The 57671-nt window shown below is 45.0% G+C and carries 52 protein-coding genes and 1 pseudogene (2 of these 53 only partly in view); 41 read left to right on the forward strand and 12 right to left on the reverse strand.

What is annotated here, in order from left to right:
• Both tgt and yajC read left to right on the forward strand, forming a co-directional pair.
• Positions 1-15 carry the end of a tRNA guanosine(34) transglycosylase Tgt gene (tgt, locus tag MKX60_RS10365; RefSeq protein WP_042130504.1) on the forward strand. 1122 nt of this gene lie to the left of the window's left edge, so 15 of the gene's 1137 nt are visible here — the last part of the coding sequence; its start codon lies off the left edge, out of view; the stop codon is at positions 13-15.
• Positions 16-64: 49 nt separating this feature from the next.
• Positions 65-373: a preprotein translocase subunit YajC gene (yajC, locus tag MKX60_RS10370; RefSeq protein ID WP_042191123.1), complete on the forward strand. Its 309-nt coding sequence runs from the start codon at positions 65-67 to the stop codon at positions 371-373.
• Between the two features lie 94 nt (positions 374-467).
• Here the strand turns inward: yajC and MKX60_RS10375 are convergent, their stop codons facing one another.
• Together MKX60_RS10375 and MKX60_RS10380 are read right to left on the reverse strand one after the other, a co-directional pair.
• Entirely contained in the window at positions 468-1307 is an 840-nt protein-coding gene (locus tag MKX60_RS10375) for a phosphatase PAP2 family protein (protein WP_256990033.1), read from the reverse strand.
• A gap of 95 nt (positions 1308-1402) precedes the next feature.
• Positions 1403-1795: a TIGR04086 family membrane protein gene (locus MKX60_RS10380; RefSeq protein ID WP_042191121.1), complete on the reverse strand. Its 393-nt coding sequence runs from the start codon at positions 1793-1795 to the stop codon at positions 1403-1405.
• Between the two features lie 226 nt (positions 1796-2021).
• On the opposite strand from MKX60_RS10380, the gene MKX60_RS10385 reads away from it, so the two are divergent.
• Positions 2022-2786, forward strand: a complete 765-nt coding sequence (locus tag MKX60_RS10385) for a DUF421 domain-containing protein (protein ID WP_076284845.1) — start codon at positions 2022-2024, stop codon at positions 2784-2786.
• A 5-nt stretch (positions 2787-2791) separates the two neighbouring features.
• On the opposite strand, the gene spoVB is transcribed toward MKX60_RS10385, so the two are convergent.
• Positions 2792-4387, reverse strand: a complete 1596-nt coding sequence (gene spoVB, locus MKX60_RS10390) for a stage V sporulation protein B (protein ID WP_076284844.1) — start codon at positions 4385-4387, stop codon at positions 2792-2794.
• 196 nt (positions 4388-4583) lie between these two features.
• On the opposite strand from spoVB, the gene MKX60_RS10395 reads away from it, so the two are divergent.
• The 6 genes from MKX60_RS10395 to MKX60_RS10420 all read left to right on the forward strand — a co-directional run bounded on the left by MKX60_RS10395 (position 4584) and on the right by MKX60_RS10420 (position 11429).
• Complete coding sequence (locus MKX60_RS10395) at positions 4584-4835, forward strand: post-transcriptional regulator (protein WP_042191115.1); 252 nt, start codon at positions 4584-4586, stop codon at positions 4833-4835.
• A 227-nt stretch (positions 4836-5062) separates the two neighbouring features.
• On the forward strand, positions 5063-6313 hold the full coding sequence (gene secD, locus MKX60_RS10400) for a protein translocase subunit SecD (protein WP_042191112.1): 1251 nt from the start codon (positions 5063-5065) through the stop codon (positions 6311-6313).
• Entirely contained in the window at positions 6303-7202 is a 900-nt protein-coding gene (gene secF, locus MKX60_RS10405; RefSeq protein ID WP_076284843.1) for a protein translocase subunit SecF, read from the forward strand. The genes secD and secF overlap by 11 nt, the downstream gene beginning before the upstream one ends.
• A 165-nt stretch (positions 7203-7367) precedes the next feature.
• Complete coding sequence (locus tag MKX60_RS10410; RefSeq protein WP_042191108.1) at positions 7368-8318, forward strand: cation diffusion facilitator family transporter; 951 nt, start codon at positions 7368-7370, stop codon at positions 8316-8318.
• A 29-nt stretch (positions 8319-8347) separates the two neighbouring features.
• Complete coding sequence (gene recJ / locus MKX60_RS10415) at positions 8348-10750, forward strand: single-stranded-DNA-specific exonuclease RecJ (protein ID WP_076284842.1); 2403 nt, start codon at positions 8348-8350, stop codon at positions 10748-10750.
• Positions 10751-10910: 160 nt separating this feature from the next.
• On the forward strand, positions 10911-11429 hold the full coding sequence (locus MKX60_RS10420) for an adenine phosphoribosyltransferase (protein WP_042191103.1): 519 nt from the start codon (positions 10911-10913) through the stop codon (positions 11427-11429).
• A gap of 207 nt (positions 11430-11636) precedes the next feature.
• On the opposite strand, the gene uraA is transcribed toward MKX60_RS10420, so the two are convergent.
• Entirely contained in the window at positions 11637-12950 is a 1314-nt protein-coding gene (uraA, locus tag MKX60_RS10425) for a uracil permease (RefSeq protein WP_042191101.1), read from the reverse strand.
• Between the two features lie 306 nt (positions 12951-13256).
• On the opposite strand from uraA, the gene MKX60_RS10430 reads away from it, so the two are divergent.
• Entirely contained in the window at positions 13257-15437 is a 2181-nt protein-coding gene (locus MKX60_RS10430; protein ID WP_076284873.1) for a RelA/SpoT family protein, read from the forward strand.
• Positions 15438-15458: 21 nt separating this feature from the next.
• Entirely contained in the window at positions 15459-15902 is a 444-nt protein-coding gene (gene dtd / locus MKX60_RS10435) for a D-aminoacyl-tRNA deacylase (protein ID WP_076284841.1), read from the forward strand.
• A gap of 165 nt (positions 15903-16067) precedes the next feature.
• On the opposite strand, the gene MKX60_RS10440 is transcribed toward dtd, so the two are convergent.
• From MKX60_RS10440 to MKX60_RS10450, 3 genes are all read right to left on the reverse strand, one after another.
• Positions 16068-17189, reverse strand: coding sequence for a TolB family protein (locus MKX60_RS10440; protein WP_076284840.1), 1122 nt, complete (start codon positions 17187-17189; stop codon positions 16068-16070).
• A gap of 130 nt (positions 17190-17319) precedes the next feature.
• Positions 17320-18783, reverse strand: a complete 1464-nt coding sequence (locus MKX60_RS10445; protein ID WP_179085779.1) for a sensor histidine kinase — start codon at positions 18781-18783, stop codon at positions 17320-17322.
• Between the two features lie 2 nt (positions 18784-18785).
• Positions 18786-19478, reverse strand: a complete 693-nt coding sequence (locus MKX60_RS10450) for a response regulator transcription factor (protein WP_076284838.1) — start codon at positions 19476-19478, stop codon at positions 18786-18788.
• 103 nt (positions 19479-19581) lie between these two features.
• On the opposite strand from MKX60_RS10450, the pseudogene MKX60_RS31670 reads away from it, so the two are divergent.
• The 17 genes and pseudogenes from MKX60_RS31670 to MKX60_RS10530 all read left to right on the forward strand — a co-directional run.
• Positions 19582-19677 (forward strand): annotated as a pseudogene (locus tag MKX60_RS31670) (hypothetical protein); the annotation flags it as partial.
• A gap of 84 nt (positions 19678-19761) precedes the next feature.
• Positions 19762-19917 carry a hypothetical protein gene (locus tag MKX60_RS10455; protein WP_179085778.1) on the forward strand — a complete coding sequence of 52 codons (156 nt, stop codon included), beginning with the start codon at positions 19762-19764 and terminating at the stop codon, positions 19915-19917.
• A 148-nt stretch (positions 19918-20065) separates the two neighbouring features.
• Positions 20066-20575 (forward strand): type 1 glutamine amidotransferase domain-containing protein, encoded by a 510-nt coding sequence (locus MKX60_RS10460; protein WP_076284837.1) that lies wholly within the window; start codon positions 20066-20068, stop codon positions 20573-20575.
• Positions 20576-20619: 44 nt separating this feature from the next.
• Positions 20620-21069 carry a hypothetical protein gene (locus MKX60_RS10465; protein ID WP_076284836.1) on the forward strand — a complete coding sequence of 150 codons (450 nt, stop codon included), beginning with the start codon at positions 20620-20622 and terminating at the stop codon, positions 21067-21069.
• A 366-nt stretch (positions 21070-21435) separates the two neighbouring features.
• Entirely contained in the window at positions 21436-21561 is a 126-nt protein-coding gene (locus tag MKX60_RS10470; RefSeq protein WP_256716317.1) for a hypothetical protein, read from the forward strand.
• Positions 21562-21750: 189 nt separating this feature from the next.
• Positions 21751-23004 (forward strand): histidine--tRNA ligase, encoded by a 1254-nt coding sequence (gene hisS / locus MKX60_RS10475; protein WP_076299700.1) that lies wholly within the window; start codon positions 21751-21753, stop codon positions 23002-23004.
• Between the two features lie 81 nt (positions 23005-23085).
• Positions 23086-24864, forward strand: a complete 1779-nt coding sequence (aspS, locus tag MKX60_RS10480; RefSeq protein ID WP_042191089.1) for an aspartate--tRNA ligase — start codon at positions 23086-23088, stop codon at positions 24862-24864.
• A gap of 66 nt (positions 24865-24930) precedes the next feature.
• Complete coding sequence (locus tag MKX60_RS10485; protein WP_042191088.1) at positions 24931-25686, forward strand: tRNA threonylcarbamoyladenosine dehydratase; 756 nt, start codon at positions 24931-24933, stop codon at positions 25684-25686.
• A 238-nt stretch (positions 25687-25924) separates the two neighbouring features.
• The gene (locus MKX60_RS10490) at positions 25925-27223 is read left to right on the forward strand and encodes an NCS2 family permease (RefSeq protein WP_042191085.1); all 1299 of its coding nucleotides are present in this window, start codon (positions 25925-25927) and stop codon (positions 27221-27223) included.
• Between the two features lie 130 nt (positions 27224-27353).
• Entirely contained in the window at positions 27354-29537 is a 2184-nt protein-coding gene (locus MKX60_RS10495; RefSeq protein ID WP_341059727.1) for a HelD family protein, read from the forward strand.
• Positions 29538-29932: 395 nt separating this feature from the next.
• Positions 29933-30214, forward strand: a complete 282-nt coding sequence (locus MKX60_RS10500) for a CD3324 family protein (protein WP_042191081.1) — start codon at positions 29933-29935, stop codon at positions 30212-30214.
• A 244-nt stretch (positions 30215-30458) separates the two neighbouring features.
• Positions 30459-31763 carry a replication-associated recombination protein A gene (locus tag MKX60_RS10505; RefSeq protein ID WP_341059729.1) on the forward strand — a complete coding sequence of 435 codons (1305 nt, stop codon included), beginning with the start codon at positions 30459-30461 and terminating at the stop codon, positions 31761-31763.
• A gap of 375 nt (positions 31764-32138) precedes the next feature.
• Positions 32139-33155, forward strand: coding sequence for an ABC transporter ATP-binding protein (locus tag MKX60_RS10510; protein ID WP_042191077.1), 1017 nt, complete (start codon positions 32139-32141; stop codon positions 33153-33155).
• Complete coding sequence (locus MKX60_RS10515; protein ID WP_341059731.1) at positions 33142-34077, forward strand: ABC transporter ATP-binding protein; 936 nt, start codon at positions 33142-33144, stop codon at positions 34075-34077. The genes MKX60_RS10510 and MKX60_RS10515 overlap by 14 nt, the downstream gene beginning before the upstream one ends.
• Positions 34078-34081: 4 nt before the next feature.
• On the forward strand, positions 34082-35044 hold the full coding sequence (gene opp4B / locus MKX60_RS10520; RefSeq protein WP_076284831.1) for an oligopeptide ABC transporter permease: 963 nt from the start codon (positions 34082-34084) through the stop codon (positions 35042-35044).
• A 27-nt stretch (positions 35045-35071) separates the two neighbouring features.
• Complete coding sequence (locus MKX60_RS10525) at positions 35072-35977, forward strand: ABC transporter permease (RefSeq protein ID WP_076284830.1); 906 nt, start codon at positions 35072-35074, stop codon at positions 35975-35977.
• A gap of 19 nt (positions 35978-35996) precedes the next feature.
• Positions 35997-37844, forward strand: coding sequence for an oligopeptide ABC transporter substrate-binding protein (locus MKX60_RS10530; RefSeq protein WP_076284829.1), 1848 nt, complete (start codon positions 35997-35999; stop codon positions 37842-37844).
• Between the two features lie 340 nt (positions 37845-38184).
• Here MKX60_RS10530 and mnmA read toward each other — a convergent pair whose 3' ends face one another.
• Entirely contained in the window at positions 38185-39306 is a 1122-nt protein-coding gene (gene mnmA / locus MKX60_RS10535; RefSeq protein WP_341060292.1) for a tRNA 2-thiouridine(34) synthase MnmA, read from the reverse strand.
• Positions 39307-39598: 292 nt separating this feature from the next.
• Here mnmA and cymR point away from each other — a divergent pair, with 292 nt between their 5' ends.
• Positions 39599-40018 carry a cysteine metabolism transcriptional regulator CymR gene (cymR, locus tag MKX60_RS10540; protein ID WP_042191066.1) on the forward strand — a complete coding sequence of 140 codons (420 nt, stop codon included), beginning with the start codon at positions 39599-39601 and terminating at the stop codon, positions 40016-40018.
• A gap of 222 nt (positions 40019-40240) precedes the next feature.
• Here cymR and MKX60_RS10545 read toward each other — a convergent pair whose 3' ends face one another.
• Both MKX60_RS10545 and MKX60_RS10550 read right to left on the reverse strand, forming a co-directional pair.
• Positions 40241-41458 carry a sialidase family protein gene (locus tag MKX60_RS10545; RefSeq protein ID WP_076284828.1) on the reverse strand — a complete coding sequence of 406 codons (1218 nt, stop codon included), beginning with the start codon at positions 41456-41458 and terminating at the stop codon, positions 40241-40243.
• 33 nt (positions 41459-41491) lie between these two features.
• Positions 41492-41857 (reverse strand): hypothetical protein, encoded by a 366-nt coding sequence (locus MKX60_RS10550; RefSeq protein ID WP_042191062.1) that lies wholly within the window; start codon positions 41855-41857, stop codon positions 41492-41494.
• A 199-nt stretch (positions 41858-42056) separates the two neighbouring features.
• Between MKX60_RS10550 and MKX60_RS10555 the strand changes: the two genes are divergently transcribed.
• From MKX60_RS10555 to MKX60_RS10565, 3 genes are all read left to right on the forward strand, one after another.
• Positions 42057-42431, forward strand: coding sequence for a hypothetical protein (locus tag MKX60_RS10555; RefSeq protein ID WP_042191060.1), 375 nt, complete (start codon positions 42057-42059; stop codon positions 42429-42431).
• Between the two features lie 156 nt (positions 42432-42587).
• A complete protein-coding gene (locus MKX60_RS10560) occupies positions 42588-43796 on the forward strand; it encodes a glycosyltransferase family 2 protein (protein WP_341059733.1) in 1209 nt (402 codons plus the stop codon).
• 25 nt (positions 43797-43821) lie between these two features.
• Complete coding sequence (locus MKX60_RS10565; protein ID WP_341059735.1) at positions 43822-44919, forward strand: glycosyltransferase family 4 protein; 1098 nt, start codon at positions 43822-43824, stop codon at positions 44917-44919.
• Between the two features lie 76 nt (positions 44920-44995).
• On the opposite strand, the gene MKX60_RS10570 is transcribed toward MKX60_RS10565, so the two are convergent.
• Positions 44996-45670: an SOS response-associated peptidase gene (locus MKX60_RS10570; RefSeq protein ID WP_341059736.1), complete on the reverse strand. Its 675-nt coding sequence runs from the start codon at positions 45668-45670 to the stop codon at positions 44996-44998.
• Between the two features lie 125 nt (positions 45671-45795).
• On the opposite strand from MKX60_RS10570, the gene MKX60_RS10575 reads away from it, so the two are divergent.
• The 6 genes from MKX60_RS10575 (at position 45796) to leuS (ending at position 52748) form a co-directional block, all read left to right on the forward strand.
• Complete coding sequence (locus MKX60_RS10575; protein WP_341060293.1) at positions 45796-46245, forward strand: DUF523 domain-containing protein; 450 nt, start codon at positions 45796-45798, stop codon at positions 46243-46245.
• A 229-nt stretch (positions 46246-46474) separates the two neighbouring features.
• Complete coding sequence (locus MKX60_RS10580; RefSeq protein ID WP_042191052.1) at positions 46475-47620, forward strand: cysteine desulfurase family protein; 1146 nt, start codon at positions 46475-46477, stop codon at positions 47618-47620.
• 99 nt (positions 47621-47719) lie between these two features.
• Positions 47720-48241, forward strand: coding sequence for a PRC-barrel domain-containing protein (locus tag MKX60_RS10585; protein ID WP_042191050.1), 522 nt, complete (start codon positions 47720-47722; stop codon positions 48239-48241).
• A gap of 14 nt (positions 48242-48255) precedes the next feature.
• A complete protein-coding gene (locus tag MKX60_RS10590) occupies positions 48256-48465 on the forward strand; it encodes a hypothetical protein (RefSeq protein WP_036677557.1) in 210 nt (69 codons plus the stop codon).
• A gap of 247 nt (positions 48466-48712) precedes the next feature.
• Entirely contained in the window at positions 48713-49780 is a 1068-nt protein-coding gene (locus MKX60_RS10595) for an AI-2E family transporter (protein WP_042191048.1), read from the forward strand.
• Positions 49781-50297: 517 nt separating this feature from the next.
• Positions 50298-52748: a leucine--tRNA ligase gene (gene leuS / locus MKX60_RS10600; protein WP_341059737.1), complete on the forward strand. Its 2451-nt coding sequence runs from the start codon at positions 50298-50300 to the stop codon at positions 52746-52748.
• Between the two features lie 59 nt (positions 52749-52807).
• On the opposite strand, the gene comER is transcribed toward leuS, so the two are convergent.
• Positions 52808-53659 carry a late competence protein ComER gene (comER, locus tag MKX60_RS10605; protein ID WP_341059738.1) on the reverse strand — a complete coding sequence of 284 codons (852 nt, stop codon included), beginning with the start codon at positions 53657-53659 and terminating at the stop codon, positions 52808-52810.
• 186 nt (positions 53660-53845) lie between these two features.
• Between comER and MKX60_RS10610 the strand changes: the two genes are divergently transcribed.
• From MKX60_RS10610 to MKX60_RS10620, 3 genes are all read left to right on the forward strand, one after another.
• Entirely contained in the window at positions 53846-54484 is a 639-nt protein-coding gene (locus MKX60_RS10610) for a ComEA family DNA-binding protein (protein ID WP_341059740.1), read from the forward strand.
• Between the two features lie 115 nt (positions 54485-54599).
• Complete coding sequence (locus tag MKX60_RS10615) at positions 54600-55118, forward strand: deoxycytidylate deaminase (protein ID WP_283908701.1); 519 nt, start codon at positions 54600-54602, stop codon at positions 55116-55118.
• Between the two features lie 117 nt (positions 55119-55235).
• Positions 55236-57671, forward strand: partial view of a ComEC/Rec2 family competence protein gene (locus tag MKX60_RS10620; RefSeq protein ID WP_341059744.1) — the 5' portion only. The gene runs 243 nt beyond the window's last position; 2436 of the gene's 2679 nt are visible here — the first part of the coding sequence; the start codon lies at positions 55236-55238; its stop codon lies off the right edge, out of view.

The raw sequence follows: 57671 nt of genomic DNA on the forward strand, positions 1-57671 counted from the left end.
CTTAAAGGCTTCTAAAGCTTCGTTGAGGTCCATGTTTTAATGTGCTTAGAAAGGGGGGAGAAATATGTTTCAATATGCAGCAGCAACAGGCGGAGGTAGTATACTGGGTCTTGTAGGTCCATTCGTACTTATGTTTGTAGTATTCTACTTCTTGCTGATTCGTCCGCAACAGAAGAAGACCAAAACACGTAATGCAATGTTGAAGTCTCTGAAAAAGGGCGATAAAATCGTTACTATTGGTGGTCTTCACGGTACGATCATGGAGATTTCCGATGATATCGTGGTTCTACGGGTCAATGATGTAACTAAACTGACCTTTGATCGCGGTTCCATTAGTCACTCCGTTGCCACGGACGTGGAGGAGAAAGTATAGTTTCGTTATTTAAAAGTACATAAAAAGCGGTGTCTTCTCATTAAGAGAATGACACCGCTTTTTTGACGTTCATCTTTCATCGTGATCTATGGGTTTAACGCATATCCGTTATTCGGCTGCGAACGGTGAGCGATTCTTCACGTCCCCGTAAGGTTAATTTGGCAAGCTGTACACCAACTGTTGAAGCTAGGACTGCTAGCAGAGTGCCGCCTATCATATCTGTAAGCCAATGAATGCCCAGATAGAATATACCAAAGACGATTACGACTGCGGAAATACTCGTAATGACCATCCACCGGCGGTTTCCTGAACGGAATGCCAGTAATGCCATCGTAACGGAAATGGACGTATGTAGACTCGGGAAGCAGTTGTTGAGACCGGATAGAGGGCGGTACTCTTGCTCAAACTTCGGAAATACATCCAGCATAGTAAATCTAACGCCTGCAGGTACATAGGACCATACCTCATTTACAGGGAAGTAAAGGTAGAATGGAATTGCTACAGCATAGTTAATGATAATAGCATAGCAGGTAGCGTACAGCATCACACGGTTCTTATCTAACAGATAGACACCTAGAGAAGCTGCTAGTACAGATTGAAGCATGAAAATGTAGAAGAAAACTATGATAGGCGTTAGCCATGGACTATAGAATATATCCTGAACAGCTTGGACAAAATGCCCCTCTAGCCCAAATACAAATGATGTATAGTCTGAGGTAAGATGCATTTTTTCTTCAATTTGTAGTTCGTATTTATTCAAGACCAGTACACCAAACATGCCTACCATCAATAGCAAAAACTTGTAGGATCGCAGCATCTCTTTTCCGATTTCAACTAATGCCATGATTGGATTTCGACGAGCGCCAATCCATACTAATATCACTACTAATGCAACTGTGTACAAAACAATATGATTCATTGATTGGTAAAACAAAGCATTCGAAGCCTCCTTGATTCTCTTTATGAAGTCAGATGATCACAGTTTAACATATTTCCAAGGAATGTTTCGAATTTTATGGAATAATAATTTTAGCTTTTCTGTAAATTAACCCCAAACATTCCGCCAAGTGCACCAATTGCTGCCGCAGCTAGAACCCAAAGAAGGTCAACACCAGAGGGTGAGCTATCCAGTGCCAGAAATCCAATTAACAGAACGATAATCCCGTAAAAGATTCCTGTAAGACTTCCTTGATACCAGCCTTTGTTCGTGGCTCTGCGACCGGCGGTTAGTCCTCCGAATGCTGCGGCTATGCCGTGCACTATATAAGTGTACATTGAGAGATCCTGCTCCTTCAGACCGCTGCCCCATAATAAAAGAGAGAGGACAAACGCGCCAAGCAGCATCCAAAGGAATGATCGACATAGGCCAGACAATACAGGATTGGCTATTCTCCATGAGAACAGGCGCCGGATTAAATACATGGTACAACCTCCTAAAGTTTTTTTTAGAATAATAATCTACATAAGTTATTATTCATTGTATGGGGAGGCTTGCCCCAATAGTACAAGAATGGGCATTGTAGCCTTTTTACCATTAATTAATATGTGAACTTCCGAATGTTCCCTGTGCTGAGCGGTCAGAATAGGGTTACATTAATCCGCCCGAGAAAACAAGTCTGCGGGTGAGAGTGGAGGGGAGCGAAGCTATATGTCCCAGCATATCACTACCCATATTTTCTTGACCGTGCTGATGTATTTCTTCATATTCCTGTGCATGCGTATCATGGGGAAGAGGGAAATCGGTAAGCTGTCTGTATTTGATCTAACGATCTCAATTATGATTGCTGAGATTGCTGTTTTTGTGATCGAGGATATTAATCGCCCGATTTACGAAGGTCTGGTTCCGATGGCCACACTGGTTATCATTCAAGTTGTGGTTGCTCAGCTCAGTCTTAAGAGTAGAAAGATTCGGCTGTTAATGGACGGTAAACCGAGCATACTTATTTCTGGAGGCAAGCTGCACCGGGGAGAGATGCGTAAACAAAGGTACAATATTGATGATCTGTTGCAGCAATTGCGTGGTCAGAACATCGCTAGTCCTGCTGATGTGGAATTTGCGATTCTGGAGCCCAGTGGTCAGCTTACCGTTATCGAGAAAGACAAAGGACTTTCATCTTCCAATCAAACAGGCAATAGCAGTTCAGTTGCTGAGAACAATAAGACCGATGAGGATGCTGATGTAAGCAGTCAGAAAGTTAAGCTGCCAAAGAACAAAATCAGATATGAAGGGCTTCCTATTCCATTGATTATGGATGGAAAGGTCCAGGATCATAATTTAGAGATGATAGGAAAAACAAGGTTCTGGTTAAGAACACAGATCCGCCAAAAGGGTGTATCAGATTTTCGGGATGTATTTCTTTGCTCCATAGACCATAAAGGCCGAGTTTATGTTGACCGTTTGGATAATCGCTAACCATTCTAAAGCCAACGCTTAATGAAAGGCAGTCGATCCAAATCACGAAGGGAAATAAGGCCAGCTAATAGACTGAGACCGAAATACAGGGCCATTCCTACCGCAGAGGCAAATAAAAATTGAATCCATTGTGCTTCTGCAATGGGAATGGAGATGTATACATAACGCACGCCTGCTCCCATAATGATCATTGCACATAAAGTCTTAATGGTATCGGTTATTCGTAAGGATAATGAAATTAGACTGACTACGCTGTACCCGTGCAGCAGAGTAACAAGAACGCTGTTCACAATAATGGCGATGATTGCGCCGTAGATTCCGTATTCTGGCTGTGAAGCTAATATAACAATCAGAATGATTTTGACTACTGCCCCAATAAGAGTATTGATGAGTGCCCTTCCCGGTCTGTCCATAGCTTGAAGTGCAGCTTGTAAGGGTGCTTGAACATAGATGAACAAAGCGAAAGGGGCCATTAGTTTTAGCATAGGAGCGGTGTCCGGATTTCCGTATAACAAGTTGCATAGTGGGACTGCCAGTACATACATAAGAACAGCAAAGGGAGCCCCTGTTACAAGAGCGAGTCGAAGAGCTTGGTGCATTCGTTTGTGAATGGTAGGCAAGTCCTTTCTCGCGGCAGCCTCGGATAAGGAGGGAACCAAAGACACTGCGAGAGAGGAAGTTAACGCACCGGGAAGTAGCAGTAAGGGGATAACCATTCCTTGTAAAGACCCATATTGAGCAGTCGCGGCGGCTGTTGCGATTCCGGCTAGTGCAAGACTACGTACGGTAATTATAGATTCCAGTAGATAGGAAAAAGAACCGACAAGCCGGCTTGCCGTAACAGGAATTGATACACCTAGTAAACGCCGTAGTATGGGGGAAGTTAATTGTACGGCATCTGGATCAGGAGGTATAACTTCCTTCTCAATCGTTTGCTGTTCTAGGATGGGGGTTGTTTTTTTATCCTTTTTCGTGATGACATAATATTGCCACAGAATGGCTAACATTCCGCCAATCTCTCCCACCGTTACGCCTAGCATCGCCCCTGCAGCTGCAAAAGCGATACCTTTAGGTAACAGCAGCCAAGAGAACCACAGCATAAAAAATATTCGCACGATAGACTCAAAAACGGAAGAAAGTGCGGAAGGAATCATGTTCTGCCTACCTTGAAAATACCCGCGGTATATTGCAGATACAGCAACAATTCCAATCATTGGGATCATGGCAATAAAAGTATAATAAACTCTGTGGTCTGTTAAGATCACATTGGAGACCCATGAAGCACTGACCAGCGCAACAATGGTAAAGAAGATTCCTAGTCCGACACTAAGAGTAAGGCCAGTCCGTAAAATTTGCCGCGATTTCTCAGGGCGGTTCTCTCCCTCTGCTTCAGCTACCATCTTTGCAATTGCTAGGGGAAGTCCGCCTGTGATAACAGTAGCCAGTACGATAAAGAAAGGGTACGCGAGCTGATATAGACCCACACCTTCTGCTCCAATGATGCGTGGCAAAGCAATTCGGGGTATAAATCCAAGCATTCGATTAATGATGCCGGCGGCAAGCAAGATTAAAGTTCCTTGTATAAAGCTCTGTTTCCTCAAAGGTCACGCCTTCTTCCCCAAATGAAATGAAACGCTGGCCAACTTGTCTATTCTTATGGATATGCTATACCCCTATCCCGGCATGCCTTGTTTTAGTAGTTGTAACTTTTTATGACGGAAGGAGGAAAGCAGAGAACTTGGGTCGAATACCTATGGTAAGCATACGAACACGAGCGATCTTTGGAGGTGTCATCACGTGGAATCGGAACAGTGGAATCATGATCAACATAGTGAAGAAATCGAAGCCATGTGCCGCAGCAAAGCTGAAGAATTCCGGCTCCTCGGCTATGAGTATGTAACCAGCAAGGATATTTGGGATTGTATCAGTCGTAATTATGATAAGGACGGAATGCCTCCCTTACATAAGCTGGTAAATGATATTTATTCCTTAAAAGCCAATAGTTACATGACTTATTTGACTCTTGCAGCTTATCGGGGGTTGAACTGAACAATACACATCTCGCTTCTTTTCTTTGCGAAAAGCCTTATAAAGCAGTAAAGTAAGAGAATAATAATAACTTCACATCTCCTATATAAACGGATGTCTTGCTGATATGTGCAGGGGCGGCCGTTTCTTTGTGTGAGTATAGCTATGACTATGCTGTGAATTGACGGTCATTTCACGTGTAGCTATAATAGGAATATTGAGTGAATGAAAGGGGAACTAGCTAGAGCATGAAGAGACTAATGGGCTTTATTATTACCGTGCTCGTTTTGACAGGCGTCATGGCATTTACTACTCCTGGACTGCTGGACAAGGTTAGACTTGGTCTTGACCTGAAAGGCGGATTTGAGATTTTGTACCATGCAGAGCCTATGGAAGCGGGAGCAGCGTTGTCCCGAGCTTCACTGTTGAAAACAGCAGAAAGTTTGGAAAAACGGGCCAATGCGCTCGGAACCAGTGAACCAGAGGTTACAACTGAAGGTACTGACCGTATTCGTCTGAAAATTGCAGGCGTTACTGATGAAGCCGAGGTTCGTAAGAAGATGAAGGAGCCTGCAGTTCTGACTTTCCGTAGTGCTGCTGAAGGTGACGCTGAAGGTACTTACAGCAAGATCGAACTGGTAGGTAGTGATTTTGTTGAAGGTGCGGCAGAGGTTGGACGGGATAATCTGAATCAGCCAATCATCAGTATCAAAATAAAGGACAAGGATAAATTCGCAGAGATTACAAAACGCCTCTTAGGAAAGAATCTCGCAATTTATTTGGATGAGAACAAACTATCTGACCCTACGGTACAAGCAGTACTTACCGATGGTAGTGCGTCTATTTCCGGTCAGTATACAATTAAAGAAGCACGTGAACTGGCTGACACTATTAATCTTGGTGCGTTGCCACTGAAACTTACTGAGAAATACTCCCAAAGTGTGGGTGCAACACTTGGTAAACAATCGCTTGATCAAACGATCAAAGCCGGTCTTTTGGGTTCTTTGATTATTCTTATCTTCATGATCGGTATGTATCGCTTGCCAGGTCTCTTGGCTAGTTTTGCGCTGATCTTGCATACATGGCTGCTAATTGTAGTCTTTGTCTTAGCAGACTTCACATTGACGTTGCCTGGTATAGCCGCATTTATTCTGGGTATAGGGATGGCCGTCGATGCCAATATCATTACAAATGAACGGATAAGAGAAGAAATGCGCAGTGGTAAAAGTGTACTTTCCTCTGTTAAAGCAGGTAATAAATCCTCTTTCCGGACAGTAATGGACTCCAATGTCACAACTGTTATTGTGGCAGGTGTCATGTTCGCCTTCGGTACAGGTGCAGTCAAAGGCTTCGCATTGGTACTGATCGTGGAAATCGTTCTGAGTATCGCTACGAATCTTTATTTCTCCCACTGGTTGCTTAGCCAGCTTGTTAAAGCCGGTAAGCTGAACAAACCGAAGAGTTTCGGTGTTAAGGAGAGTGATATTCGTGCGCTTTAAGAAAGAGCTTGATTTCGTACATTTGAGTAAATTTTTCTATGTTTTTTCTATCGCCCTTACAGTGGCAGGTTTGATTTTCCTAGCAACCTTTGGATTGAATTACAGCGTTGATTTCAAAGCGGGATCTAATGTTGATATTTCTCTGTCTAAGAATTTGACATTGGAAGAGGTTAATTCAGCAGTTGAAAAAACTGGGATTTCAAGTGAGCCAAGCATTACGATAGGAAGTGAACGGGTTAACGTTCGTTATGATCAAGTGCTCGATGAGCAACAAGATGAAGCTCTTAAAGCAGAGATCTTGAAGCTGGACGAAAAAGCATCGTTTGAGATTAACACCGTGGATACTGAAATGTCTAAAGAACTTGCACGCAATGCGATCTATGCGGTTCTCATTTCTTGTCTAGGGATTATCATTTATGTAAGTATTCGTTTTGAATGGCGGTTTGCATTGGCAGCTATTGTTTCATTGATCCATGATGCCTTTATGGTCGTTGCAATCTTCTCCATCTTTCGCTTGGAAGTGGATTTGACGTTTATTATTGCGGTGCTTACGATTATCGGTTATTCCATCAATGATACGATCGTTATCTTTGACCGTATCCGTGAGAATTTGCGTTTTGGTAAACAAAAAACCTATGAGGATTTAAAAGAGCTTGTGAATAAGAGTGTGGCTCAAACGCTTATGCGTTCTCTTTACACAGCATTTACCGTATTTATTGCGGCGTTCTTCCTGTTGATTCTTGGAGGCGAGTCCATCAAGATGTTCTCGCTTGCGATGGTTATCGGATTGCTATTCGGAGCGTACTCCTCTATCTTTATTGCAAGTCCGGTCTGGCTACTGCTTAAAAAGCGTGAGAAGATAAAGGTAAAGAGCCCGGCTAAAGGGTAATGTCTCAAGAGAAATAACATGGCTACACTTGAATGAAAAAAACATCAACTTTATAATTTAAGAAAGCCGCGTCAAATGCGACGCGGCTTTCGAAATCTTTGGGGTAGTATGTCATGTGTATTGTATCATCATGAGATTACTTGCTAGTGGTAAGGGGGGCCTCGTATGAATAAAGAACGATCACCGCAAAGCAAGACGGTTGCTTGGACAGGGATCATCAGCGATGTTACTTTGGCAGTAGCTAAGGGGAGTTTTGGCTATATTTCAGGTAGCAAGGCTTTAATGGGCGATGCATTATATTCTGGAGCAGATGCTGCAGCTAAATTGGCGGATATTCTCCCATGGCGCTCTGAACAAAGCAGAAAGAGCAAGCAGCGGATAGAAGAGCGACGAGGGAATAAGGAGCCGCTTTTAGCTATACTTTTTTCGGTATTAATTCTTATGGGGGGGCTGCAAATCGCCTTCTCTGCAATCCGTGACTTAACCGAGGGACAGTCATCCACTCGCGGAGAACTTGCACTTGTAACTGTCTTACTATCTATTGTACTTAAAGAAGCTGTATTTCAATATCAATATCGGTACTTTAAAAAAATAGGTGATGGCAGCCATGCTGCTTATGCCAATAGTCATCGTTTCAGTTTGTATACTTCTATCACAGTATTAGTTGGGATATCGTTATCAATGGGGGGTACCTATTGGCATCCTCTACTCTATATGGACCCTATTGCTGCACTTTTAACAGGATGCTTAATTCTACGTAAAGGTTATTTGCTCATTGTTAATACTGTTAGTGTTAAGAATGCGCAGGAGCTACCTTCTGAGGAGGCAGCTAATTTTATTGAAACCGTACAACGTGTTCATGGTGTTATTCGTGTAGAACATTTGAAGGCACTTGAGCAAGGGAATTATGTGAATCTGCAAGTGAAGATCAGTGTAAATCCGCGTATTACGGTGATGGAAGCACAGGATATTTCAGAATGTGCAAGAAAGTTGCTGCAGCACAGGTTTGTTCATGTTGGTGAGGTACATATGGACGTAGTTCCTTATGATCCTGGTTATCCATACAAAAGTAATTATGAATTGGTGGATAATGATATTCCGACGCTGCTTCAGTAGTTCGCAAGGTGAGAGAAAGGTGAGCGCTATTGCTTTATTCAAAAACAAGATGGCAATCTCCGGCAGCCGATCCCGACGTCGTAAGGGATATGGCCCGGAGCCTTTCTATTTCTCCGCTCTTATCCTCACTATTAGTGACTAGAGGAATTGATACGCCACATGAGGCTCTATCGTTCATGGATGGCGGTGTGGAAGCTCCGCATGATCCGTTCCTTCTAAAAGGAATGGCCGAAGCGGTTCCCAGAATTAGAAAGGCTTTAAAAGAAGAAGAACATATTCTGATTTACGGCGATTACGACGCTGATGGTGTGTCCAGTACAGCATTAATGATTCATTTGCTGCGTTACTTAGGCGCTTCCTTTGATATTTATATCCCGCACCGTTCTAATGAGGGCTATGGGCTGCATAATCATGCTTTGGATTGGGCTTTACAGCAGGGTGTATCCTTGATCATTACTGTAGATACTGGCATTAGCGCCTATCATCAGATTGCTTACGCTAATGAACTCGGGATTGATGTGATTGTTACGGATCACCATGAGCCACCAGAGCTTCTCCCAGAGGCTTATACGTTGATTAATCCGAAGCTGCCCGACTGCCCCTACCCGTTCAAAGGATTGGCAGGTGTAGGTGTAGCTTATAAGCTCGCCCAGGCTATGCTAGGGGAGGAAACTCCCGAAGAATGGGCAGAGATAGCTGCTATCGGTACTGTAGCAGATTTAATGCCGCTGCTGGGTGAGAATCGTGAGATTGTTCGAAACGGTTTGGTGAGTATGCGAAATTCTCGATTCCCAGGTATTCGTGCCTTACTCGGTGTTAGCGGCGTGACCATGAGTACTGTGAGTGCGGTTAATATCGCTTTTGGAATGGCGCCTCGTATCAATGCGAGTGGTCGTCTGGATCATGCTGGACGGGCAGTGGCGTTGCTTACAACCGAGCATACTGATGAGGCAGAGCAACTGGCTGGGGAGCTTGATCTGCTTAATAAAGAACGCCAATTGGTCGTAGAAAGAATTGTAGTGGAGGCCACTGCAAAACTGGAGCAGATGACTCAGGGTGGAGAAATACCAGACATCATAGTCCTTGCTGAACAAGGCTGGAATGTGGGTGTGGTAGGTATAGTGGCTTCCAAACTGCTGGAGCGTTACTATCGACCTGTGATTATTCTGGATATTCATCCGGAGACCGGCATGTGCAAAGGTTCTGCCCGCTCTATTCCTGGACTTGATATATATGCGGCGTTATCCTCTTGTTCTAACTTAATGGATCATTTCGGTGGTCATCCAGCAGCCGCGGGAATGAGTCTGCATCGGGACGGCTTAGAAGCCTTCGCTGCGGCATTAAATGAATACGCTGCTACTGTGTTAACACCGGAGCATTTCGTTCCTGTTACTTCTGCTGATGCAGAAGTGTCGATTTCCGATTTGTCCCTACAGACCGCGCTTGAATTGGAAAGGCTTGCACCTTTCGGGATGTCGAATCCATTGCCAAAGTTCATCATTCGCGGGGCTACAGTGAAAGAGACACGCACCATGGGGCAAGAAGGAAAACACTTGAAGATCGTCTTGCAACAGGGTAAGAGTACGATCGAAGCCTTGGCTTTTGGTAAAGGGGATTTGGCTAAGCTGCTCCCTGTGGGCACCCCGATCAATGTGCTGGCTGAACTGTCGATCAACGAATGGAATGGCTCAAGGAAACCACAGCTGATGCTACAGGATTTATCAGTTCAGGATGCTCAATTATTTGATCTTCGTGGTGCTGCTGACGCTGTGCGGCAGGCTGCGCATATTAGAGAGCTGCTACTTCCCTATAGTGGTGCTGGCCCATATCGTGCTGCAGCAGTATTCCAGAGTGGACGTATGTCTTCACAGACTGAATTGATAGGAATGTCCTTCTGGGTATATGATAAAGAAGCTGGCATTAGCGCCGCTATTAAGGATGATTCGATTCAGGAGTCAGGGCATGTCTCACTGTTATGTCTACTGGATATGCCGGAGACTCCTGAACAACTAGACGCGTTACTAAAGGCTTTTCCTAATGCTGATAATATTGCGTTATTGCATTCTATAAAGGATGGCCGAGAACGACTTATCATTCCGACACGGGATCATTTTAAAATACTCTATAAATTGCTGGCTTCGATCACTGCTGTTGCAACGCCAGAACATGAAGTGCTGCTGCGGCTAAGTCGACAATCCTCATTAAGTATTCGAATGCTTAGTAATATGCTAGATGTGTTCGAGGAGCTGGATTTTATCGAAAGAAGTCAAGGAAGTGTGACCTTTATTACGCAGCCTACAGCTAAAAGCCTTACAGCATCAAGACATTTTGTTAGACTGGGGCAGATGGCGGAAATGGAGCAGTACTTCATGGAAGGTAGCTTGTCTGAACTGCAGGATTGGATGTTATCACGCCGTTTAGGCGTATCATAAAGACTAAACAAAACAAAGCAGACGCTTACGAAGCAAGTTTTGCCGAAACGGACTCAAAGTAGCATATGCTAACAAAACAAAGCAGACGCTTACGAAGTAAGTTTTGTCGAACCGAACACAATGTAGCATATGCTAACAAAACTTTTAGGAGATGAAAAATTTGGATTTTAAAGATAGTATTCGCGTGATTCCTGACTTCCCAAAAGAAGGTATTAGTTTTAAAGATATCACCACCTTGTTAAAAGATGGTGATGCATATCGCCAGGCAATTGATGCCTTGAAAGCTCTTGTATCCCACTTAGAAATCGATGTGATCGCTGGACCGGAAGCACGTGGTTTTGTAGTTGGTGCACCTCTTGCTTATGCATTGGGCGTAGGTTTTGTGCCGATTCGTAAGAGTGGTAAACTGCCGTATGAGACTATCGAGGTTGGATATGATCTTGAATATGGTAAAGACACACTTGCTGTTCACACGGATGCCATTAAGCCTGGACAAAATGTATTGATTGCTGATGATTTGTTAGCAACAGGAGGTACTATAGCTACTTCGGTTAACCTTGTGGAGCAGCTTGGTGGTAAAGTGGTAGGCGCAGCGTTTTTGATTGAATTAGTTGAGCTTGCTGGACGTAATAAGCTTTCTGGAATTGAAGTTATTACATTAGTTGATTACGAAGATTAATGCGATAAACTTGTCTTTTCCCGGGAAATAAATCGGGATTTATGTATCGAATAATGTGGAAAAGTGCAAACAACAGCAATTCTCTGTTACTACTAGCGGAGGGTTGCTGTTTTTCGATTTTTTGGTCAAAAGAGATACGAAAAAAGACTGCCCAATCCATAAAATGGATCTGGAGCAGTCTTTTTGAATTATTAATTCATAAATAAATTAGTGAGCAGCTTTATCGCTTTCTCCACCTTCATTAGACAGTCCAAGAACTTCAATGAGTTTGAAGAATAGGGCTAGAACGATACCAACAATCGTAGCTAGAGCCATACCACTGAGTTTTACGCTACCCATAGTAAGGGTTGTACCACTAATTCCGACAACAAGCACCAACGTAGCCATAATCATGTTAGTGGCTTTGGAAAAATCAACTTTTTGCTCTACGAAGATTCGTAGACCGGATGCGGCAATTACACCGAACAAAAGTAGTGATACACCACCCATTACAGGTGTTGGGATGTTAGCGATAACGGAGGAGAAAGTTCCGGAGAACGATAGCAGAATCGCAATCACTGCTGCGCCACCGATCACATATACAGAATAAACTTTAGTTAATGCCATAACCCCGATATTCTCACCGTAGGTTGTATTTGGAGTAGAACCGATAAAACCGGAGATAATTGTAGATATCCCGTTACCCATCAGGGAGCGGTCAAGTCCAGGGTCTTTAGCCAGATCTCTGCCAACAATATTGCTGGTTACAAGTAAGTGTCCAATATGTTCAACGATTACTACTAGCGATACTGGGATGATAGTCAGGATTACATTCCAATCGAAGGATGGAGTAACAATGGTAGGGTGAGCTAAAAAATTCGCATTAGATATTGCAGCAGTATCCACCATTTTCATAATATAAGCTAAGCCATAACCAGTTACGATACCGATGAGGATGTGAATGATTTTTGGGAAACCGCGGAAGAGTACAGCTCCAATTACGGTTACGCCCAGTGTCACCATAGAAAGTGTGATTGCTTTGCCATCTGGAGTCCAGTCTGCAACTGCAACACCTTCAGGGGCAATAAGTCCTGCCATTCGCGCGGCAACAGGCACAAGTTCAAGTCCGATCGTTGCTACGATAGCTCCCATTACTGCTGGCGGGAAGACAACATCGATCCATTTTGTTCCTGCATAACGGATGATCAAAGCAACGAGCACAAAGATAACACCTGTGATGATGAAAGCGCCCAAAGCAAGCGAGTACCCTTTCATATGATCATCTTTATGATCAGCAAGCACTGATAATACGGGTGCGATAAATGCAAAGCTGGAGCCAAGGTAAGCAGGTATTTTACCACGGCAAATCCAAATGTATAGCAGTGTGCCGATACCGTTCATCAGCAAAATCATGCCAGGGTCAACCCCGAACAAGTTAGGCACTAGCACTGTACTGCCAAACATGGCGAACAAATGCTGTAGGCTTAATAGAAAACCGGGGCCCCATGGAAGTTTTTCATTAACTTGAATTTCGCGTTGCAATGGAGTTCACTCCTCTTTCTTAATGGATATGATGTTGTCCAGCGAAAATCCGCCTTTACTAGATTAAATAGAACTGGACATTTTTACAACAACATTTTCACAAGTGTTATTAATTTGTCCGATTTTCATAACTTTTACTTCTTGAGTACCATGAGATGGCAAGTGTTGACGTAATCCCTCGTAAGCGTCATAATTATAGACAACTTTGAACAAGAGCGTAAGTTGCTTGCGAAATGATTGGAACCTGCAGATTTCAGAATGATTGCGGGTTCATTTTATTATAGAAAGGAAACGGATACGACGAGAATGGGCATAGAGCGATTAATTGATAAGGCTGGCGCCTATATAAAAGATAAAGATCTTCTCCGCATCCGGGAAGCTTATGAATTTGCCGATCAGGCTCATCACGGGCAGATCCGCAAGTCGGGGGAGCCATACATTCTGCATCCGCTGGCGGTGGCAGATATTGTCGTCAATATGCAAATGGATGTTATATCTATTGTTGCGGCGCTTTTGCATGATGTTGTGGAAGATACGACGGTCTCATTGGAACAAATCCGCACGAAATTTGGCGATACCTGCGCGATGCTTGTCGATGGCTTAACTAAGCTGGAACGCATCCGTTTTCGCTCAAAGGAAGAGCAGCAGAACGAGAATTACCGTAAGATGTTTATTGCGATGGCGCAGGATATCCGGGTCATCGTTATCAAACTAGCGGATCGTCTGCATAATATGCGTACGTTAAAGTACCAATCTGAAGAGAGCCAGCGACGTATTTCTTACGAAACGCTGGAGATTTTCTGTCCTGTGGCTGATCGTTTGGGGATTTCCGCGATTAAGTGGGAGATGGAGGATATTGCGCTTCGTTACTTGAATCCGCAGCAGTATTATCGCATTGCTAATCTAGTGCATAAGAAGCGGGCTGAACGTGAGCAATTTATCGACAGCGTAATTGGCCGTATTCGTGCCAAGCTAGATGAAATGGGCATTGAAGGTGATCTTTCAGGTCGTCCGAAGCATATCTACAGTGTCTATAACAAAATGAGTACGAAAAACAAACAGTTTAATGAGATCTATGACCTGCTGGCCATCCGTATCATTGTGGATAATATCAAGGATTGTTATGCAACCCTCGGAATTATTCATACCCTTTGGAAGCCAATGCCAGGTCGATTTAAAGATTATATAGCTATGCCCAAAGCCAATATGTATCAATCTTTGCATACTACAGTGGTAGGTCCTGGCGGAGAGCCAACCGAAGTGCAAATTCGCACTTGGGAAATGCATCGTACGGCTGAATTTGGGATAGCAGCACACTGGGCATACAAAGAAGGAACCAGCAATAATGTGAATCCTGAGAATCGGATGCCTTTTTTTCGCGAAATATTGGAGCTTCAGCATGAGGCCAAGGATGCCGAAGAGTTCGTAAAATCACTCAAAATGGACTTTTTCTCGGATCTTGTGTTCGTGTTTACGCCTAAAGGCGAGGTTATTGAGCTTCCTGCGGGTTCTGTACCACTTGATTTCGCATTCCGTATTCATACCGAAGTGGGTAATCGTACGATTGGTTCTAAGGTGAACGGGCGGATCGTACCGTTAGATCACAAGTTGAAGACGGGAGATATTGTAGAGATACTGACATCGAAGCATTCGTACGGACCAAGCCGCGACTGGCTCAAGATTGCTCAATCCTCACATGCGCGAAGCAAAATTAAGCAATGGTTCAAAAAAGAGAAACGTGAGGAAAATGTCGAAAAAGGTCGCGAAGCGATTGAACGTGAGCTGAAGCGTCTGAATGTCGAAGTTTCTGAGTGGATTTCTGATGATAAGCTTTTAGAAGCAGCGAAGAAATTTGCTTTTAACGATGTTGAGGATATGCTGTCTGCCGTTGGATTTGGTGGGATTACCGCTTCGCAGATTGCTTCCCGTTTGACGGAAAAGCTGCGCAAAGAGCAGGAAGAAGCTGCTAATCATTTAGAGCTTACTTCAGAGATGAAGGAGATCAAGTCTTCCGGCGAAAAACGTAATCAACCAACCAATGGTGTTAGTGTAAAGGGAATTGAAAATTTACTTGTCCGTTTTGCACGATGTTGTAATCCGGTACCGGGTGACGACATTGTAGGGTATGTTACACGGGGCCGGGGTGTATCTGTACATCGCCAGGATTGTCCTAATATTCCGGGTGAAGGTGACGGAGAAGAAGCAGCAAGGGTGATTGAAGTGGAATGGGAAGGTACGATGGAAGCAAACTACAGTGTGGATATTGAGATTACAGGTCATGATCGTAATGGACTGCTCAATGAAGTGCTGCAGGCAGTTTCCGAGAGTAAAACGAACATTTCTGCGGTCACTGGGCGCTCTGACAAGAATAAAATGGCAATGATTCATATGACCATTCTCATTCGTAACACGGAACATCTGCAATCCGTTGTAGATAAAGTGAAACGAGTCAAGGATGTATATACAGTGAATCGGATCATGCAATAGGGCAAGGAGCGGAGTAGTACGATGAGAGTTGTAGTACAGCGTTGTAAGGACGCCAAAGTAACCGTGGATAAGGCAGTGACCGGAGAAATTGGCAAAGGCTTAATGCTGCTAGTTGGCGTTACGCATGAGGATACAGAAAAGGATGCCAAATATTTGGCGGATAAAATAGCAGGACTGCGAATTTTTGAAGATGATGCTGGTAAAATGAACTACAGTGTCACAGAGACTGAGGGAGCGATTCTTTCAGTATCCCAGTTTACTTTATACGGGGATTGTCGTAAGGGGAGACGGCCGAATTTCATGGGAGCAGCAGCTCCTGCGGAGGCCGAGCGACTTTATGATTACTTTAACCAAGAGCTTAGAGCTGGCGGCCTTCAAGTGGAGACGGGTGTTTTTGGAGCGATGATGGATGTGTCGCTGACCAATTGGGGCCCGGTTACTCTCATTTTAGATAGCCGCAGTTAATGAAAAAAATGTCGAAGATTGCTTCCTATTTATCAAGACCTTAACATCAAAAATTTCAAACTTAAAAAGCGTCCAACATATTAGTCACGACTAATATGTTGGACGCTTTTTTTGTATTGTAATATTCGTTCTCCGTTGGTGTAATCAACATATTAATCTTGTTAATCACTTCAACACTAGCCGATAAGTCGTGAGTTTGGGCTTATTATCCACAAATGTGCTCGTCGAGACCATTAGTTGCTTGCCCGAAGGACTCCAGGCGACGGTTGCGACATCCTGGAAATCGCCGAGTTGCTCGATCTTGCCGGTCTTCGCATTCGCAACGTAGACACCGTTCATGCCGTCCCTGTCCTTGTTATACACGGCGAACGCCAAGTACGAGCTATCTGGGGACCAATCGAAGGCGTACATCTGAGTCGTCACGGCGAGCTTAGTCCGCTTCGAGGTGTCGTTCGAGTTCATGAGGAACAGCGTGCGTTCCGTATCCCCCGTACTCTTCAGCATGGCTAACTGATTGCCGTCAGGGGACAGCGACATTCTCCAGACGGATTTGTCCACGATCGTCTCTTTCTTCGTCTCCAGATTGTAGGCCGACAGTGTGTTATCGGGATTAGGGTTGACGTAGAAGAGCGTATTCCCGGTCTTCGCTGCATAATCGAATATGACGTTTTTATCTTTGCTAAGCAATACCTCGTCTTTACTAACTGTCCCAACCTGCAGAATAGCACCTTTACCGTTGCCGACGATCAGATGGCTGGAGTCTGTCCACTGGCCCCATTCCTGTCCGCCCCTATCCTTATCCGTGATTATTCGGCTAGTTCCGGTTGGCACATGCACAAGGACACCGCGGCCACCGTCCATCATGAACGAGGTGTTTTCATGGAAAAAGACATATTGGCCGTCCGGCGAGACAATCGGACTCTCATGCACGCGGTCTTCGCTCGGTTTCAGCGCCTTGACCTGCTTCGTTTTCAAATTGTAAATGTACAGCTGGGCAGGCTTCATTGGACCAGAGTCGGAATCAATCTTCTTCGCGTCCGGATTCGTCTGGGCAATTAATAATTCGTTCTCGTTCAGCCAATCTTGCGCATACAGGCCGTCAAGTCGCTCGAGCTGATCCATGGTAATTGGTTTATCGATTTGCGAATCAGGCTTCTCTGGCTTGTTCTTGTCGATGACGGTAACTGGTGGGCTATTAGTTGCTCCACCGCCGTTACTCTGTGTTGTGCTGCTGCAGCCTGCGATCCCAACCGCTAGTAATACGATCCCAACTTGTTTCATCTTCATGAATGATGTATCTCCTTCTAAGCTGTGTTATAAATCTGATAAGAGTGTACCAACAGGATGTCTCCACAGTATTTCGAATTGTTTCCAAGTTGTAAACGGATCGAGACTTGGAGAAGAGAGAAGTTATGACTTATACAGAATCATGATGATAGAGGGGAAACTGTACTTCAAACACGCTCCCAGTGGAGTCTGACCGTTTCAATTGTATGATTCCTCTTTGCTTCTCCAACCATTGCTGAACGAGAGCAAGTCCCAAACCGCTTCCTTTCGTTTCTTTTGAACGCGCCTTGTTCGCGGTGTAGAAGGGTTCAAAGATTCGCTCCTGGGATTCGAAAGGAATGCCAATTCCCGTATCAATAATTTCTACCTTTGCGTGATTCTGTTCGGTATACAATCGAATATTGACGCTTCCACCGGGGAGGTTGTATTTGATCGCGTTGTCCAGTAAATTAACGAAGATGTGTATTAAACTCTCGCGTTCCGCCCATATGGTGGCAGGTACTGTGTGAAGCTGAAAGGTTAGTCCGAATTTGTCAGCCTTGCCTTTCATAAGAGAGATGAGCTCGTCCAGCACGATATCAAGTGACACGGCTTCAGCCTGATATTCGAATTCGTACTTCTCCAGTGAGGCAAGGCGCAGCGCGTTTTCCACTAGCTTGTGCAGTCTAGACGATTCCTTGCGAATGCTTTCCATCGCTTGCTGAAACAGTAAAGGATCATCTGGGTACAGTTCCAGTAGATCGGCATATGCAGTGATAGAAGTGAGAGGTGTCTTAAGTTCATGACTAATATTGTTAATGAATTGCTTCTGTTGCTGCTCCAATACTTGTAGCTTGTCTACGACAAGCGATAGCTTCGCTTTCTCCGTTTCTAACTTCTTCATACTCGATTCGATCTCACGGCTCATGCTATAAATGCCCTCGCTTAATTCGCCAAGTTCATCCTTACGGACTAGTGGTGCATGATCAATATACGCTCCTGCTTCGATGTTGTTCGCTGTCTGCTTGAGCAGAGTTATAGCTTTGGATTGTCGGTAGACATAGAGGAAGCCGAGCAGGAAGCTGGCGAGCAGAACGGTTGACCCGGATAGGAGGAACATTGTTCTTGTCTGCCGGTAAAAGGCGTGCAGCTCGCCCACGGGTCTCTGGAATTCGGCTACAGCGATCAGTTGTTCCTCGAACATGATGGGTGTGAAATAATATAGCACGTCCTGGACGTCCGAATAAGCAACCTTGCCCTGGAGTGCATACTGCAGCGCATCCGGCATAGTGGGGGAAGGAACGAGAGGCAGCGAATTCCCGATCTCGACACCGGTCTCATCGTACAGTCGGACGTGCAGTCCGTTGGATTGCCCCAATCGATTGGAGAGATCCATGCCACGATACTTCATGAATGCCTTCAAGCTGACTTGTTCCCCGGACAAGTAGCTCATCTTCACCGTCAATTCGGCGCGGTTCGTCATCTCTGCCATTTCACGCTCCAGTCCAGTACGTTGGTTGTGACGGATACTGCGTAGTACTAGCACACTAAGCACGCTCACCGTGAACAACAACAGGCCGGCGAGCAGCAGGGAGAACTTCCATCGTAAGCTCACCCTCATAAGTACTCCCGGGTGGCCTTGTAACCTACTCCGTATACGGTCTGGAGCAGACGTTGACCTTCGTCGCCCAGCTTACTGCGGATTCGCTGTATATGAATGTCGACAGTGCGCGTGCCCCCGTCATAGTCGAGCCCCCAGACAAGATCTAGTAGTTCCTCGCGCGTGTATACCCGTTCCGAATGGAGGACGAGCAGGTGTAGCAGCTCGAATTCTTTGGGCGTCAGCCCCACCTTCTCACCGGCCACCTGTACGTCACGATGTGACGGGTTTACTGTCACCGCACCAATCATAATTGGACTGTCGGAGGGAGCGTGTTCCGCACTTTTCTCGACTCGACGGTGCAGCGCTCTAACTCGGGCGACGAGCTCCCGAATATCGAACGGCTTGGTCATATAATCATCTGCACCCAGCTCTAGGCCTAGTACTTTGTCTACAATGTCGTTCTTGACCGTGAGCAATAGGATGCCAATCCCTCTCCGGTTCTCCAGCCGACGGCACACATCATAACCAGACAGCCCTGGCATCATAACGTCCAGTACGAACACTTGCGGCTGGAACGATTCAACGAGCCTAAGCGCGGCTTCGCCGTCAGCGGCCGTTTCGACCTGAAAGCCTTCCCGCCGCAGTGCATAGGCGATCGCTTTCACGATAGAGCATTCATCGTCTACGACAAGCACTCTTTTATCCATGCTGTTAATCCTTTCCACCTCGCTATTGTTGTTGTGATACGCCTATTCTACATATTGCGCTCAGCAAAAGCGAACCAATTGGGGGTTTGAAAGCAAACACCAGCTCAAACGGAAATTCCGAAATTCCAGTAAGCCTCCTTCTTCTGATGGCTACAAGTATCCTGCGCGTAAAAGTCTGCTTGTTTCTGTTGTGTTGTAAGTAGAATCTTGTGCGGATAGAGCCTCTTTGAGCTGGATAAGCTAAAGGTAGACAGTTATCCCGCACGATGCAAGGAGCTTAGCAATGAGACATTCACAGAAGGCATGGGTATGGAGAAGTATCCCGGCACTAGCGACAGGGAGTCCTGTAGAAGCCTATGCATTAGCCAAAAAGACGGAAGATGAAATTGAATCTCAAGTGATCAAAGGAAGAAGCCGTAATCTCTTACCGCGTACCTGAAATGGGTGGTGGAGGCGGCTTTTTGATGCGGTTAACCGGGGATATTTTCTGATTAGAGGTTAGAAATCATTGTGATAAGGGTAATAGACGACAAGAAAGATCAATAAGTACCTATTCATTTGCACTAGCAGAGAGGAGAACTTATCACATGAGTAATGTTGCATTTTTACTAGCTAATGATTTTGAAGATTCTGAGATGAAGGTCCCTTACGATGAAGTTATAAAGGCAGGACATCAAGCTGACATTATTGGTTTAAAGAAGGGTGAGACCTTACTAGGCAAAAAGAAGGAAGTCTCCTACGCAGCCGATAAAGCCATAGCTGACGTTCAAGCAGGTAATTATGACGCGATAGTAATTCCTGGAGGTTCTTCCCCAGAAAATTTACGGCAAAATGCAGATATTTTGAAGTTTGTGAAAGAAGCAAACGAAGCTGGTAAGCCTATCGCTTCTATTTGCCACGGACCCCAAATTCTGATCAGTGCAGACTTGCTTAAAGGACGTACCATCACCTGTTATCCTCCGTTGAAAGATGATGTTGTGAACGCTGGTGCGGAGTTTAAAGATGAAGAAGTGGTAGTTGATCGTAATTACATTACTTCGCGTACCCCGAAAGATGAGCCTGCCTTCGTTCGTGAAATATTGAAGGTCCTGCAATAGCAATTAATAACACTGAGTCTTATAATCTAAAGGAGGTAATGGTAATGACCAGAAAAATCCAAGCATATTTTAGAACGGAAAATGAAGCAGAAGGTGCTAAAATAGCATTGATTAGTTACAAGGTAGATGGCTTGGAGGTATGGCCACTCACGGACCCTATTGGGGAAGATCGTAGAATTCTGTTTCCGATAGCCCCGTTTAGTAATACGACGTTAGCCGCAGGTACAGTGGGGACGCTTGGAACGGGTAGCACTCCGGCAGCTGGAGCTATGTTGGCCCCTGGTGTTGCCGCCTCCGAAACGCGTGATGAGCCTGAGACCCATTATAGCGTGGATGAAGACCAGGTTAGTGCGGATGTAGCAGATGGAGAGCTCGAAGATGGGGATTTAAGTAAACTTCGTTATGTGATGGACCTAAGTGTTGCAGAAGAGAATTATAATGAGGTTGTGGAAACCCTTCGAGGCAAAGGAGCATTTGTAGAGCAATTCGATTAACAACAATCTATTAAAATAAACCGCTTTCATGAATGTAATATAATCGTAATATTACATACATGTTTCCTTAATATAGCGTGTTTATAATAAAGGCATGACCCCCTTTTTAATAATATATGATGATGGACCTGCAGCATTTGGCTGCAGGTCATTTTTTTTGTAACGGTTGAAGTTAAAGGTCAAAAGTTGAAAGTTGTCGAATTTTTTATTCAGCTTCGCATTTCCTGCCTTGACTTTAGCACAGTAGTTCAGTAGAATTTAAAAATATACGATTTTATCATATGGTTTTGATGACGGGAACAAGTAATTCGAGGACCCACAACTCCAGAGAGGAATCCCCTGTAGATTCAGATGATATCCAGTACAATGGATGATCTATCGTTTCTGCTTGGCTGCAAGGATTCTGTTGATGAGCGAATGAATGACCTCCCCGAGAACGTACGGCGAAAGTGGGCAATGTATATTGCCGCTATCAGTAGCCGTTATGCGTAGGCGGGCGTTAACCGCTTTGAGCGGATTCAGAATGGTTCTGATCCGGAATGTGGGTGGTACCACGGGTGTATTATTGGTTATGATAATCCCTCGTCCCTGTTTTTTATAAACAGGGCGGGGGATTTTTTGTTTTGTTTAGCATGATGAAGAGAGCAGATTTAGAGGGGTATTTTTTAGGAGGGATAGACTGTGGCTAAAGAAAGATTCGAGAAACCTACAGGAACGCAGGATGTGCTTCCGGGAGCTGTGGAGAAATGGCAGTATATTGAGGGGAAGGCTAGAGATTTATGCCGTCGTTTCAATTACCGTGAAATCCGTACACCGATGTTCGAGTATACGGGGTTATTCGAGCGTGGAGTAGGCGAAACAACGGATATTGTAGAAGGCGAGATGTACACGTTCAAGGATAAAGGCGATCGTGATCTGGCGCTGCGTCCAGAAGGAACGGCTGGTGTCGTTAGAGCTTATGTTCAGAACAAGCTTTACGGTGAACCTGATGTAAGTAAGCTGTATTATATCGGACCTATGTTCCGTTATGAGCGTCCACAGGCAGGTAGATATCGTCAATTCCATCAGTTTGGTATTGAGGCTTTTGGAGCTGTGGATCCGGCTATTGATGCGGAAGTAGTCTCCTTAGGCTATCAATTCTATAAGGATCTTGGCCTTAAGGATGTAAGAGTGGAAATCAATTCTGTCGGTAACGCACCTAGCCGTGCAGCTTATCGGGAGAAATTATTGGGTTTCTTAAGACCAATGAAGGATACCCTTTGCAGTGACTGTCAGCGTCGTATTGAGCGTAATCCGCTTCGCGTGCTGGATTGTAAGGTAGATCAAGATAAATTTACAGATGCGCCTTCCATTTTGGATAGTCTGGACGAAGAGTGCACGACTCATTTTGAAAAGGTGAAGATGCACCTTGATATCATGGGTGTGGAATTCATCATTAACCCTCGACTTGTAAGAGGACTGGATTATTACACGCATACAGCGTTTGAATATAAAGCAGCAGGTATTGGTTCGATTGATACCGTGGGCGGCGGAGGCCGTTACAACGGTTTGGTTGAAGAAATTGGTGGACCGGATCAACCGGGTATTGGTTTTGGGATTGGACTTGAACGAATTCTCCTCATTTTGGAGGATCAGAAGGTAGAGCTGGAGACGGCGAAGCCACTGGATGTGTACTTCGTAGCTCTCGGTGAGGAAGCTGATATCGAAATCTCTAAGCAGCTATATATTCTGCGCAGCCAAGGGTTCTCAGCAGAACGTGACTACCTAGGCCGGAAAATGAAGGCACAGATGAAATCCGCAGACCGTATGTCGGCACGTTATACTGCGATTCTTGGCGAAGATGAGCTGAAGAATGGTGTAATTACCGTGAAGTCGATGAATACAGGGGAGCAACGCACCGTGAAGCTGGATGAGCTGGGTCAGGCACTGGTTTAGACCATCTGACTAACGTCTTATGGTGACTGTATAGAGAAAGATTAAAAATGTATTTTTAACCATGAAGGGGAATGATAAATTATGCAAAGAAGTCATCAGTGTGGACAATTAACACCAGAACATATTGGACAGACGGTAACCTTGAACGGATGGGTGCAGACTCGCCGTGACCTTGGGGGCGTATTATTTATTGATCTGCGTGACAGAAGCGGTATTGTACAAGTTGTATTTAACCCAGACTACTCTGGCGAAGCCTTACAAATTGCTGATAAGGTTCGTAGTGAATACGTCCTGGCTGTTAAAGGTAAAGTTGTTAAACGTGATGAGGAAACCATTAACCGCAACCTGCCAACAGGTGAAATTGAAGTGCAAATTACGGACATTGAAGTGCTGAACGCAGCTAAGACACCTCCGTTCTTCATCGAAGATGGTGTGGAAGTAGACGAGTCTCTGCGTCTCAAATATCGCTATTTAGACCTTCGTCGTCCGGAGATGCAAAGAACCTTGCTGCTTCGCTCGAAAGCTTCTAAGATTTTCCGTGATTTCCTTGACAGTGAAGGATTCATCGACGTAGAAACACCGATCCTAACTAAGAGCTCACCGGAAGGCGCGCGTGATTATCTGGTACCAAGCCGTGTGCATGAAGGCGAATTCTTCGCATTGCCGCAATCTCCACAAATCTACAAGCAATTGTTGATGGTCGGCGGCGTTGAGCGCTATTACCAAATTGCTCGTTGTTTCCGTGATGAAGATTTGCGTGCTGACCGTCAGCCTGAATTCACTCAAGTCGACATTGAGACTTCATTCCTGTCACAAGATGAATTGCTTGGTATGATGGAGAAGCTGATGCAGCGTCTGTTCAAGGAAACTGTAGGAGCAGATATTGAGCTTCCGTTCCAACGGTTGACTTATGCTGATGCTATGGGCAAATACGGTTCTGACAAACCTGATCTGCGTTTTGGATTAGAGCTTGTAGAAATGAACGATATTGTTGCTACTAGCGGTGTTAAGGTATTCGCTTCTGTAATCGAAAAAGGCGGCGAAGTGAAATGTCTAAATGCTAAAGGCTGTGGCACTTGGACTCGTAAAGAAATCGATGACCTTGGACCTTATGCTGCTCGCTATGGCGCGAAAGGCTTGGCATGGATTCAAGTGAAAGACGGCGAATTCAAAGGGCCGATTGTGAAATTCTTCTCCGAAGAAGAAATTGCGGCTGTGAAGGAACGTACAGGCGCTGAAGAAGGCGACCTTCTCCTCTTCTCCGCTGATAATAAAAAGGTTGTAGCAGACGTTCTAGGCGCCCTTCGTGTTAAAATTGGACGTCAGCTCGGTCTGATTGACGATAACGTGTTCAAGTTCGCTTGGGTTACAGACTTCCCACTCCTTGGATATGACGAAGATCAGAAACGTTATGTAGCAGAACACCATCCGTTCACTCGTCCACGTGAAGAGGATCTGCATCTATTTGACACAGATCCAGGTGCGATCCGTGCACAAGCTTATGACATCGTTCTGAATGGTTATGAAGTAGGCGGAGGCTCCATGCGGATTTACAAACGCGAAGTACAGGAGAAAATGTTCGAAGCCCTTGGATTTACGAAAGAGGTTGCTTATGAGAAGTTCGGCTACCTGATGGATGCGTTCGAATATGGTACACCTCCACACGGTGGTATCGCTTTTGGTTTAGATCGTCTAGTTATGCTGCTGTCCGGTCGTACAAATCTGCGTGAAACCATCGCATTCCCGAAAACGGCAAGTGCAACAGATCTACTTATGGACGCACCTTCGCCAGTAGATGGTTCACAATTGGAGCAGCTGCACATTAAGCTGGCGCTTAAACCGAAGAAAGAAAAAGAATAATTAACTAATCGAAGCAGGCGAGGCAGATTTCTGCTTCGCCAAAGCTTTTGAAGGAGGCTGAACCTCATGCTACATCAGTTCTCACGCACGGAACTGGCGATCGGACCGGAAGGTCTGGAAATAATGAAGAACAGCACGGTAGCGGTGCTTGGCATCGGCGGTGTTGGCGGTATAGCAGTTGAGGCTTTGGCGCGTACCGGCATCGGCAGACTGATTCTGATAGATAAGGACACTGTAGACATCACCAATGTAAACCGCCAGATTCATGCACTCACAACTACGGTTGGGCAGAAGAAGGCTGAACTGATGGTAGATCGTGTGAAGTTGATCAATCCGGAATGCGAAGCGATTGCGCTCAACATGTTCTATACGGAAGAAACCTATGAGGAATTGTTCAAATTAAAACCTGATTATGTACTTGATGCTTCGGATACGATTATTTATAAGGTTCACATAATCAAAGAATGTCTGTCCCGTGGAATTCCAATGATCTCAAGCATGGGCGCTGCCAACAAAATGGATCCTACAAGATTCCAGGTAGCGGACATTTCCAAGACAACTTATGACCCTATTGCGCGTGTCATTCGTCAGAAGCTGCGTAAGGAAGGAATTAAGAAAGGCGTGAAGGTGGTTTTCTCTACGGAGCCGCCAATGAAGCCACGTCAGGATGTTACGGATAAGATCGTTCCGGAGAATGCGCCGGATCGACGTAAAGCGAAACAACCACCAGCTAGTAACGCCTTCGTTCCGCCGGTAGCAGGCCTGATCATGGTCAGTGTTGCCGTGCGTGATTTGCTTGAGGCTGGAGGCGTCAGCGTGTAAGTGAATCGCTGAGCTGAAGCTGTTTCAATTATAGCGATAGTAGTAGTAAAATGGACCAAAAGGGCGACCAGCTGAAATCCAGTTGCGTACGCCCTTTTGTTGTGGTTAACAGGCGGGTCTGCAAGATGCAGACCACAAATAGGCATAATAATTGAACCGGGATGAACCGTTGATTATAAGCCTTATTATCCGGGTAATATCCGCCTGCGGAACTTAATATCAGTGGAGGTTTTTGTACATGAAATCAAATTTTTGGCGAAATAGTGTAGGGCTTGCACCTGAGAATGACTGGAAACGGGAGTGGGCTGCAGGGATCCTTTCGTATTTTGCTTCGGTATACATTGTAATGGTGAATGCGACCATTCTTCATGACGCGGGTATGCCGCTTAGACCAGCAATGGTGGCTACACTATTGACTGCCATTACAGGCTGTCTACTGATGGCCTTCGGTGGGAAGACACCAATCATCGTGGTACCAGGGATGGGGATAAACGCATTTTTCACATACACACTTGTACATTCAATGAATTTAGGTTGGAGAGAGGCACTTACTGTAGTTGTAATAACCGGTGTGTTATTCGCTATCGTGGCCTTCACATCGCTTTATCGTATTCTAAGTGAGGCGATTCCTCAAAACCTACAGCATGCCATTACAGTCGGGATAGGGCTTTTTCTGACCTTTATAGGACTGCAAAAAAGCGGGATTGTGATTGCGCATCAGACCACGTTTGTTGCTATAGGACATTTTAGCGATCCAGCAGTTATCACTTCCTGTGTAACCTTGTTACTCGCTTTAGTACTGTTTATCCGCGGGACCAACGGTGGTTTGCTTATCAGTATGCTGGTTGGTACAGGTCTAGCCTACTTGCTGGGAGCGGCTCACGCGCCTGAGAAGCAGGCATCCGGTCATGTATTTACGGGTTATGAAAGCTTATTTCTGGGAATGGACTGGAGCGGCATAGTGAGCCTTGTGTTCTGGATTGCTGTTTTCTTACTGCTCTTAATTGTTGTATTTGAAAATATTGGGCTAGTCGCCTCACAGACTATGATGGCAGGGCGTCCTGAGCGCTTCAAGAGTAGCTTACGAGCACTCTCTATTGCCAATATCGCTGCAGGTCTCTTCGGAAGCAGTCCTGTAGTAGCCGCTGCGGAATCTAATGCAGGTATTGCTGCAGGTGGACGTTCGGGACTGACCTCACTCGTGGCAGGGCTGCTGTTCGGGGCGACATTCCTGTTCCTCCCTCTGCTCTCCTACATTCCAGATAGTGCTATCGCTCCGATCTTGATTGTAATCGGTGGGCTTATGGTACAGAATGTGCGTGAAATGGACTTGGGAGATTTAACAGAGCTCTTTCCTTCTTTCCTAATCATGGTCATGATTCCATTCACCTATAGCATCGTAGATGGTATGGCTTTTGGATTTATTACTTATCCGATCGTGAAGCTTGCGGTGGGCAAGGGCAAGGAAGTACCTCCTGCGCTGTATGGGATTGCGGGTTTATTTGTAGCTAACTTTATTTTGCAAGCTGTGCTGTAGTCGTATGATCGCTTGAAAGATTTGGTATTTTAGTGCTGATTATGCTACAATGGGTATCCTTTTTGTGTGAGAAGAGGGAATGAGGAGAATGAAAATTTAAGCTCGATAAACTTTTAGGAGGTAACTGAAATTGGAAGACAACTTTCAAAGTGCCTATCAAGAGGAAGAAGACAGGCTGAATCAAGCGCTTACTGAGATTGACACCTTACTGGAGAAACTTAACCAGACTCCGGTGTACACGGGACATGATTATACGGAACAGGTGTTAGAAGCGAACCGTGATCAGAAGCGCAAAGATCTTGCCAAGCTTCGGCAGGAGCCTTATTTCGGACGGCTTGATTTTCAGGGCAATGATGAGAAGCAGCGGAAGGCACTCTATATAGGCAAAATCGGCGTAGACCGCGAGCAGGTAAGCGACCGTCCGCTAGTCATCGACTGGCGCGCACCGGTAGCAAGCCTGTTCTATTCGTTTACCGGTGGTACGGAGCCTGCCTCCTATGAAGCTCCTGAGGGGCTGATAGAGGGGCTGGTATACCTCAAGCGCAACGTAGTGATACGAAAGCAGATTCTGGAGCGGGTCGCAGATACGTATAATCGGGAGAGTGACGCACCTGTGGTGTCAGATGAGTTTCTCGTCTATCGCCTGGGTGAGAACAAAGATAATCGTCTCCGCGATATCGTATCGACCATTCAGGAGGAACAGGACAAGATTATCCGTGCCGCCAAAAATACAGCATTGATTATTCAGGGCGTAGCGGGAAGTGGTAAAACTACAGTTGCACTACACCGGTTAGCCTTTCTGCTGTATCAATACAAAGATCAGGTCTCTGCAGAAAAAATGATTATTTTTGCACCGAACCGGATGTTTCTGGATTATATTTCGGATGTACTGCCTGAACTTGGTGTAGGAAATATTGCCCAGAGCACTTTCCCGGATTGGGCTGCAAATGTACTAGGTCTGGAGCTTCCAGAGCAAGATGCTACGGAGACGATGAACCGTTGGTTCGAAACTCCGGGCGGCATGCCTGTGATTACAGAAGAGACACCTGGACGCTTCAAGGGTTCTACGGTGTTGATGGGAATAATAGAGTCCAGCATCAAGCTATTGGAAAGCAGCTCAGTACCTGAGGGTGATTTTATCCCATGGGAAGGCGCTGTACTGCGCCGCTCCATGATCTTGCGCTGGCATAATGAGGAGTACGCTCCTTATCCGCCAGCGAAGCGTAAGGAACGTGTAATGGCACGGATACATCGCTGGATTGAGATGGAGCTGAAGAAAAGTCCTTCAGCTGCAGCTATGAAGGATCGCAAGAAAAAAGGTGCTGCGCGAGAAAAAGCATACAGTGCGAAATGGCCTAAGTATGATCCGCTGACGATCTACAAGCAAATCTTTCGTGCGGCTAAAGTCCCGGAAGATTGGCCGGTGGATCCACCTGAGAATATTCCAGCAGCTGTGCTGAAGGAAACGGCAAAAGAGCTGAAAAAAGGGATTATACGTGAAGAGGATTTACCACCGCTGTTGTATATTTATTATCTTTTGAATGGGAACGAAGGCGGCGCTCGTTTTGATCATGTGGTGATCGATGAAGCCCAGGATTTCTCCCCCTTCCAAATTGCCGTGCTGGATTTATACGTGCGTGGACATTCCTTTACCATTCTAGGCGATCTGTCGCAGGGTATACACGCTTATAAAGGCGTACACGCATGGGAAGAGATGCAGACCTTATTTGCCCCTGAGAACACGGCTTACCATGCGTTGACACGCAGCTATCGTTCAACCATGGAAATTATAGACTTCGCTAATGGAATTCTATCGTTGGGAGTAGAAAGTTCGTTGTTGGCTGTTCCTGTCTTTCGTAGTGGTGACCCTGTTCGGATGATCGCCTACGGAGAAATAGTCGGAGAACGGGAAGCTGAAGGAAATGCTCGTTTGAGCACTATACAATCGGCACTGAAGTCCCTGTCTGGAAGGGAATATCGTACGGTGGCTGTGTTGACACGTAGTCTACGTGAAGCGACAGAGCTGTACGCTGAACTAGAGCAGCATTTTGAAGATATTCATCTGATCGACGGTAGCATGACGCAATATCAGGGTGGATTATCGGTACTACCTGTGTATTTATCTAAAGGTTTGGAATTTGATGCGGTCATCTTAGCAGATGCCGATCAAGACCATTACGGAGCGACAGCATGGGATGCGAAGCTGATGTATGTAGGTTGTACACGAGCGCTTCACGAGCTGTGGTTACTCCATAATGGGGAAATGCCTTCCTATGTGCAAACGGCGGCTGAAAGCGATTCTGAGGGGAACTAAGACTGGTGGAGAACAGTTATAACTGTTTTTGAACTTGTAACTCCCCTACGGGTATGGCTTAATAATAAGTGTCCGGCCGGGCAAGAACACTTCTGGAAGGAGGCTGAGTGAGATGATTTCAGTATACGAGGTGGTTTCCGTCTAAGACGGAAACCCGCTTAAAGCGAGGAGGCCGTAAGGCCTCCTTATTTCAAAACATGAGATATATGTACCGATTATCCATTAGGATTACGAAATGTGAATTAGAATGTAGACGCTACCAAGAGGTTTTTATATAATGAAATTACGGATTTTTCCAAATATGAGGAGAAGAAAGGAGGCAGGTGACGTGGAAATTACTTTATCAGTAGTTGACGGACGCATAGGAACACACCTGTTGAAGGAGGAAATGCAAGTTGAGTTATGTAAATGGGAAGGATGTGCTCCCCCCTGGCTTGCTCAAAGAGCTTCAGGGATACATCCAAGGTGAACTGCTCTACATCCCGAAGAAAACGGAAGAGCGGGTTAGATGGGGCGAGAACAGCGGTTCGAGGAAAGAGATAGCAAACCGCAATGAGGAAATTTTCAGTTGTCATCGAAAAGGCGATTCCGTAGCAGAGCTTCAGAAGAAGTATCATCTGTCGGAAGAGAGCATTCGGAAAATAATATCAAAAATGCGGCTGGCAATAAATTGCTAGCGTACAATTCAAGCATAAACGCCTTTGGCGGCCCTATAAGGACGGTAAGCGTTTATGCGAGAAATAATAAGGATAAAGTATAGCGTGGAACCTATACTTTCGTATATTTTGAAAAAAGAGCATGGCTCCCGCCTTTCTAAGACGAGATCATGCTCTTTTTATTTTTTTGTGAAAAATAAGTCTATGGTATGATAATGGGAGATGTACATTGGCTTTTATAAGAATATAGCAAGGAAGTGGAGTTATGGATTTATTTTCTATGGGAGAGGACAACGGGAGCGGACGGTTGCTTGCGGACCGAATGAGACCGGAGAATCTGGATGAATATATTGGTCAAGAACATATCATAGGCCGGGGAAAGCTGTTGCGAAGAGCGATCGAGGCAGACCAGGTCTCTTCGATTTTGCTTTATGGACCTCCTGGATGTGGCAAAACAACATTAGCTCATATCATTTCTCATCACACACAAGGTGAATTCGTACGCCTGAATGCGGTGGAGGCTTCTGTGAAGGATGTACGGGAGGTCATTGAACGAGCTCAAAATAATAAAACACTTTACGGTTCTAAGACGATTCTTTTTCTGGACGAGGTGCATCGGTTTAACAGTTCACGTCAGGACGCGCTATTGCCAGCAGTAGAAAAAGGTACCATTACATTTATTGGCGCAACTACGGAGAACCCGTTCCATTACGTTAACGGAGCACTTATGAGCCGTTCTACCTTGTTTCAGCTAGAGGCGCTAACGAGTGAACACAGTCTGGTCGCGATGCGCAGAGCTTTAGCAGACAAGGATAGAGGGCTTGGATTCATGGAGCTTCAGGTCGATGAAGAAGCATTGCTGCATATTGCTACCATGGCTAATGGAGATATCAGGCGGGCTTTAAATGCTCTGGAACTTGCAGCGTTAACTACTGCTCCAGAGGTAGACGGGAGTGTGCATATCACGCTGGAGGTGGCGGAAGAGTCGATTCGGCGCCCCATTGTGAAGGCAGATGAATCGACGCAGTATGATGTTCTATCTGCTTTTCACAAAAGCATTCGAGGTTCTAGTGATGCCGCCTTGTTCTGGTTTCTATATGCGGTAGAGAAATTGGGGATGGACCCGATGACTTTTATTCGTCGACTAATTGCAGCGAGCAGTGAGGATATTGGCTTAGCTAATCCCCAGGCTATGGTCCAAGCGGTGAGTGCGCTTGAAGCCTATAGAAATAACGGTTGGCCAGAAGCGAAGCTGAACATTGCGCAAGCCATTCTTTTCGCGGTGGAGAGTCCGAAGTCTAATGCCGTCTATACTGCTATTTCAAATGCAATGGCGAGTATGGATGAGATTAAATCCGCCGAGGTACCGCTACATTTACGGGATACACACTATAAAGGTGCTACTGCTCTAGGGCATGAAGGGTATCAATATCCGCACAATTTTCCGGGGCATTATGTGAAGCAGGAGTATTTGCCTATGGAGATTTCTCAGCGTGTCTTTTATCAAGCGACCGAGCAAGGAAATGAAATTAAAATCCGTCACAACCAACGACTCCGACGAGAACAATAGTCAACCAGTGACTGTAGTATCTTCCATTTTAATGCTAATAAGCAAATAAATCTAATGTAACACAAAAAAATATTTTTTCCAAAAAAAGGCGGCCTAGAGCCGTTTTTTTTGTTGTCTGCGTTACTTTTAATCACATGAACGAATTTTTTTTATAGGAAAAGATTGATAATTTACCATAAGTTAATTAAAATGAACTACAAAGTTACGGAGAAACAAGTTTTAATTCCGATGGAAGTACTTGTACTATTCTTAATGGTGTTAATAATCATAACAGTCAATGTTTGATATGTTTCATGAAAAGAATGCTGTTATATCAAAATTTACATAATATTTCATTGGGTAAATTTTGAAACTTTTGCCGTTAGGGGGATTAATTTGAGCGAAGAATTACTAGAAATCAAGAATTTGTCCACATCGTTCAGAATCGTAGATGACTATTATGCTGCAGTAGACGATGTTACCCTGTCCGTTCGCAAAAATGAGATTCTTGCCATCGTTGGAGAATCCGGCTCAGGAAAAAGTGCGCTCGCCTTTTCAATTATGGGATTGCACACAAGGGCCAAAATAGACGGACAAATCAAATACAAAGGTCAGGATATCGTTACTATGTCTCCTGCTGCACTCAACAAGCTGCGCGGTCAAGAAATGTCTATGATTTTTCAAGATCCTTTATCCGCATTAAATCCACTCATGATTATCGGTTCACAGATTGAAGAAGTACTCATCCTACATGATTCCAAGCTTTCGAAGAAGCAAAGAAAAGAGAAGGTCATTGATCTTTTGACCAAGGTTGGAATCTCCCGTCCCGAACATACATATCAGCAGTATCCCCACGAATTATCTGGTGGAATGAGGCAGAGGGTTGTGATTGCTATTGCGATTGCCAACGGCCCCAAGCTTTTGATCGCCGATGAGCCGACTACGGCACTAGATGTAACCATCCAATTGCAAATTCTTGAACTTATAAAAAAATTAAAAAACGATATGCAAGCAGGCATTATCTTAATTACCCATGATCTAGGGGTTGTGAGTGAAATGGCTGACCGGGTTGCGGTAATGTACGCCGGGCAAATCGTAGAAATCGCAGATATTTATACATTAACGTCTAATCCAAAGCATCCGTATACAAGATCCTTGTTGAACTCCATTCCAACCGTTAAAGAAGAGAAGTCTAGACTTCATGTGATTCAGGGAATTGTCCCACCATTACAGAATCTTCCGCGTAAAGGATGCCGTTTCGCGGCCCGAACACCTTGGATTCCGGAATGGGAGCATGAGGAAAATCCGCAGCTGCATGAAGTAGCCCCCGGGCATTTTGTTCGCTGCACCTGCCATAATAACTTTCATTTCCCGGATACTAACGAGGAGGCAATCTACAATGGGACTTCTTGAGGTTAAAAATTTAGCAGTTCATTTTCCAATCCACGGCGGCGTTTTTCGAAGGGAAATTGGCGTAGTCAAGGCAGTTGATAATGTTAGTTTTACTATTGAAGCAGGCAAAACTTACGGTTTGGTTGGTGAATCCGGATCAGGTAAGACGACTACTGGTCGTGGAATCATTGGACTCAATTCTATTACTAGCGGCAGTGTGATTTTTGAAGGACAGGATTTGACTTCAAAGGGTGTACGTAAGCAAAAAAATATCCGCAAGGACATTCAGATGATCTTTCAGGATCCGTACTCTTCCTTGAATCCAAAGAAACGTGTGCTGGATATTATTGCTGAACCCTTACGTAATTTCGAAAAGATGTCTCCGGGCGAAGAAAAAAGACGTGTGCAGGAATTGCTTTTGCAGGTTGGATTAAGTCCTGAAAATATTCTTAAATATCCGCATGAATTCTCAGGCGGTCAGCGGCAGCGGATCGGTATTGCAAGAGCTATTGCGCTCAAACCGAAGTTGATTATTGCGGATGAACCTGTCTCTGCGCTGGATGTTTCCGTACAGGCACAGGTGCTCAATTTTATGCAGGATATTCAAAAAGAACTGAATCTTACGTTTCTGTTCATCAGTCATGATCTCGGAATCATTAGGCATATGTGTGATCACATTGGGATTATGTATAAAGGACGTCATGTGGAGCAAGGGACTGCTAAAGATATTTTTGACAATCCTCGCCATATTTATACCAAACGTCTAATTGCTGCCATTCCTGATATTGATCCTAATCAAAGAGAGAAGCAGACGGAGTTTAGAAAATCAGTAAGTCTGGAATATGAACAAGCGCACCGGAATTATTTTGATGAACAAGGCATGCCTTATCCATTGAAATCCATTTCCGAGACTCATCTGGTAGCCTTGCCTGAGAAAGGTTGAGAATATGTGGAAGATTATTGTTCGTAGAATTCTTATTATGATTCCTCAAATATTTCTATTAAGTATTCTTGTTTTTCTAATGGCGAAGGCGATGCCGGGAGATGCGTTATCAGGGATGCTTGATCCAAATATTGATCCTGCGGCCATCGATGCGATGAGAGAAAAACTAGGCTTAAATGATCCGTGGTACATCCAGTACTGGGATTGGATCACTAAAGCGATTCAAGGTGATTTTGGTCAATCCTTCCGTTTCAAAATGCCTGTATCAGAGCTTATCGGTCAACGCCTCATGAATACACTTTGGCTGGCGATTGTCACGCTGATCCTTACATACCTTATTGCTATTCCACTTGGTATTACTAGCGGTCGTTATAACGATTCATGGCTGGATCGCCTCATTACTGGATACACCTATATTGGCTTTGCCGCACCATTGTTTATTTTCGCTCTCTTAATGGTATGGCTCTTCGGATTTCATCTTCATTGGTTTCCTACTAGCGGCAGTGTTAGTCCTGGAGAAGTTCCGGGTACGCTAAGCCACTTCTGGAGTAAGTTATACCATTTGCTACTCCCTGCTTTATCAATGGCGCTGATTGCAACGGTAGGAACGGTACAATATTTGCGAAATGAGATCATTGATACGAAGCAAAAGGATTTCATCCTCACGGCAAGAGCCAAAGGCGCTTCAGAGTCTCGTGTATATAATCGCCATATTTTGCGTAATTCCTTACTGCCGATTGCTGCATTTTTCGGGTATGAGATTACTGGGCTCATTGGTGGTACGGTGTTCGTTGAAAGTATCTTCAGCTATCCGGGTATGGGTATGCTGTTCCTCAGCTCGATAACGATCCGGGATTTCAGCGTAGTAACGGCCCTAGTTCTTCTGTATGGGGTTGCTGCCATCGTCGGTGCGTTGTTATCAGACATTATCTTAAGTATCGTAGATCCTCGTATCCGGATTAAATAAGAAGATGAACACTTTGAGGTGAATGAAATGGCAAAGACAAGCGCAGAGATAGCTCTGCTGCAGGAAACAGATAAAAGTCCATCAGGCTTCAGAATTGTTTGGCGAGAGATTATCCGGGATAAATTGGCTTTGGTCTCACTGGTTTTCCTATTTGCGATTATCGCCGCTGTTTATGGGATTTCCTTATTTTTAGATCAAAAAGAAATTGTTACGGTTGACTTGTTCGCCCTGTATGAGAAGCCTTCGGCTGTACACTGGCTGGGGACCGATTATGGAGGACGGGATGTATTCGGTCAATTAATTATAGGCACGCGAAATTCCATGTCGATTGCTTTTATGGTTACTTTTTTTACGGGAGTCATCGGTATTCTAGTAGGTTTGATCTCAGGTTACTTTGGTGGAACGATAGATAATATTTCGATGCGTGTTGTAGATTTCTTCATGATTTTGCCTTTTATAATGATTGTTATAGCTTTTGTGAGTGCAGTTCCTAAATACAATACGTTAACCTTCTCCTTTATCATGACTGCCTTTCTATGGATGGGGATTGCCAGGTTAATTCGTTCCAAGACGTTACAAGAGAAGGAACTGGATTACGTTCAGGCATCTAAGACCCTTGGTTCCTCCAATCTGAAAATAATGTTCACACAAGTGCTGCCGAACTTAAGCTCAATCATTATCGTCACGATGACTTTAAATTTGGCAGCTAATATTGGATTGGAATCAGGCCTATCCTTTCTAGGTTTTGGTTTTCCAGAAAGTACACCCAGTCTGGGTACTCTTGTAAGCTATGCGAGAAATCCGCAAACGCTTGAGTTCAGATGGTGGATCTGGTTACCCGCATCACTGCTGATCTTGGTACTGATGTTGAGTATAAATAATGTGGGTCAAGCGCTCAAACGTGCGACCGACGCAAGACAAAGAAAAGGATAATAAGGGAGGAAATGATTAAATGAGAAAAGCCATTCGTTCAAAAGCTTTACTAGTTTCATTAATGTTAGTAATGTTGTTCGCTCTTGCGGCTTGCGGCTCCAAGAACAACAACGGAGCGGCTGAGTCAACAGCAGCACCAAGTGCCAGTGCTCCTGCGGAAACCGCAGAAGCGACGGCAGCACCTGAAGCAGAAGACGGACTTTATAACATTAAGGATTTCAGTAACATTAAGACTAATCAAGGTGAAGCTATTGATGGCGGAACAATTACTTTTGGACTCGTTTCCGACAGTCCGTTTGAAGGTACCTTGAACTTGAACTTCTATTCTGGAGCTCCAGATTCTGAAGTGCTGAATTGGTTCGATGAAGGCTTGTTAACTTGGGACAAAGACTATGTGTACACGAATGATGGTGCAGCAACTTATGAAGTAGCAGAAGATGGACGGACTTTTACCTTTACGATTCGCGACAATGTGAACTGGCAGGATGGAAAGCCAGTGACAGCAGAAGATTGGCTGTTCGCGCATGAGGTTATTGGTAATCCGAAATATGATGGTCCACGTTACGGCTCTGACTTTACGAATATTGAAGGTATGGAAGAATACCACTCCGGAAAAGCAAAGACCATTTCTGGTATTAAAGTTCTGGGTGAGAAGAAGCTGCAAATTACTTATCTTAAATCTTCCCCTTCCCTGTTAACGGGTGGCATATGGATTTATCCATTAGCTAAACATATCTTTGGTGGTATGGATGTTGCCAAAATCTCCTCATCCCCTGAAGTTCGTCAAAAGCCAATTGGCTTCGGAGCTTTTAAAGTGGAAAGTATCGTTCCTGGTGAGTCTGTAGTATTCGTTAAGAATGAAGATTACTGGCGCGGCGCACCTAAATTGGATAAAGTAATTTTGAAGGTAATCAACCCTACGACTGTTGTGCAAGAACTGAAGTCTGGTGGAGTTGACTTGGTGGATGCCTTCCCTATCGATCAATTCCCAGATAATGCAAAAATGTCAAATGTCGAGTATCTCGGTGCTGTTGACCGTGCATATACGTATATTGGATTTAAGCTAGGTAAATGGGATGCAGAGAAAAAAGTCGTTGCTACCGATCCTAAAGCTAAAATGGCGGATGTGAACCTGCGTAAAGCTATGTGGGCTGCTGTAGACAATGATACAGTGGGTAAGAAATTCTACAGTGGTCTTCGCTGGAATGCAACAACTTTAATTCCACCTTCCCATCCGGAATTCCATGATGCTTCTAATCCAGGTGTACCTTATGATCCAGAAGCTGCTAAGAAGATCTTGGATGACGCTGGTTACAAACTTAACGGTGAATTTAGAACGAATCCGGATGGCAGTGAGCTGAAGATTAATTTCATCTCGATGACAGGATCGGACATTGCAGAACCATTGGCTCAATATTATGTACAATCCTGGAAAGCGATTGGTCTGAATGTGAATTTGGAGATGGTAGAATTTAATACGTTCTATGATCGTGTTGGACAAAATGGTGAGGATGATCCTTCTGTGGATGTTTACCAAGGTGCTTGGACTGTAGGGATTGATGTTGACCCAACAGGTCTTTATGGTAAAGACGCGATCTTTAACTTCCCGCGTTACTCGAGTGCAGAGAATGATCGTTTGCTCACCGAAGGAGTCTCCGAGGATGCATTCGATGTAAATAAACGTAAAGAGATCTATAAAGAATGGCAACAGTTTATGGTTAACGAGATTCCTGTATTCCCTACGCTTTATCGTGCGGCCCTAGTTCCGGTCAACAACCGTATACTGAATTATGGAATTGGTGATGGAACTGGACTTTACTATAATGACATTGCAGTTTCTGCGGATAAAGCTGCAGTAGCTCAGTAAATAGAAACAACACAGAACAGCAGTTCAGGGAGAGTTTCCTGAACTGCTATTTGTTTGTTTCTATTTGAATCGCTCATTTGGTTATTATTCGCTTCAATGTCGGTTAGTTGTATTTCATGCAACTAAAACCTAAATTTTAGAGCTAAGTATGTAATATAACTGTACTTCATACATCTATTTTCCGGATGTGAAGATAAATAAGGGTTATCGGGTGATTTTAACTGTACATACTACAACTAAATCGAAAAGGGATTCTGAACACAAGAAATAGCTGTATAAAATACAGCTATTTCTTAGGTTCTCGTATATTAGAGTTAATGTTGTAAGTTATAGAATACACTTAAGCTTGCGCTGAAGGAACAACCTTCTCGGCATATTCTATCGTTCCGCCACCGAGACATTGCTCACCGAGATAGAAGACAACGGCTTGGCCAGGCGTTATCGCTTTTTGTGGAACATCAAATTCTACGTTTATCGTTCCGTCTTCCTGTGCTGTAAGGGTCACGCCTTGATCAGGCTGGCGATAGCGGAATTTGGCGGTGCATTTTAGCGGCTCAAGACCTAGCTCTTGCCCGTTAATCCAGTTTACACCGGAGGCAATCAGACTAGTGGAGTACAGGCTGTGGTGCTTGTCTCCTTGAACTACATAAAGAATGTTGCGGCTAAGGTCTTTTTCGGCTACAAACCAAGGTTCACCGTTACCGGAGCCACCAATGCCAAGGCCTTGGCGTTGACCCAATGTATAGTACATAAGTCCATCGTGGCGGCCTTTGATTTCTCCAGTTGTTATATCTACCATATCACCCGATTGTGCTGGAAGATACTGGCTGAGGAATTCGCGGAAGTTACGCTCACCGATGAAGCAAACGCCTGTGCTATCTTTTTTCTTGGCAGTATAGAGTCCGGCTTCTTCGGCAATTCTCCGAACTTCCGGTTTCGGAAGATGACCAATCGGGAACATTGCTTTAGAGAGTTGATACTGTCCCAGCGCATTCAAGAAATAGGTCTGGTCTTTATTGTTGTCTACACCGCGGAGTAGCTTGTACACACCATCTTCTTCTATAACTCGTGCATAATGTCCAGTCGCTACATAATCGGCGCCAAGCTGAAGGGCTTTGTTCAGGAACTCTCCGAACTTGATCTCTCGGTTGCACATGACGTCTGGATTCGGCGTCCGGCCGGCCTTATATTCATCGAGGAAATAAGAAAATACTTTGTCGAAGTATTCCTTCTCGAAATTAACGGTATAGTAAGGAATATCAATCTGCTCGCATACGCGGCGAACATCCTCTGCATCGCTTTCGGCCGTACATACTCCGAATTCGTCGGTATCGTCCCAATTTTTCATGAAGATGCCGATGACGTCATAGCCCTGCTGCTTGAGCAGAAGCGCCGTGACGGAGGAATCGACCCCTCCGGACATGCCGACGACGACACGGGTGTCTTGTTTTGCTTTTGTCATCGTAATCACCATTTCTGTACCCAAAATACCGGTCATTCATGGAACACCCGGCTCAAAATGTATTATAACATACCTGTCTACTGTAAAGCCTAAAATAAGAGGCTGAGAATAGAAAAATGTCCACCAGGGGTGAACATTCTTGCAAAATGTTTCGTTTGCCATTTCATTTGTGACTTCGAATATGATAACATAAACTAAGAGTAATCATCGGAATACCTTGATATGACAAACGCATGACTTACCGAATCAATAGTATACAATAACTAGACACTAAACCGAAAGAGGTGCCCCTTTGAAAATATCAACCAAAGGACGTTACGGACTAACAATTATGATGGAGCTTGCACTGAAATTTGGTGAAGGACCGACCTCACTTAAGAGCATCGCTGAGAAAAATGGACTTTCTGAACACTATCTGGAGCAGCTAATTGCTCCTCTGCGTAACGCAGGACTTGTAAAAAGTATTCGTGGTGCATACGGTGGATACATTTTATCACGTGAGGCTAGTGCTATCACAGCGGGTGACATCATTCGTGTGCTAGAGGGCCCAATTTCTCCAGTAGATTTTACTGAAGAAGATGATGCAGCAAAACGCGATTTATGGCTGCGTATTCGCGATAGCATCGCCGACGTACTAGATTCCACGACTCTTCATGACTTGATTAATTATAAAGAAGAGAGCTTGGCGGACAACTATATGTTCTACATATAGTTAATGTATTTGGAATAAAAAACTTAAAGTTATAGCATTATCGATGTTTAAGCCCCCTTTTTGGGGGCTTTTTTAATGGGAAAATCACATTCAGAGTAATCAATGAAGCTTGTCTTCTCGATTACCGGGAGAAAGGTCCAGGTTACTCTCGCTACGCAAAAAAAGGATGCCCTATATTCGCTCGGCATCCTTTTAATTAATCATCAGAAGTTTATTAATAGCTTATTGATTATCACCAAACCAGATGTTCTCTGTACCGGTCCGCGTGTCCGTCCATACGCTCACTAGACGGCCTGTTTGGGGGACAATGGCATTGCCGATGTAGTCCCCAATTAGGGGAATACCGGTGACGTCAAAGGAAGTTGTCGTTATACGGGTGTTTGTAAACGTCATCCCCCCATCTCTAGATGTAGCTAGATAAACATCAAGGTTGAGGGGATTGACTCGATTAGTGTAATAGGTAACGAATATTGCACCATCCGCAGGGGATACGGTGATGGCTGGGAAAAAGTTTTGGGAGCCCACCGGACTACCTGTAATGGATATTGGTGCCCCCCAATCTACACCGAAATTGGTGGAAGTGGCAAGAAAAATATCGGAATAACCTTCTCGAAAATCTTGCCATACAGCATAGACATTACCTCGCGTCGTCGGTGCATTAGAAATATCTGCTGCGAGGGAAGGGTATGTCAGACATCTAAATGTATATCCCGGCAATGGATCTGGTGGGACTACAACGCTGGCGACCATGGTTTCAGGAGTAAAAGTGACCCCACCGTCTGAGGATGTGCGAATTTTAAGATCAGTATTACCGGGAGGCTGATTGATCCATCCCACGATAACAATCCCATTTAATGTAATCGCTATACCGGGGAATTCTTCGAATTCTTCGACCGAAGACAGCAGGGAGGGGCTGGAATAGGTATTACCGTTATCTAGGGAACGATTGAAGAATATCGTATTTCCCGGTATGAATTGTGTGTTGTAATCATGCGTATAACCAGTATATACATTTCCAAAAAAAGGACTTGATCCAGCTTTGTCGGTGACAACGACCACCTGATCATCATTTACAAACTGCCCAAACCCTTGATTCACGATGACTGGCGGTCCGAATGAAGAAGCATTGTCGGCAGATGTATAGGATACGATCGACCCGCTGAGACCGTCTGAATCGAAGGCGTGGGCTAATACTACGAAAGTGGTCGGAAAAATATAATCAATATGTGGTGCTTCGATGCCTGCAAATCCTGTCGGTAACGGCAATAACGTTGTTGTCCAAGTGGCACCTGCGTCAATAGATTTGTATAAACCTATGTTAGGAGGGCCTGATCGAAGATCAACAGCTACGGCAACCATAACTGAAGGATTAAGCCAATTTACCGCGATAGTGGGCTCAAACTGAACGCTTGCGCTCGGCGAAATTTGAATATTAGCCATGCTAAGCTCCTTTCGTCATAGAGTTTTCGTTACTTACGGGTTCAGCTGAGCTATGAAAGTAAGTTCGGATTGCAGCACTCTTTGATGGGGGATGACGTTTCCTGACGAATCCGTTCCGAACACCGTGATAATCGTGTCTGCCGGTGCGTTTCCAGTTACGAGAAATTGGACTTCATAAGCTGAATTGCCTGCGATATTAAAACTGAGAAACTGGCTGGTGTTCGCATTAACATTTAATGAGTTGGAGTAGACTAAACCTTTACTAACCAAGGTATTCCATACGTAAACGTGATAGACTACGTTAGATGAAAAACTAAGGTTGTCATTATCGATATTAATGACCACGTTGGATGCTGGGGTAGTACCTGTGTTCGTAATGATGCCTGTTGTTGTTGCCATGAGCTTCACCTCTTTATTAGTTTGCTATATATATATGAATTGAGATTCATTGTGTTTGGACAAGGGAATCAGAAAAATCGCGGAAATTGGAAGTATGAGAGGTATGCTATTATTCCATGAATCTCCCCTTCCTCTTGCCTCGCAACTTACAAATTATTCCTGAATAAATTGATAGAAAATGAGGAGAGGAGTGATGGAAATGGCTTTTACAACAGGTCTTATTACTAATACGAGAGCTACTGGTACTGCAGCAAGTAATGTAGTGGTCAGCGTTCGCAACACAAGTAACGCGAGTGCAATGATGATCGTCGAAGTTTTCGGCGTTCCATATTCAACGCTTGCACTAACACCACTGTATGTCACAGGTTATTATGTTCCAGCAATGAGTTCTGATGTCAGAGAGTTCTTCATTGCAGGGAATGTCGCTTACGAGGTTCAGGTAAGTAGTCCTTATCCATTGGCTAATGTGGTGTGCTCCATGTACGGATTGGACGAGTTCGGAAATCTTGTTACAGAACAGAGAGTGCTTCAATCTGAATTAACGGAGATTACCGCACTTTCTTTACCTGTATAACAGTATTTTGGTGAAATCAAGAAGCAACCACCGATGAGAATTGGGTGGTTGCTTCTTTTTTAGGCGCAATAAATCCTCTTAGGGCATTCACACAGGCACAAAGGTGGAATTTAAATATACTAATTTTATACTCCAATGTAGAGAGAGGTAAAAATCATGGCGGATGTAGGAGTAGTTATGCCTTTGTATACCCAAAAGCCGGAATTCCTCCGGCAAGCTCTGGAGTCTGTTCTGCGCCAAACCTTCACCGAATTTCGACTGATCATTGTAATTGATGGTGCACCAGATATGGAACCGCTTGTGAGATCAATAATTGCTGAGGATCCAAGGGTAACTATTATCTCTTATGTACAGAACAGGGGTATTGCACATGCGCTGAATACGGGCTTTGATCTTTTATTTAGCGAACCCAGTATTCAGTATTTGAGCTGGGTCTCCAGCGATAATGTTTATGAACCCCGTTTTCTCGAAATCCTTCGAGGGGCACTAGTGAAGGGGCCGCAGGAGCTAGGAATCGTGTACAGTTCTTTTCAAAGTATAGATAACGAGGGAAACCTACTTCATAACGAGCATCAGCTAGCTACTCAGCGAAATTACCAGTCACAGCCCAAAGAGAGATTGCTGGATTACTCGCTTATTGGTGTTTCTTTCATGTACAAATCGCAGGTTGCGAAGCTTGTTGGGGGGTACGGAATGGAGCCGGTGGAGGATTATGATTACTGGCTGAGACTTGCTGAACATTGTGATATTCGCTTTATCCCCGTGGAGCTGGTGAATTATCGTGTGGACTCTACCTTTAGTGTATCTGCACAGTTACATTCCACTGAAAATCATCGGAGATGGAGATATACGTACCACTTGACCCGCCATCAGGCGCGATTCCGTAGAGGGATTCGTCCTATGATTACCGTTTTATTTCCTGTAGTAAATGCTGGTGCGGAGGAAATAGCGAGGATAGAGAATTTGTATGAACAGACGTATAGCAATTATGAGTGTCGGGTGCTGGATTTATCACTTACGGGTCAACCATCTGTTCTAATAGGTTCAATCCCTCATCCTGCAACAGAGTTTGTTTACATGCCAGGGGTTGTGGAGTCGCATGCGATTTGTGGAGCGCTAGAGCACTTGTCCACTCCCTACACGATAGTTTTAGGTCCCAAGATTTTCATCGGAACACTCGATATTGAATACATGCTGGAGGCTTTGATTACTACCGGTGGAGACACGATCTCCAATTATTATACGGATGATCATAGCTTGATTGGATTCCGGCATAGACATGTCCCATCGACTAAAAATCACTACTATAATGAGCTGTTTCGAAGCACAGACTTGTATGATTTGTTGAAGATCTATTTTTCCTAAAATAATATGTGAATGAGTGATCGTAATGAAGATTTTGTTCACCTTTTTCAACCCGAGCGGTGGCATGCAGACCCTGAACCGAGTGCGCTGCCAAGCATTATATGATCGCGGTGTAGAGTGTCATTTGTTGTACACACACCCTGGAAAAGGGCAGCAAAATATCCCTAATATTCAAACCTATATTACCAATAATGATGACGAGATCAGGGGACTGCTCACTCGGGAAGCTTTTGACTTGATTGTAGTGTGTACGGATATTTACTTAGCGGAGAGGTTCAGAGGGTTTGGTTACAAGGGGCCGCTTGTTTTTGAGGTACAGGGATTGGGGACCTTAGATGAAGCGGAGCAAGTTATTAGTAATTATAATGAGCGGATTCACAAGCTAACCGATGCACTGCTCTATCCAGAAACCACTCATTTGCAGACGCTTTTTAAAGGTGGATTTCCATCTGTTAGTCAATATTGCTTTGACAATCCGATCGATTGCGATCAGTTTGGATATACCAATTATCCCGCAAAAAGCTTTCCCATCCTCGGCTGGGTGGGACGAATTCAAACGAATAAGAACTGGAGAGAATTTCTACAAATCGGACAACGGCTGCTGGCGATCCATCCCGAGCTTTATTTATGGATTTTTCAGGACGATACTTTGTTTGAGCCGGAGCAAAAAGAGAGCTTCGAACAATTTGTAGCCGAGACAGGGATTTCCTCACGTTTGATTTCGCATTCCAATGTTCCTCACGGGCAAATGGCAGATTATATGAGCATTATTGGTGACTCGGGTGGACTGCTATGTTCAACCTCTATTCTCGAGGGGTTTGGGTACGCAGTAGCCGAGGCGATGTTGTGTCGTTGTCCTGTTCTTACTACGGATTCGGATGGCATTCGGAGACTTGTCATTAATAATCATACTGGAAAAATATACACAAGAGGGCAGCTGGATGAAGCTGTGAATGCTGCTTTATCTTTAATGCATGATCCAGCACTGCGGGACAGAATTAGGATGAATGGCGAATGGCATATCCGAAACAATCTTTCCTCCGGGCTGTATGCGGATAGATTTCTCCAGATGTCTCATCAATTGATGAGACGCCGGTCTAAGATCGAGCGTCGATGGTCTTAACTCTGCGGTTATGCCGCAGGGTTAAGATGTTTTTTAAAATATAAGAATTTATATGCTTACGTTATAAATTATCCTTCTATTTCTGCGCCTCTTCAATTAATTCCTTTGCATCATTCCTAACATTTCCGACAGCCATGGAAACTGGATAGGCTCGCATTAGTTGTTGATCATACGGTTTCAGGAGCTTTATTAGAGAGGTAGTGTCCTGATTGCCCCGATCCAGCCACTCTGTCTCATCCTCAGGCTTCAAAATAACCGGCATGCGATTATGGATTTCAGCCATAAGCTCGTTCGGAGTAGTCGTTATAATCGTGCAGGTACTTAGTTTATTACCCTCAGGGTCCATCCAAATATCATATAATCCGGCCATAGAGAAAATACCTCCATCGCGCATCACGATCCGCATGGGTTGTTTGCTGCTGCCCTGCACCTTCCATTCGTAGAATCCGTCAGATGGGATGATGCAGCGGCGTGAGCTTACTAAGCGCTTGAAAGAAGGTTTCTCCAGCAGCGATTCTGCCCGGGCATTGATCATTTTATTGCCGATTTTGTTATCCTTTGCCCATGAAGGAACCAGGCCCCAACGCAGTTCCCCGAGCTTATTGCTGGAACCTGTATTAATGACTGCCGGAATTTGCTGCATGGGCGCGGCGTTATATTTAGGGGCATAGTGGATAATGGTTGAATCATTCGCAAAATATCTGACCATCAACTCTTCCATAGTGACGGTTATTGTATAGCGTCCGCACATTATTTACACTCCCCAGTCAGTAGATTAGAAGTTCACTCCGTTTACAGCTTAATTTCATCATGTTATGCTCGGAATATTTCTTATTATAAACGAAGCGGAATGAATGAAGAAAGAGGTGCTCATTGGTGATTTTGATAAGCTCTTGTCTAGCTGGCATGAAGGTGAGATATAATGGTACGGATTGTTTGGATGAGAAAATTCAGAAGCTTTTGAATGAGAATCAAGCTATTGCTGTGTGTCCAGAGTTGCTGGGGGGATTCTCAACGCCTAGAGAACCAGCCGAAATCATTGGTGGGAATGGCGAGGATGTGCTGGCAGGGACGGCTAAAGTAGTGGATCGATCAGGTACAGATGTTACAGATATGTATTTAGAGGGTGCTTATATTACGCTTGCAAAAGCCCAAGAGGTATCAGCTACGATGGTAGTGCTTAAAGAAAACAGTCCTTCTTGCGGCAGCAGTATGATTTATAATGGGGAATTCAAAGGGAAGAAAATAGCCGGAAATGGCGTTACTACAGCTTTACTTAGAAAAAATGGCATTGAGGTAACCTCTGAAGAGAACTGGCTACTATAATCCTAGCTTCATAGGGAAATGATTACAATATTGTGTTCTTTCGCTTGTGGAAAACTCACTTCTCGCGCGGTATAATTTAATAGTTCCAAGTATAAACGCCTTCGGCGTCCTTTTTAGGACGGTTAGCGTTTAAGCGAGAAATATAAGGATAATGTATAATGTGAAACTTATACCTTCTTATATTTTTAGAAGAACTAGTTTCCTATACTCTAGAAGCGGAGAAATGAATATGAAATCCATCTATTTGGACCACGCCGCATCAACACCGGTTCATCCCGAGGTGGCTAAGGTCATGCTGAATATAATGACAGAACAATACGGAAATGCATCGAGTGTACATCAGTTCGGGCGTTCAGCTAAAAGAATATTGAACGGGGCGCGCGATAATATCGCCGCCTTTTTGGGCTGTTCACCTGACGAGTGGGTGTTCACTGGAGGCGGCACCGAGAGCGACAATTTAGCGCTCTATGGAGCAGCAGCTGCAGTTTCCCATAAAGGAAAACATATTATCACCACCCAGATCGAGCATCATGCAGTGTTACATACCTGCGAAGAGCTAGAGAAGGAAGGCTTCAAAGTTACCTATCTCCCTGTGGATTCGACGGGCAGGGTATCTGTTACAGACGTAGAGGCTGCATTGCAGGAAGACACGGTGTTGATCAGCGTAATGTATGCCAATAATGAAGTCGGCACCGTTCAGCCTATCCAGGAGATTGGTCAGCTTGCTAGAGAACGGGGAATTCTGTTCCATGTAGATGCTGTACAAGCTCTAGGTGCACTCCCTATTACACTCCGAGAGCTTCCAGTAGATTACATGAGCTTTACTGCTCATAAGATCAATGGGCCTCAAGGGATCGGTGGTTTATACGTTCGAAGCGGAGCGCCACTGCATCCAAGACTTCATGGCGGCCTTCAGGAGCGCGGCAGACGTGCCGGAACAGAGAATCTAGCCGGAGCAGCTGGGTTTGCCAAAGCCGTTGAAATAGCGGTTAAGGGGCTGTCAGAACGTCAACAGAATATGAAGCTCCTACGCAGTAGACTGCTCGAGGAGCTGGATACTCTGATTGGACGGGAGCGTTACTCGCTTAACGGTAATACCGAGGAGTTTTTGCCTAGTATTCTGAATTTGAGCTTCCCAGGGGCTGGGACAGATGTTATGCTGATGAACCTGGATATGGAGGGGATTGCGGCAGCAAGTGGTTCGGCTTGCACCTCAGGATCCCTGGAAATATCTCATGTTCTGAAAGCAATGGGACTTCCCCAAAATATTTTAGAGTCTGCGATTCGATTTAGTATCGGTTTGGGTAATACTACTGAAGAAATCGAGTACGTTGCTCGAAAAGTTGAAACCATTTTGAATCGCCTACGTAAATGAGACTAGTTACTCTAGGTTTCGATCTGTATCGGGGCGATTCGGGCTTTTGGCTTTCTGAGAACTCGTAAGTACACTCAAAGTGAGGGGACCGAGGCAGCCATGAGACTACAAGATCTGATCGGCTTGGCTGTATTTGAAGTTGAAGAGGGGAATGAAATCGGCAAGATTGTCGATATTCTACTCGATTCAAACTGGAATATTACGGGTATTGAACTGGAAAGCAAATCTTTTTTTGGTGGCCATGTGAAATTTGTGGCATGGAAAGATATTGTGGCCTACGGCGAGGATGCTGTCATGATTCGTAGTAAAGAGTCGATTGATAAGACAGATGCCGATCATATACCTTGTACTTTTCTATTAGGAAAGAACAAACTTAAGGATTTGAAAGTACTGACTACAACTGGAACTATACTTGGACGAATATCGGATGTTTATTTTGACCAAAAGTTGGGAAACACAATAGGAGCGCTGGAAATCAGTGACGGGCTTGTGACTGATTTGATCGAAGGCCGCAAATGGCTGCCTTGTTCTGATGAGATGTCCATTGGTGAGAATGCTTTAATGGTTCCTGCAATGAGCGAAGAACGGCTACAAAAAGCCATTAATATTGTTAACGGATAGGTGGAATGTATTATATGAAGTGTCCAAATTGTAACTCCAAAGATATCGGAAAGATTGGTTCCCACCAGTTCTATTGCTGGGGCTGTTTCATTGAATTGACGGTAAACGGAGAGAAAATGTCGGTGTATCAAGTTGAAGAAGATGGCACACTCAGCTCGCTGGACGATCTCTTCTCCGGGGATGATATGACTCAGGATTTCCCGCAAATTCATGCGTCGTCTTAACTATGAATCTTGCTTTGTAAGCAAGAATGATCTATGTACTTAAAGCGTCAATCTCCTTTCAGTTGAAATCAGCTGCAGGGTTATTGGCGCTTTTTTTGGGGGCTCCCCGCAAAGTACCTGATTCAGCATCGAAGCAAAAGCCTCACTTTGTGGGGTTATTTTGTGTGCTTGATGGTTATTTTGCTGCGGCCATACATATACTTATTTACGAAGCTAGTCCAGGCTACAGTCGCAGGAGGGTACATTCATGGAGCAATGGTCCCAAAGTAAGTGGTTCCGCTGGATGATCGGAGTGCTGCTCTCCCTGATCATTTTGTATTTTGTTTGGTTGCTTCGTCCGATGCTGCAGGGGATATTTGTATTTTTGAAGGCAATCCTCGCTCCATTTCTGGCAGCTATGATTATTTCCTACGTATTGAATCCCGTCGTTAGTATGCTGGCTGGACGGAAGATGCCGCGTAGTGTAGCTGTTCTACTAATATATGCAGTATTCCTAACGGCGATTGCAGTGATCGCAATTAACCTTATCCCGATGTTTATCGAGCAGCTTGAAGAGTTGAATGAACATTTGCCAGAGATGACGCTGCAAGCCCAAGGGCTGATGCGACATATGAATTCTAGACTAATCCCGCCCGGGGTCGAGATGGGGATGAACAACTGGTTTTTCCAATTGGAAAGTCGTCTCGCCGAAGGGATTTCTAATTTTCTCGATAATATAGGGACAACGATTAATGTGCTGTTCAATGCTTTCATCGTACCGTTTCTAGTGTTCTATATTCTGAAGGATTTTGATGTGTTTGAGCGGACGGTGGTGTCTTGTCTGCCCCGCGCACGGCGCAAGTCTATTGTAACTTTGTTAAAAGATATCGATGATGCACTCGGCAACTACATTCGTGGACAGTTTCTGGTCTGCATTATTATAGGTGTGCTCGCTTATATCGGTTATGCCATCATCGGAATGCCGTATGCTTTACTGTTTGCCAGTGTAGTGGCAGTGTTCAATATTGTTCCGTATATGGGTCCCTTTTTGGGGGCTGCACCAGCCATTGTAATGGCTTCGACTGTTTCTTTTCGTTTAGTGCTGTTGGTTGCAGTGGTTAACACAGTGTGCCAAATCGTGGAAAGTAACATTATTTCACCACAGGTGGTGGGAAAGAAACTGCATTTGCATCCACTGCTCATTATTTTTGCGCTTCTGGTTGGCGGTGAATTGGCGGGAATGATCGGACTTATCCTTGCTGTACCGTTCTTCGCGGCTGCAAAAGTCGTTATTCAACACTTTATGACGTATTTAATCAAACGAAAGCCCGTGTAAATAGGGTAAAACATTGACTATAGTCAACAGTTTTGTATATAATGTTGGGGAATATTACTGATGAACAGTCGGTATATATAGTTGATCGATGATGAGGAGTATTAATTCTATACCGTTATTGCAGAGAGCCGGCACTAAGGTGCGAGCCGGTTAACGGAACGGAGTGAACTCACCTCGGAGTAACGGCGCAAGTTTCAGGATATCCACTAGACATAATGGATGTCCTAGGTGAACCGCCGTCGCCTCACCCCCGCTAAAGGGTGCAAAGTGAGTGGCAGAATAAAGTATATTCAGCCGCTAACTAGGGTGGTACCACGGGAATTATAACCTCTCGTCCCTAGCGATAATACGCTAGGGATGGGAGGTTTTTTTGTAAATATAAGAGGGTATAGGTTTCACGAAATACTTCATGTCTTATATTTCTCGCATAAACGCTTATCGTCCTTATAAGGATGCCGATGGCAGTTTATGCTTGGTTAAGAAATCTAAGTAGTAACACTCCAAGGAGGAGCAGACAATGAGCGACAATCAAACAAACAGTATACCTGCCGGCGGTTACCGGGCGCAGGCTATTGAACCCAAGTGGCAAAAGTTCTGGGATGAGAACAAAAGTTTTAAGACAGGTGAAGATCCAACCAAACCGAATTTCTATGCACTGGATATGTTCCCGTACCCTTCAGGTGCAGGACTGCACGTAGGTCATCCAGAAGGCTACACAGCAACGGATATCGTATCCCGTTACAAACGGATGCGTGGTTTTAACGTGCTGCACCCAATGGGCTGGGATGCTTTTGGACTTCCTGCAGAGCAGTATGCAATGGATACAGGTCAGCATCCACGTGATTTTACAGATAAGAACATCGATAATTTCCGTCGTCAGATCAAATCGCTGGGTTTCTCCTACGACTGGGATCGCGAGATCAGCACTACAGATCCAGATTATTACAAATGGACGCAGTGGATTTTCATCCAGTTGTACAACAAAGGCTTGGCTTATGTAGCAGAAGTACCTGTTAACTGGTGCGAGGCACTGGGTACAGTACTTGCCAACGAAGAAGTTATTGATGGTAAAAGTGAGCGCGGAGGACATCCGGTTGTCCGCAAACCGATGCGTCAGTGGATTCTGAGAATTACTGAATATGCTGAGCGTCTGCTTGAAGATCTGGAAGAGCTGGATTGGTCTGAAAGCATCAAGGATATGCAGCGTAACTGGATCGGCAAATCCACAGGTGCAGAAGTGAACTTTGAAATTGAAGGTCACGATGCTAGCCTGACCGTGTTTACAACACGTCCAGATACATTGTTCGGAGCTAGCTACTGCGTATTAGCACCAGAGCATGAACTGGTTGATGCCATTACAACAGAAGCACAACGTGCAGCGATTGCAGAATATCGTGTGAAAGCTTCTCATAAGAGCGATCTGGAACGTACAGATTTGGCTAAAGAGAAGAGCGGAGTATTCACGGGTGCGTATGCAATCAATCCTGTGAATGGCGCCAAGGCACCGATCTGGATTGCAGATTATGTACTTGCCGGATATGGAACAGGTGCGATCATGGCGGTTCCAGGTCACGATACGCGCGACTGGGAATTTGCTAAACAATTCGGCCTGAATATCGTGGAAGTCGTACAAGGTGGCAACGTTGAAGAAGAGGCGTATTCCGGAGAAGGACCGCATGTCAATTCTGATTTCTTGAATGGGCTTAAGAATGAAGAAGCGATTGCGAAGATGATTGCTTGGCTGGAAGAGAAGGGCGTAGGTAAAGGTAAAGTAACCTATCGTCTGCGTGATTGGCTGTTCAGCCGTCAACGCTACTGGGGAGAGCCGATTCCAATTCTGCATCTGGAAGACGGTACAATGAAGACTGTTCCGGTTGATCAGCTGCCGCTGGTACTGCCTGATGTAGATGCGATTAAACCATCGGGTACTGGGGAGTCTCCACTTGCCAATGTAACAGAGTGGGTGGAAACGATCGATCCTGAGACTGGTATGAAGGCTCGCCGTGAGACCAACACCATGCCGCAATGGGCGGGCAGCTGCTGGTACTACCTGCGTTATATTGATCCGAAAAACGATCAAGAGCTGTGCTCCCCTGAGAAGCAAAAAGCATGGCTTCCAGTGGATCTGTACATTGGCGGAGCGGAGCATGCCGTACTTCACCTGCTCTATGCACGTTTCTGGCACAAGGTGCTTTATGATATCGGCGTAGTGGAAACGAAAGAGCCTTTCCATAAGCTGGTTAACCAAGGCATGATTCTTGGAAATAATAATGAAAAAATGAGTAAATCACGCGGAAATGTCATCAACCCAGATGAAATTGTTGAAGCTTTCGGTGCGGATACACTGCGTGTCTATGAAATGTTTATGGGCCCTCTGGAAGCAACCAAACCTTGGAATGAAAAGGGTGTTGAAGGGGTTCACCGTTTCTTGTCCCGTGTATGGCGCCTGTTCGTGAATGATGAAGGTAAGCTCAATGCCAAAATCACAGCAGATGGCGGTACGGAAGAGTTCAAACGTACTTGGCACAAAACGATTAAGAAAGTCACTGAGGATTTCGAACATCTGCGTTTCAATACGGCGATTAGCCAGTTGATGATTTTCATTAACGATGCCTACAAGCAAGAAACCTTGTCCCATGAAGCTGCCGAACACTTTGTGCAAATGTTGTCACCACTGGCGCCGCATATTGCTGAAGAGCTGTGGCAACTGCTTGGTCATGAAGGAAGCATCAGCTACGTGGCTTGGCCAACTTATGATGAAGCATGGACAGTCGATGCTGAGGTTGAAATCGTTATTCAAGTTAATGGTAAAATCGTACAACGCGCCCTGATTCCGCTGGATATGGGTCAGGAAGAAATGCAAGCTCATGCGCTGTCACTTCCTAATGTGAGTGCAGCTGTAGAAGGTAAAACCGTACGCAAGATTATTGCGGTTCCTGGCAAACTTGTAAATATTGTAGTGGGTTAAGCGAAGAACGCAATTCTGCCCGCAGCATCGGAGAAATCCGTGCTGCGGGCTTTGTTGTTCTAACGTTCTTTAGGACCCTGATTAATAGTGTCGTGTCCGAATAGCTCATCAAGCTTAATAACATCCTCATCATATTTATCATGCGTTGTCGTGATGAGGCGTTCAAATACACCTTCTAGACTGGTACGTAAGTGGTTTAACGCTTCTGCGGTAATGCCACCGCGAACAGCGACCCGTTCTTGAAGCTCTTGCGGGGTAAACTCCCCTTCTGTCAGTAATTTGCCTGTTCCAAGCAGCATTTCCCCAGCGAGTCGGCTGATTAATGTCTCTTCAATTCCAGTGGCCTCAACGGCTGCTTCTATCCAGCGCTCAATGAAATAGCTTAAGAACGCAGGTCCACAGCTGGAGAAATCAGAAGCGATTCGGGTATGTGCTTCTTGGATTTCTAAGGGAACGCCTATGAAAGACAATAGCTGTAGCAGTACAAGCCTGTCTTCTTTATTAAGCCTGCTGCCAAATATGCACAGTGAAGTCCCACTCTTGACGCAGTGCGTAATGCTTGGGATGATCTTGGCAATTTTGGACGGCAAAGCGGATTCCAGATGATGCAATTGAACTGGACTTGTAATGGATACGACAATTTGCTCACTCCGGAGACATGAGCCGATCTCATCTGTTAATGTTTTAAATTCAAGTGGCTTTACGCATAAAAAAACGATATCACTTCCTAACGCTGTCTCCCTATTGCTTCCGCAAATGGAAATGCCGGGGTGACGCTTCTCAAGCTCCAGCAGCTTATTCAGGCTGCGGTTGCTGGCAAGCACATCACACGGTTCTAGCGCTCCGGAAGAAAGAAAGGCGTCGATCAGCAGGCTGCCCATGCTGCCTGTTCCGATAAATCCTACTTTCACCTGTGGTTCCTCCTTTCTAGCATTGCTTTTTACTAACTGACATGAATTCTCTTCGTTATATGTATGCAGGATAGCCTTGGACAAATGACAGGTTTTGTATGAATTATTAAAGGGAATTCCAATTAAAGGAATGTATGAAGATTCACAAAAAAGTATAGGACGAATTTTCGTGAGGGGGAGCGCATTTTGAATAAAGGGAATATAGTGCTCGGAGTGGTTGTAGCTCTACTGGGTGGTGGGTTGCTATGGTCTGCAGGGAGCAAGGGGGATTCCGGCATTGCCGGATGGGAAACCTTGAATGGAAGCATGGAACAAGCGATTGGAGTCGCTGAGCCAGATGAAGCTTCGGCTACAGAGGGCAAAGTGGGAGGCCAGCAGACGAAGGTAGATAAGCAAAGTGCTGGGAAAGTTACAGTGGGAGCCGAAGCCACTGGGAAGACTGATGCTTCTGGGAAAAATGATAGTGCTGGAAAGGCTGAAGTTAGTGATAAGTCTGATGCTGCTCAGAAGGTGAAGGATACTGCACAAGTAGATCATACTGTCCCGACTCCAGTAGATGAAAAGGGGACAACAGTTACTGGAGAGAATGCTTTGGAGGCGCTTGAGGTTACCACGTCAGTCGCTTCGCAGGAAGGTAAAATAAATGTGAACACTGCGGGTGCTAAGGAGCTGATGGATCTCCCGGGCATCGGAGAGAAGAAGGCTCAGACTATAATCGATTACCGCAATCGTGAAGGGGCTTTTCGTAGTCTGTCAGATTTGGGGAAGGTGAAGGGGATCGGGCCCAAAATGCTGGAAAAGCTAAAGCCTTTAGTAATATTTTGAAGATAAAAGGGTATTGAAGGTACTGTTGAATGTGCTACAACCGTTGTCCTAGTGAATACTTGCGGGGATGTGCTACAATAGTTAACAACTATTTAGAAGGATATGGAGATTGATTATGACTGCTGCTTATCGTAAAGACTGGGATACTTATTTCATGGACATTGCCTGCATGGTCTCAACTCGTTCACGCTGTAATCGCCGACATGTGGGTGCTGTGCTGGTACAAGGCAAGAAGTTGCTAGGAACAGCGTACAACGGGGCGCCAATGGGCGTACCTGATTGTTCAGAGGCAGGCTGTATGCTCTCGGAGCAATATGAAATGGAAATCGTGGATGGCGTAGAGACAATGGTGAAGAAACAGCGCTGTATTCGCACGATTCATGCGGAACAGAATCTTTTGCTATTTACAGACCGAATCGATCGGGAAGGCAGTACCGTCTATGTGACAGATGAGCCTTGCTGGACCTGCGCCAATATGCTGGCGAACAGTGGTATCGTGGAAATCGTGTATTACCGACCTTACCGTAAGGATATGGAAAAGGTTGAAGCGATGATGGCTGCAAAAGGCATCGTGTTCCGCCAATTGGAGAATTATGAGCCGCCAAGTGAAACGATGATTAAAGTGTCGGAGTAGCTGATCTGTACAACACTAATTTAATAAGATGACTTGAGGAAGAACCTCTCGTGCGCTTTTATGGCGTATGTAGAGGTTCTTTTTTTGTATCCAGTATTGTGAAAGGGGGATGGGCACGTGAAGGAAAGACCCTTGTTAAGCTTTACAGTATGTTGGGTGGCTGGAAGCGCAGCGGCTTGCTTAAGCTCAGGGAACGGACTGCTGTTAGCATGGGCTGGATTAATACTTTTATTGGTGAGTCTGAGGGTGTGGGGAACAGTAAGTTGGAAATACATAGCCATGTTGTGTTTATCCATTTCTTTAGCGGCTGGATATTGGGAGTGGAACGAAGCTCGCAATATTAGCGGAATGCCTGAAGCGCTGGGTAGCACGATTGCAGAGCTGAATGAGAGCCCCGTGGAAGCTAGAGGCACGATCATTTCCGTCGTGGAACGGGATGGGGATCGGGTTGATTTTACAATGAAGCTCTTACATATGAACCTGCTTGCAGAAGGAGATGATAATTCATCTGATCCTTTGGATGGACAGGACAGCAAGATGCAAGGGGAGTTAATCGCAGTTCAGATCAAACTTCTGGCTGAGCAAGAAATTGCTGTCGCTGCGAAGTGGCGAAGAGGGGATGAGGTGCTGCTTAATGGCGTGCTGGAAGAGCCGGCAGTAGCGCGTAATTTTGGAGGCTTCGATTATCGTGCTTATTTACATACGAAGAAGATTCATTGGCTATTGAAGGGGCAGGGAGCGGAAAATATAAGGGTAACCGTGCCAGATTCATGGAGTCCGTTAACGATTTTTCGCTTAAATGACAGCGCGCGAACGGCCCTTGGGGCGGAGCTGAACCATCTTTTTCAAGGACGCCACTCTGGGTATATGAAGGGCTTAATCATTGGGATGCAGGATGATCTCGATCCGGATACCTTTAAGCAGTTCTCCCAGCTCGGTTTGACGCATATTCTCGCTATTTCAGGTATGCATGTAGCGGTGTATGTAGGCGTTCTTTTATTTCTGTTCAGACGCTTACGACTGACAAAAGAGACCGCACTAACGCTCACTTTCATACTCGTTCCGGTATACGTCCTCTTGTCTGGTGCGGGTCCGTCCATTGTGCGTGCGGGGCTGATGAGTATGATTGCCTTGCTCGCTGCAAGAGTTGGAATGTTGAAGGATGGACTGAATATTTTGGCGGCATCGGCACTGGTTATGTTGATCTGGAATCCTTATATGCTGCTCAGTGTCAGCTTCCAGCTGTCTTTTCTGGTGACCCTGGGTTTGATGGTATACGTTCCGCTTATGAATCCTCTTTTGAGCATACTGCCACGCTGGCTTAAAGGTGCGGTCTCGGTGACGTTAGTGGCCCAAATAGTTTCTTTCCCGCTCACGATTTATTATTTTAATCAGTTTTCGCTACTGTCCTTTGTCGCCAATTTGGTCTTTGTACCTTTTATTACCTTTGTAGTATTGCCGCTAGGGACGCTTGCGCTACTGCTTGGACGACTATGGGAAGATGCTGCAAAAGTACTGGCACATGTCACGGAGCTGCTGAATAACTTTACTTTTTACGCTGTGGAGTGGATCAATGAATTTACTGGTGGAGTACTGATTTGGGGCTCGCCTTCACTGCTGTGGATCGGGGTGTACTATGTTTTGTTGTATGGTCTGCTGTATGTTGCCAAGCTAGGAAAGGAAGCACGTTCTGCACCGCAATATATGGAGGATGAGACGAGACCTTTAGCGGAGGCTGGTTTATCTATGAACAGTCACGGTGGGTTTGGGAGAGAGGGGAATGCACAGATTGCTGTTGGTGCTTCTAAGGTTGGACGCTGGAGCGGAGCGATTGTTCTACTATTGGCAGTTGGACTGGGGATGTTGCTGTATAGGGGTTATCAGTCGGATGGTCAAGCAGGTAGAGGTACAATTAGTTATCTGGATATCGGACAAGGCGACAGCATTCTCATCACTACACCGAGCGGAGCACATATTCTAGTGGACGGTGGTGGAACCTTAAACTTTGGTCAAAAAGAAGAGTGGCGCGTTCGCCGAAGTCCGTTCGAGGTTGGCGCTAAAGTGCTGGTGCCTCTGCTGAAAAAACGTGGTATCCACCGTTTAGATGCGATTATTTTGACACATGGAGATCAGGATCATGCCGGAGGACTCCAAGCCGTGTTGGAAGAAATTCCAGTTTCGGCGTTGCTTTTTAATGGAACGTTTGTTGATCGCGAGTTTTATTTGGGAATGATGAGGACTGCACTAGAGAGGGATGTTCAGTTGTATGCTGTGCATCAAGGAATGACCCTTTCCCCGGATGATCAGACGGAGCTGTCCTTTTTATGGCCGGAGGGAAGGGATGGAGAAGCGTCGGGTACTCCTTATCAGAATGGCATTCCTCTACTGGAAGACCAGAACCACGATTCGGTAGCTTTTCGCTTAGAGATGAATGGTAGGAACTTTCTATTCACCGGAGATATGGATCTGGATGCCGAGGAGGAGATTGTAGAGCAGGCTAAGCAAAAGGGGATCAGCGCTGGACCTGTCATTGATGTGCTGAAGGTGGCTCAC

This window comes from Paenibacillus sp. FSL R5-0914, assembly GCF_038004525.1.
In the GTDB taxonomy this organism is placed as follows: Bacteria; Bacillota; Bacilli; order Paenibacillales; family Paenibacillaceae; genus Paenibacillus_AQ.

Excerpts from the sequence above, each read along its gene's own strand:
- opp4B (WP_076284831.1), top strand. The coding sequence starts at position 34,082 with ATGTGGAAGATTATTGTTCGTAGAATTCTTATTATGATTCCTCAAATA.
- MKX60_RS10410 (WP_042191108.1), top strand. The coding sequence starts at position 7,368 with ATGAATAAAGAACGATCACCGCAAAGCAAGACGGTTGCTTGGACAGGG.
- MKX60_RS10430 (WP_076284873.1), top strand. The coding sequence starts at position 13,257 with ATGGGCATAGAGCGATTAATTGATAAGGCTGGCGCCTATATAAAAGAT.
- MKX60_RS10615 (WP_283908701.1), top strand. The coding sequence starts at position 54,600 with ATGACTGCTGCTTATCGTAAAGACTGGGATACTTATTTCATGGACATT.
- MKX60_RS10585 (WP_042191050.1), top strand. The coding sequence starts at position 47,720 with ATGAGACTACAAGATCTGATCGGCTTGGCTGTATTTGAAGTTGAAGAG.
- MKX60_RS10550 (WP_042191062.1), bottom strand. The coding sequence starts at position 41,857 with ATGGCAACAACAACAGGCATCATTACGAACACAGGTACTACCCCAGCA.
- MKX60_RS10565 (WP_341059735.1), top strand. The coding sequence starts at position 43,822 with ATGAAGATTTTGTTCACCTTTTTCAACCCGAGCGGTGGCATGCAGACC.
- MKX60_RS10440 (WP_076284840.1), bottom strand. The coding sequence starts at position 17,189 with ATGAAGATGAAACAAGTTGGGATCGTATTACTAGCGGTTGGGATCGCA.
- MKX60_RS10385 (WP_076284845.1), top strand. The coding sequence starts at position 2,022 with ATGTCCCAGCATATCACTACCCATATTTTCTTGACCGTGCTGATGTAT.
- MKX60_RS10590 (WP_036677557.1), top strand. The coding sequence starts at position 48,256 with ATGAAGTGTCCAAATTGTAACTCCAAAGATATCGGAAAGATTGGTTCC.
- MKX60_RS10560 (WP_341059733.1), top strand. The coding sequence starts at position 42,588 with ATGGCGGATGTAGGAGTAGTTATGCCTTTGTATACCCAAAAGCCGGAA.
- MKX60_RS10530 (WP_076284829.1), top strand. The coding sequence starts at position 35,997 with ATGAGAAAAGCCATTCGTTCAAAAGCTTTACTAGTTTCATTAATGTTA.
- MKX60_RS10470 (WP_256716317.1), top strand. The coding sequence starts at position 21,436 with ATGGATGATCTATCGTTTCTGCTTGGCTGCAAGGATTCTGTTGATGAG.
- MKX60_RS10555 (WP_042191060.1), top strand. The coding sequence starts at position 42,057 with ATGGCTTTTACAACAGGTCTTATTACTAATACGAGAGCTACTGGTACT.
- MKX60_RS10545 (WP_076284828.1), bottom strand. The coding sequence starts at position 41,458 with ATGGCTAATATTCAAATTTCGCCGAGCGCAAGCGTTCAGTTTGAGCCC.
- aspS (WP_042191089.1), top strand. The coding sequence starts at position 23,086 with ATGCAAAGAAGTCATCAGTGTGGACAATTAACACCAGAACATATTGGA.
- MKX60_RS10380 (WP_042191121.1), bottom strand. The coding sequence starts at position 1,795 with ATGTATTTAATCCGGCGCCTGTTCTCATGGAGAATAGCCAATCCTGTA.
- MKX60_RS10460 (WP_076284837.1), top strand. The coding sequence starts at position 20,066 with ATGAGTAATGTTGCATTTTTACTAGCTAATGATTTTGAAGATTCTGAG.
- yajC (WP_042191123.1), top strand. The coding sequence starts at position 65 with ATGTTTCAATATGCAGCAGCAACAGGCGGAGGTAGTATACTGGGTCTT.
- secD (WP_042191112.1), top strand. The coding sequence starts at position 5,063 with ATGAAGAGACTAATGGGCTTTATTATTACCGTGCTCGTTTTGACAGGC.
- MKX60_RS10490 (WP_042191085.1), top strand. The coding sequence starts at position 25,925 with ATGAAATCAAATTTTTGGCGAAATAGTGTAGGGCTTGCACCTGAGAAT.
- MKX60_RS10455 (WP_179085778.1), top strand. The coding sequence starts at position 19,762 with ATGAGACATTCACAGAAGGCATGGGTATGGAGAAGTATCCCGGCACTA.
- MKX60_RS10465 (WP_076284836.1), top strand. The coding sequence starts at position 20,620 with ATGACCAGAAAAATCCAAGCATATTTTAGAACGGAAAATGAAGCAGAA.
- MKX60_RS10570 (WP_341059736.1), bottom strand. The coding sequence starts at position 45,670 with ATGTGCGGACGCTATACAATAACCGTCACTATGGAAGAGTTGATGGTC.
- leuS (WP_341059737.1), top strand. The coding sequence starts at position 50,298 with ATGAGCGACAATCAAACAAACAGTATACCTGCCGGCGGTTACCGGGCG.
- MKX60_RS10580 (WP_042191052.1), top strand. The coding sequence starts at position 46,475 with ATGAAATCCATCTATTTGGACCACGCCGCATCAACACCGGTTCATCCC.
- MKX60_RS10525 (WP_076284830.1), top strand. The coding sequence starts at position 35,072 with ATGGCAAAGACAAGCGCAGAGATAGCTCTGCTGCAGGAAACAGATAAA.
- MKX60_RS10515 (WP_341059731.1), top strand. The coding sequence starts at position 33,142 with ATGGGACTTCTTGAGGTTAAAAATTTAGCAGTTCATTTTCCAATCCAC.
- MKX60_RS10450 (WP_076284838.1), bottom strand. The coding sequence starts at position 19,478 with ATGGATAAAAGAGTGCTTGTCGTAGACGATGAATGCTCTATCGTGAAA.
- MKX60_RS10505 (WP_341059729.1), top strand. The coding sequence starts at position 30,459 with ATGGATTTATTTTCTATGGGAGAGGACAACGGGAGCGGACGGTTGCTT.
- MKX60_RS10595 (WP_042191048.1), top strand. The coding sequence starts at position 48,713 with ATGGAGCAATGGTCCCAAAGTAAGTGGTTCCGCTGGATGATCGGAGTG.
- MKX60_RS10485 (WP_042191088.1), top strand. The coding sequence starts at position 24,931 with ATGCTACATCAGTTCTCACGCACGGAACTGGCGATCGGACCGGAAGGT.
- mnmA (WP_341060292.1), bottom strand. The coding sequence starts at position 39,306 with ATGACAAAAGCAAAACAAGACACCCGTGTCGTCGTCGGCATGTCCGGA.
- dtd (WP_076284841.1), top strand. The coding sequence starts at position 15,459 with ATGAGAGTTGTAGTACAGCGTTGTAAGGACGCCAAAGTAACCGTGGAT.